Annotated in this window: 46 protein-coding genes and 2 tRNA genes (1 of these 48 running past the window's edge); 17 read left to right on the forward strand and 31 right to left on the reverse strand. The window is 65.1% G+C overall.

Annotation, left to right across the window (positions count from 1 at the left end; translation table 11 throughout):
• Window positions 1-293: IS66 family transposase (locus BW994_RS13905; protein WP_139334116.1), on the forward strand; the 293-nt coding region annotated here is incomplete at its 5' end.
• Window positions 294-354: 61 nt separating this feature from the next.
• Here BW994_RS13905 and BW994_RS13910 read toward each other — a convergent pair.
• Window positions 355-1,920 carry a peptide chain release factor 3 gene (locus tag BW994_RS13910; protein WP_456303724.1) on the reverse strand — a complete coding sequence of 522 codons (1,566 nt, stop codon included), beginning with the start codon at window positions 1,918-1,920 and terminating at the stop codon, window positions 355-357.
• Between the two features lie 54 nt (window positions 1,921-1,974).
• Between BW994_RS13910 and BW994_RS13915 the strand changes: the two genes are divergently transcribed.
• The 5 genes from BW994_RS13915 to BW994_RS13935 all read left to right on the forward strand — a co-directional run bounded on the left by BW994_RS13915 (window position 1,975) and on the right by BW994_RS13935 (window position 4,123).
• Window positions 1,975-3,060 carry an arginase family protein gene (locus tag BW994_RS13915; protein ID WP_076454649.1) on the forward strand — a complete coding sequence of 362 codons (1,086 nt, stop codon included), beginning with the start codon at window positions 1,975-1,977 and terminating at the stop codon, window positions 3,058-3,060.
• Window positions 3,061-3,076: 16 nt separating this feature from the next.
• On the forward strand, window positions 3,077-3,562 hold the full coding sequence (locus BW994_RS13920) for a DUF192 domain-containing protein (protein WP_029314315.1): 486 nt from the start codon (window positions 3,077-3,079) through the stop codon (window positions 3,560-3,562).
• A gap of 44 nt (window positions 3,563-3,606) precedes the next feature.
• A tRNA-Pro gene (locus tag BW994_RS13925) sits at window positions 3,607-3,680 on the forward strand.
• 19 nt (window positions 3,681-3,699) lie between these two features.
• Complete coding sequence (locus BW994_RS13930) at window positions 3,700-4,011, forward strand: ETC complex I subunit (protein ID WP_029314317.1); 312 nt, start codon at window positions 3,700-3,702, stop codon at window positions 4,009-4,011.
• 35 nt (window positions 4,012-4,046) lie between these two features.
• A tRNA-Arg gene (locus BW994_RS13935) sits at window positions 4,047-4,123 on the forward strand.
• Between the two features lie 269 nt (window positions 4,124-4,392).
• On the opposite strand, the gene zwf is transcribed toward BW994_RS13935, so the two are convergent.
• Window positions 4,393-5,853 (reverse strand): glucose-6-phosphate dehydrogenase, encoded by a 1,461-nt coding sequence (gene zwf / locus BW994_RS13940; protein WP_029312446.1) that lies wholly within the window; start codon window positions 5,851-5,853, stop codon window positions 4,393-4,395.
• A gap of 390 nt (window positions 5,854-6,243) precedes the next feature.
• On the opposite strand from zwf, the gene BW994_RS13945 reads away from it, so the two are divergent.
• Window positions 6,244-6,774: a DUF4142 domain-containing protein gene (locus BW994_RS13945; RefSeq protein WP_029312447.1), complete on the forward strand. Its 531-nt coding sequence runs from the start codon at window positions 6,244-6,246 to the stop codon at window positions 6,772-6,774.
• A 71-nt stretch (window positions 6,775-6,845) separates the two neighbouring features.
• Here BW994_RS13945 and gltX read toward each other — a convergent pair whose 3' ends face one another.
• The 5 genes from gltX to BW994_RS13970 form a co-directional block, all read right to left on the reverse strand.
• Window positions 6,846-8,246 carry a glutamate--tRNA ligase gene (gltX, locus tag BW994_RS13950; protein WP_029312448.1) on the reverse strand — a complete coding sequence of 467 codons (1,401 nt, stop codon included), beginning with the start codon at window positions 8,244-8,246 and terminating at the stop codon, window positions 6,846-6,848.
• A gap of 24 nt (window positions 8,247-8,270) precedes the next feature.
• The gene (locus tag BW994_RS13955) at window positions 8,271-9,098 is read right to left on the reverse strand and encodes a TIGR01459 family HAD-type hydrolase (protein ID WP_029312449.1); all 828 of its coding nucleotides are present in this window, start codon (window positions 9,096-9,098) and stop codon (window positions 8,271-8,273) included.
• Window positions 9,095-10,177 (reverse strand): quinone-dependent dihydroorotate dehydrogenase, encoded by a 1,083-nt coding sequence (locus BW994_RS13960; protein WP_408734954.1) that lies wholly within the window; start codon window positions 10,175-10,177, stop codon window positions 9,095-9,097. The genes BW994_RS13955 and BW994_RS13960 overlap by 4 nt, the downstream gene beginning before the upstream one ends.
• A complete protein-coding gene (locus BW994_RS13965) occupies window positions 10,174-10,617 on the reverse strand; it encodes a hypothetical protein (RefSeq protein WP_029312451.1) in 444 nt (147 codons plus the stop codon). Before BW994_RS13965 ends, BW994_RS13960 begins: the two co-directional genes overlap by 4 nt.
• A gap of 64 nt (window positions 10,618-10,681) precedes the next feature.
• The gene (locus tag BW994_RS13970; protein WP_029312452.1) at window positions 10,682-11,527 is read right to left on the reverse strand and encodes a fumarylacetoacetate hydrolase family protein; all 846 of its coding nucleotides are present in this window, start codon (window positions 11,525-11,527) and stop codon (window positions 10,682-10,684) included.
• 192 nt (window positions 11,528-11,719) lie between these two features.
• Between BW994_RS13970 and BW994_RS13975 the strand changes: the two genes are divergently transcribed.
• Window positions 11,720-13,045, forward strand: coding sequence for an aspartate aminotransferase family protein (locus BW994_RS13975; RefSeq protein ID WP_029312453.1), 1,326 nt, complete (start codon window positions 11,720-11,722; stop codon window positions 13,043-13,045).
• A 32-nt stretch (window positions 13,046-13,077) separates the two neighbouring features.
• Window positions 13,078-14,508, forward strand: coding sequence for an NAD-dependent succinate-semialdehyde dehydrogenase (locus BW994_RS13980; protein ID WP_029312454.1), 1,431 nt, complete (start codon window positions 13,078-13,080; stop codon window positions 14,506-14,508).
• 86 nt (window positions 14,509-14,594) lie between these two features.
• Here the strand turns inward: BW994_RS13980 and BW994_RS13985 are convergent, their stop codons facing one another.
• The 5 genes from BW994_RS13985 to BW994_RS14005 all read right to left on the reverse strand — a co-directional run bounded on the left by BW994_RS13985 (window position 14,595) and on the right by BW994_RS14005 (window position 22,111).
• A complete protein-coding gene (locus BW994_RS13985) occupies window positions 14,595-15,662 on the reverse strand; it encodes an SGNH/GDSL hydrolase family protein (protein WP_081849125.1) in 1,068 nt (355 codons plus the stop codon).
• Window positions 15,663-15,871: 209 nt separating this feature from the next.
• Window positions 15,872-18,865, reverse strand: coding sequence for a glycosyltransferase (locus BW994_RS13990; RefSeq protein WP_051657429.1), 2,994 nt, complete (start codon window positions 18,863-18,865; stop codon window positions 15,872-15,874).
• Window positions 18,866-19,002: 137 nt separating this feature from the next.
• Window positions 19,003-20,196 carry a hypothetical protein gene (locus BW994_RS13995; protein ID WP_029312457.1) on the reverse strand — a complete coding sequence of 398 codons (1,194 nt, stop codon included), beginning with the start codon at window positions 20,194-20,196 and terminating at the stop codon, window positions 19,003-19,005.
• A 1-nt stretch (window position 20,197) separates the two neighbouring features.
• The gene (locus BW994_RS14000) at window positions 20,198-20,920 is read right to left on the reverse strand and encodes a dienelactone hydrolase family protein (RefSeq protein ID WP_029312458.1); all 723 of its coding nucleotides are present in this window, start codon (window positions 20,918-20,920) and stop codon (window positions 20,198-20,200) included.
• Between the two features lie 60 nt (window positions 20,921-20,980).
• Window positions 20,981-22,111, reverse strand: coding sequence for a type III PLP-dependent enzyme (locus BW994_RS14005; RefSeq protein WP_029312459.1), 1,131 nt, complete (start codon window positions 22,109-22,111; stop codon window positions 20,981-20,983).
• Window positions 22,112-22,536: 425 nt separating this feature from the next.
• Here BW994_RS14005 and BW994_RS14010 point away from each other — a divergent pair, with 425 nt between their 5' ends.
• Both BW994_RS14010 and BW994_RS14015 read left to right on the forward strand, forming a co-directional pair.
• On the forward strand, window positions 22,537-23,256 hold the full coding sequence (locus tag BW994_RS14010; protein WP_029312460.1) for a response regulator: 720 nt from the start codon (window positions 22,537-22,539) through the stop codon (window positions 23,254-23,256).
• Between the two features lie 42 nt (window positions 23,257-23,298).
• Window positions 23,299-24,651, forward strand: a complete 1,353-nt coding sequence (locus tag BW994_RS14015) for an ATP-binding protein (protein WP_029312461.1) — start codon at window positions 23,299-23,301, stop codon at window positions 24,649-24,651.
• A 140-nt stretch (window positions 24,652-24,791) separates the two neighbouring features.
• Here BW994_RS14015 and BW994_RS14020 read toward each other — a convergent pair whose 3' ends face one another.
• The 7 genes from BW994_RS14020 to BW994_RS19285 all read right to left on the reverse strand — a co-directional run bounded on the left by BW994_RS14020 (window position 24,792) and on the right by BW994_RS19285 (window position 32,800).
• The gene (locus tag BW994_RS14020; RefSeq protein WP_029312462.1) at window positions 24,792-25,085 is read right to left on the reverse strand and encodes an acylphosphatase; all 294 of its coding nucleotides are present in this window, start codon (window positions 25,083-25,085) and stop codon (window positions 24,792-24,794) included.
• A 16-nt stretch (window positions 25,086-25,101) separates the two neighbouring features.
• On the reverse strand, window positions 25,102-25,797 hold the full coding sequence (locus tag BW994_RS14025) for an ATP12 family chaperone protein (RefSeq protein ID WP_029312463.1): 696 nt from the start codon (window positions 25,795-25,797) through the stop codon (window positions 25,102-25,104).
• A 4-nt stretch (window positions 25,798-25,801) separates the two neighbouring features.
• Window positions 25,802-28,420: an AsmA family protein gene (locus BW994_RS14030; RefSeq protein WP_029312464.1), complete on the reverse strand. Its 2,619-nt coding sequence runs from the start codon at window positions 28,418-28,420 to the stop codon at window positions 25,802-25,804.
• 63 nt (window positions 28,421-28,483) lie between these two features.
• Window positions 28,484-30,400, reverse strand: a complete 1,917-nt coding sequence (locus tag BW994_RS14035; protein ID WP_029312465.1) for a hypothetical protein — start codon at window positions 30,398-30,400, stop codon at window positions 28,484-28,486.
• A 4-nt stretch (window positions 30,401-30,404) separates the two neighbouring features.
• Complete coding sequence (locus BW994_RS14040) at window positions 30,405-31,379, reverse strand: mitochondrial fission ELM1 family protein (RefSeq protein ID WP_029312466.1); 975 nt, start codon at window positions 31,377-31,379, stop codon at window positions 30,405-30,407.
• A gap of 49 nt (window positions 31,380-31,428) precedes the next feature.
• Window positions 31,429-32,625 (reverse strand): glycosyltransferase, encoded by a 1,197-nt coding sequence (locus BW994_RS20450; RefSeq protein ID WP_029312467.1) that lies wholly within the window; start codon window positions 32,623-32,625, stop codon window positions 31,429-31,431.
• Window positions 32,618-32,800: a hypothetical protein gene (locus BW994_RS19285; RefSeq protein WP_217696465.1), complete on the reverse strand. Its 183-nt coding sequence runs from the start codon at window positions 32,798-32,800 to the stop codon at window positions 32,618-32,620. The genes BW994_RS20450 and BW994_RS19285 overlap by 8 nt, the downstream gene beginning before the upstream one ends.
• Window positions 32,801-32,872: 72 nt before the next feature.
• Between BW994_RS19285 and BW994_RS14050 the strand changes: the two genes are divergently transcribed.
• Entirely contained in the window at window positions 32,873-33,847 is a 975-nt protein-coding gene (locus BW994_RS14050) for a M14 family metallopeptidase (RefSeq protein WP_051657430.1), read from the forward strand.
• A gap of 259 nt (window positions 33,848-34,106) precedes the next feature.
• On the opposite strand, the gene BW994_RS14055 is transcribed toward BW994_RS14050, so the two are convergent.
• The 5 genes from BW994_RS14055 to BW994_RS14075 form a co-directional block, all read right to left on the reverse strand.
• Window positions 34,107-34,952 carry an alpha/beta fold hydrolase gene (locus BW994_RS14055; protein ID WP_245594152.1) on the reverse strand — a complete coding sequence of 282 codons (846 nt, stop codon included), beginning with the start codon at window positions 34,950-34,952 and terminating at the stop codon, window positions 34,107-34,109.
• 111 nt (window positions 34,953-35,063) lie between these two features.
• Entirely contained in the window at window positions 35,064-36,998 is a 1,935-nt protein-coding gene (acs, locus tag BW994_RS14060) for an acetate--CoA ligase (protein ID WP_029312470.1), read from the reverse strand.
• 137 nt (window positions 36,999-37,135) lie between these two features.
• Window positions 37,136-39,805 (reverse strand): pyruvate, phosphate dikinase, encoded by a 2,670-nt coding sequence (gene ppdK / locus BW994_RS14065; protein ID WP_029312471.1) that lies wholly within the window; start codon window positions 39,803-39,805, stop codon window positions 37,136-37,138.
• Between the two features lie 7 nt (window positions 39,806-39,812).
• A complete protein-coding gene (glyS, locus tag BW994_RS14070; RefSeq protein ID WP_029312472.1) occupies window positions 39,813-41,822 on the reverse strand; it encodes a glycine--tRNA ligase subunit beta in 2,010 nt (669 codons plus the stop codon).
• A complete protein-coding gene (locus BW994_RS14075) occupies window positions 41,819-42,739 on the reverse strand; it encodes a glycine--tRNA ligase subunit alpha (protein ID WP_029312473.1) in 921 nt (306 codons plus the stop codon). Before BW994_RS14075 ends, glyS begins: the two co-directional genes overlap by 4 nt.
• Before the next feature lie 83 nt (window positions 42,740-42,822).
• Here BW994_RS14075 and BW994_RS14080 point away from each other — a divergent pair, with 83 nt between their 5' ends.
• Together BW994_RS14080 and BW994_RS14085 are read left to right on the forward strand one after the other, a co-directional pair.
• Window positions 42,823-43,227, forward strand: a complete 405-nt coding sequence (locus BW994_RS14080) for a hypothetical protein (RefSeq protein ID WP_051657434.1) — start codon at window positions 42,823-42,825, stop codon at window positions 43,225-43,227.
• A complete protein-coding gene (locus BW994_RS14085) occupies window positions 43,214-44,386 on the forward strand; it encodes an isovaleryl-CoA dehydrogenase (protein ID WP_029312475.1) in 1,173 nt (390 codons plus the stop codon). Before BW994_RS14080 ends, BW994_RS14085 begins: the two co-directional genes overlap by 14 nt.
• A gap of 22 nt (window positions 44,387-44,408) precedes the next feature.
• Here BW994_RS14085 and BW994_RS14090 read toward each other — a convergent pair whose 3' ends face one another.
• The 5 genes from BW994_RS14090 to BW994_RS14110 all read right to left on the reverse strand — a co-directional run bounded on the left by BW994_RS14090 (window position 44,409) and on the right by BW994_RS14110 (window position 49,288).
• Window positions 44,409-44,990: a nitrile hydratase subunit alpha gene (locus BW994_RS14090; protein WP_029312476.1), complete on the reverse strand. Its 582-nt coding sequence runs from the start codon at window positions 44,988-44,990 to the stop codon at window positions 44,409-44,411.
• Window positions 44,987-45,268, reverse strand: a complete 282-nt coding sequence (locus BW994_RS20455; protein WP_029312477.1) for an SH3-like domain-containing protein — start codon at window positions 45,266-45,268, stop codon at window positions 44,987-44,989. Before BW994_RS20455 ends, BW994_RS14090 begins: the two co-directional genes overlap by 4 nt.
• Complete coding sequence (locus BW994_RS20460; protein WP_029312478.1) at window positions 45,265-45,573, reverse strand: SH3-like domain-containing protein; 309 nt, start codon at window positions 45,571-45,573, stop codon at window positions 45,265-45,267. The genes BW994_RS20455 and BW994_RS20460 overlap by 4 nt, the downstream gene beginning before the upstream one ends.
• A gap of 182 nt (window positions 45,574-45,755) precedes the next feature.
• Entirely contained in the window at window positions 45,756-46,994 is a 1,239-nt protein-coding gene (gene kynU, locus BW994_RS14105; RefSeq protein ID WP_029312479.1) for a kynureninase, read from the reverse strand.
• Window positions 46,995-46,996: 2 nt separating this feature from the next.
• Window positions 46,997-49,288 carry an FdhF/YdeP family oxidoreductase gene (locus BW994_RS14110; protein ID WP_029312480.1) on the reverse strand — a complete coding sequence of 764 codons (2,292 nt, stop codon included), beginning with the start codon at window positions 49,286-49,288 and terminating at the stop codon, window positions 46,997-46,999.
• 293 nt (window positions 49,289-49,581) lie between these two features.
• Here BW994_RS14110 and BW994_RS14115 point away from each other — a divergent pair, with 293 nt between their 5' ends.
• Both BW994_RS14115 and BW994_RS14120 read left to right on the forward strand, forming a co-directional pair.
• Entirely contained in the window at window positions 49,582-50,541 is a 960-nt protein-coding gene (locus BW994_RS14115; RefSeq protein WP_029312481.1) for a nucleoside hydrolase, read from the forward strand.
• Between the two features lie 97 nt (window positions 50,542-50,638).
• On the forward strand, window positions 50,639-51,418 hold the full coding sequence (locus tag BW994_RS14120) for a tetratricopeptide repeat protein (RefSeq protein WP_029312482.1): 780 nt from the start codon (window positions 50,639-50,641) through the stop codon (window positions 51,416-51,418).
• 276 nt (window positions 51,419-51,694) lie between these two features.
• Here BW994_RS14120 and BW994_RS14125 read toward each other — a convergent pair whose 3' ends face one another.
• On the reverse strand, window positions 51,695-55,153 hold the full coding sequence (locus tag BW994_RS14125; RefSeq protein ID WP_051657431.1) for a DEAD/DEAH box helicase: 3,459 nt from the start codon (window positions 55,151-55,153) through the stop codon (window positions 51,695-51,697).
• 244 nt (window positions 55,154-55,397) lie between these two features.
• Between BW994_RS14125 and BW994_RS14130 the strand changes: the two genes are divergently transcribed.
• Window positions 55,398-56,684, forward strand: a complete 1,287-nt coding sequence (locus BW994_RS14130) for a chloride channel protein (RefSeq protein WP_029312484.1) — start codon at window positions 55,398-55,400, stop codon at window positions 56,682-56,684.
• A 142-nt stretch (window positions 56,685-56,826) separates the two neighbouring features.
• Here BW994_RS14130 and BW994_RS14135 read toward each other — a convergent pair whose 3' ends face one another.
• Window positions 56,827-57,671 carry the 3' portion of an L-threonylcarbamoyladenylate synthase gene (locus BW994_RS14135; RefSeq protein ID WP_029312485.1) on the reverse strand. 115 nt of this gene lie beyond the right edge of the window, so the window shows 845 of its 960 coding nt (coding positions 116-960); the start codon falls outside the window, past its right edge; it ends in the stop codon at window positions 56,827-56,829.

Raw genomic sequence — 57,671 nt, forward strand, 5'->3', positions numbered from 1 at the left:
TACCGCGCAGGGTCGGTCATAACCTCCTGCTGCGTCTGAGCACACGCAAGCCGGACGTGCTGCGCTTCCTGTCCAACCCGGCCGTGCCGTTCACCAACAATCTTGCCGAGCGCGATGGCCGGATGATGAAGCTGCGCCAAAAAATCTCCGGCGGCTTCCGCGCTGTAACCGGCGCCGAGGACTTCGCCGTTATCCGCTCGTTCTTCTCGACCGCCAAAAAACAGCAATGGGACGTGCTGAACGCAATCAATGCGCATCCAAACGTCCTAATCGCCCAACTCAAATTGGCCTGATCCCGGTCAAAAGACCTGGGCAGTTACCTTTTTTGCAAAAAAGAACGCCTTGCTTTGCCTTTTACGCCACCGACGTCTCATGCGTCGCCGAGAAGTGAATCTCCGGCGCGCGCTCCTGCGCATAGCGCAGCGACCAGGTATCACGGGCCAGGAACACCGGGCTATCGTCACGATCGAGGCCCATGGTGGATTGGTTGGCGTCGATGAAGTCTTTCAGGCGTTTGGGGTCGGTTGAGGTGATCCAGCGGGCGGTGGTGTAGGGGGAGGCTTCGAAGCGGATCGGGATTTTGTATTCGGTGTCGATGCGGGCGGCGAGGACGTCGAGCTGGAGGGCGCCGACGACGCCGACGATCCAGTCCGCGCCGAGCATGGGGCGAAAGATTTGGGCGACGCCTTCTTCGGCGAGATCTTCGAGGGCGCGGCGGAGTTGTTTGGCGCGCATCGGGTCGGCGAGGATGATGCGGCGGAGGATTTCGGGGGCGAAGCTGGGGATGCCGGTGAAGCGGAGGGGTTCGCCTTCGGTGAGGGTATCGCCGACGCGCAAGGACCCGTGGTTGGGGATGCCGATGATGTCGCCGGGCCAGGCTTCCTCGGCCAGCGAACGGTCACGCGCGAAGAAGAAGATGGGCGCCTGGATCGCCATGGTTTTGCCGGCGCGGACGTGAAACAGTTTCATGCCGCGCTGAAAGCGGCCGGAGCAGATGCGGGTGAAGGCGATGCGGTCGCGGTGGTTGGGGTCCATGTTCGCCTGGACCTTGAAGACGAAGCCGGTGACGCTGGGGTCGGAGGCGGCGACGGGGTGAGGTTCGGCGCGCTGGGTGGTGGGGGCCGGGGCGAATTGGGAGAGCATGGCGAGGAGTTCGACCACGCCGTAGTCTTTCAGGGCGCTGCCGAACAGGACGGGGGTGAGGTGGCCGGCGCGGAAGGCGGTTTCGTCGAACGCGGGGTAGGCGCCGGTGAGTTCGATTGCGTCCTGGACTTCGGCCATCTGCTCGGGCGGCACGGTGACGGGGGCGAAGACCTCGCCCTCGGGGGAGACGCGGCCGATCGGGCGGTGTTCGGCGATGTTCCAGCAGCCGCGAAACAGGCCGCCCATGCCGATCGGCCAGACCATCGGGCAGACATCGAGTGCCAGGGTGCTGGCGATTTCATCGAGCAAGGTGAAGGGGTCCTGGCCTTCGCGGTCGATTTTATTGATGAAGGTGATGATCGGGATGTCACGCAGGCGGCAGACTTCGAACAGCTTGAGGGTCTGCGCCTCGATGCCGCGGGCGGCGTCGATCACCATGACCGCGGCATCGACCGCGGTGAGGGTGCGGTAGGTGTCTTCACTGAAATCCTGATGCCCTGGCGTGTCGAGCAGGTTGAAGACGACATCGTGCCAGGTGAAGGTCATGACCGAGGAGGTGACGGAGATGCCGCGCTGGCGTTCGATCGCCATCCAGTCCGAGCGGGTGTTGCGGCGCTCGCGGCGGGCCTTGACCATGCCGGCTTCGTGGATGGCGCCGCCGAACAGCAGGAGTTTTTCGGTGAGCGTGGTCTTGCCGGCATCGGGGTGCGAAATGATCGCGAAGGTGCGGCGCGGCAGCGTGCCCTGGGTGGTGGCGTGTTCGGGGATCAGGGTCATGTCGTCCATCGCTGTGTTATAGCAACCGGGGGCGGCAATGTGTAGGGAAAGCCAGTGACCCCTGCCCGCTTCGTCAGTGCCGATATCTATCGTGAGCCGATTGCGGTGCCGCCGCATCCGCTGGCGACCTTGCGCGCGCCGCTGGCGGAGGATTTGGCGCGGGCGATGGGGTGGTTGGGGGATGGGCAGTTCGTCGCTGCACCGCTCGCGGATCGGCGCGCGTTGGAGCGGTTTCACGCACCCGATTATATCGATGCGCTGATGCGGGCGGAGGCGGAGCAAGGGTTGCCGGATGACCTGCGGACGCGGTTTCGGATCGGGGCGGATGCGAACCCGATTCACCCGGCGGTGTACCGGCGGCCGGCGACCTCGGCCGGGGGCGCGATGCTGGCGGCGGCGCTGACGGCGGATGGTGGGGTGGTGCAGGTGCCGGGTGCGGGCAATCATCACGCCTGGCCGGCGCGGGCGAGCGGGTTTTGCTACATCAACGACGCGGTGCTGGGGATTCTGGCCTGGCTCGATCAGGGGCTGCGGCGGGTGGTGTACCTCGATCTGGATGCGCATCACGGCGATGGGGTGGAGGCCGCGTTTGCGGAAGATACGCGGGTGCTGACCATCAGCGTGCATGAAGCCGGGCGATGGCCGCGCACGGGCATCGCGACGGATACGGCGCGCGGGGTGATCAATTTTCCCGTGCCGGAAGGGTTCAACGATGCGGAGCTTGGCTGGGTGATGGCGCGCGCGATCGTGCCGATGATCGAACGGTTCCGCCCTGAGGCGATCATGCTGCTGCCGGGGGCGGATGCGCTGGCTGATGACGCGATGAGCCGGTTGGCGCTGTCGAACCACGGGTTATGGGCGGCGGTGGCGGCGGTGCGGCCTCTGGCGCCGCGCCTGATGGTGCTGGGCGGCGGCGGCTATAATCCCTATGCGCTGGCGCGCGCCTGGGCGGGGATCTGGGCGGTGCTGAACGATGTTCCAATCCCCGCAACCCTGCCGCCGGCGGCCTTGGACGTTCTGGCCGGGATACGCTATTTTCGGGGCGCGGCGCGGCCGCGACCGGCGCATTGGTTGACCGCGCTGGCCGATCCGCCGCAAGACTTGGCGGTGCGGCCGGCGGTTCGGGCGCTGGCCGCCTGAATTTTGGAGTGGATCGATGAAGCGACTAACTGGATTTGTGCTGACTTGCGTGGTGATCGGCGGTATCGGCATCGCCCACGCCGATAATGAAATCACCGGGCCGCAGAAGCCGCTGGCGACCGAAACGCTGACCATCGTCAATCAGCACGGCAAGCGCTTCACCTTCAAGGTGGAACAGGCGATGACGCCGCGCCAGCAGGAAATCGGCCTGATGTTTCGCAAAACCATCGCGGCCGACCAAGGCATGATCTTTCCCTGGAACCCGCCGCAGGTCTCCGAAATGTGGATGAAAAACACCCTCGCCCCGCTTGATATGGTGTTCATCGGGCCACACGGCACCATCCGCCACATCGCCAATCAAACCGTGCCGGAGAGCCTGCGGGTGATTTCGAGCCACGTGCCGGTCGCGGCAACCCTGGAATTGCAGGGCGGCATCACCGCCAAGGACGATATCGACGTGGGGGACAAAGTGATCGGCAAGCAATTCGGCGATGACAAGTAAGTTGCTTGCGCTGAAGCCGCACCCGGCATAGGAAGCGGATCATTCGGGGCGTGGCGCAGCCTGGTAGCGCGCTTGTTTTGGGTACAAGAGGCCCCCGGTTCGAGTCCGGGCGCCCCGATGCTTTACGAGGAACCGATATGAACCGCGCCCGCATCTATTTGCCGCCGAAAACCGCCATGCAGTCCGGCTGGGCAAAAACCCACCGCTGGGTGCTGGAATTCGAACCCGCCATGGCGAAAACCATCGACCCGCTGATGGGCTGGACCGGCTCCGCCGATATGCTCGCAACCGAGGTGCGCCTGTCGTTCGATACACGCGACGAAGCCATACGCTACGCCGAACGCCACGGCATCGCCTACGACCTCGAAATCCCCACCGAACATACCCGCAAACCCAAAGCCTACGCCGATAACTTCAAGTTCGACCGCCGCGCCAACTGGACCCATTGACGCCAATCACACCACCAGCAATTGATCCCAGCAACGGCCCCGTAGCTCAACTGGATAGAGCACCCGCCTTCTAAGCGGGATGTTGCGTGTTCGAGCCACGCCGGGGTCGCCACCCCACCGTCGTGCGAGATTGGGCGGGGTGTGGGCTCGTGAGTCAGCAAGGCGGGGGGCTTTGCCCCCTCGACCCCCACTAAGGGCGGAGCCCTTAGAACCCGCTAGTTTTAGGCAAGGGGAGGGCGCTGCCTCGGTGGTTCCGTCGATCTGGCCTGGGTCGCCCTCCCCTTGCCTAAAACTAATGGATTTTAAAGGCTCCGCCTTTAACGGGGTCCAGGGGCAGAGCCCCTGGCCTTGCTTGCTCCCAGGCCACCACCCCACCCAATCTCACGCGATGGTGGTTTGGCCGCGCCAGGCGCGTTCGAACGGCAGGCGCCAGGCGTGGGGGGCGATGAGTTGGTGGATGGATTTTGGGCCCCATGAGCCGGGTTCGTAGAGGCGGACGGGTGGGGGGGATTCCATCAGGGGTTTGGACACGTCCCACAGGCGTTCGATGCCTTCGGCGGTGGTGAACAGGGTATGATCGCCGCGCATGGCGTCGAGGATGAGGCGTTCGTAGGCTTCGAGCACTTCGCTGACCAGGCCGGTGTCGTGCATGGCGAACTGGAGCGAGAGTTTATCGAGTCGCATGCCGGGGCCGGGGCGTTTGCCGTAGAAGGAGAGCGACATTTTGGAGGCGTCGGCGAGGTCGAAGGTGAGGTGATCGGGGCCTTGCGCGCCGACGCCGGAGCCGGCGGGGAACATGCTTTTGGGTGGTTCGCGGAAGGCGATGGAGATGATGCGCTGGCCTTCGGCGAGGCGCTTGCCGGTACGCAGAAAGAACGGCACGCCGGCCCAGCGCCAGTTATCGATCAGGCATTTCAGGGCGATGAAGGTTTCGGTGTCGGATTCCCGATCGACGCCGTCTTCGGTGCGGTAGGAGGTATATTGGCCGCGTACGACGTTGCGCGGCTCGATCGGCAGCATGCTGCGGAAGACCTTGTTTTTTTCCTCGCTGATCGGTGCCGGTTCGAGGGCGGTGGGCGGTTCCATGGCCATGAAGGCGAGGATCTGGAACAGATGGGTGACGACCATGTCGCGGTAGGCGCCGGTCTGTTCGTAGAAGCCGGCGCGCTTGCCGAGGCCGAGGGTTTCCGGCACGTCGATCTGGACGTGATCGATGAAGTTGCGGTTCCAGATCGGCTCGAACAGGCCGTTGCCGAACCGGAAGGCGAGGATGTTCTGGGCGGGTTCCTTGCCGAGGAAATGGTCGATCCGGAAGATCTGATCTTCGGTGAAGACTTCGTGCAGGCGGGCGTTCAGCAGGACCGCGCTGGCGAGATCGGTGCCGAACGGTTTTTCCATGATGATGCGCGAGCGTTCGACCAGGCCGGCTTCGGCGAGCAGGCGGACGGCCGGCAGCGCGGCGTTGGGCGGCACGCTGAGGTAGTGCACGCGCTGGGCTTCGGCGCCGAGGCTTTGCTCCGCGCGCAGCACGGCGTTGCGCAAGGATTCGGGGCCGGCGGCGAGGGTGACGTAGTCGAGCGTTGCGGCGAACGCGGTCCAGGCGGCATCGGCGACGGGGCGGCTCGAAAATTCGCGGAGCGATTCACGGGCGATGACGCAAAAGCCATCGGCGTCGATATCATCGAGCGAGACGCCGATGATCCGGCAGCCGGGGATGAAGCCGGCGCTGCAGAGCTGAAACAGGCCGGGCAGCAGCTTGCGGCGCGAGAGATCGCCGGTGGCGCCGAACAGCACGACGATCTGCGGCCGGGCGGGACCGACGCCCGGGGGGATCGGCCTCATCGTGTGGCGCCTGTGCGGCGCGCGGAAATACGGTGGGGTGGGGTGGGGTCGAGCATCGTTTCGGTCATCCTTTGCCACGTTGCGCCGCAGCAGAGACTCCCGTTATTTCGCGGCGAGGTCAAGGAAGGGGGTCGGGCGCGGCGGATTGCGGCAGTGTAGCGCGCGTTCGTTTATAAAATACAAATGCGCGCGGTCATGCCCGCGGCCATTTACGGGGATCGCCATATTTGTCACACAAGCGACCCTGTATTCATCCGGTTGCGATATAGACTCTTCACTTATCGCGTTTGATTTGCGACTATATCGATAGAGGCTCGGCCGATGGCGTGACGGCGGGCTGGGGTTGCGCGTCGGAACCCATAAGGATCATGCCGTAAGGGAGACCGTTCAATGAAATTATCCGCACGCTACGGGGTTGTCGCCGCGTTGCTGGCTCTCGCCGGTTGTTCGACGACCGCGCAAGGACCGCAGTCGAGTTCGTTAACGCCGCAGGACCTCAACTTCATCACCACCGCCTATCAACTGGTTCATTTCGATCTGAATGCCTGCACTTTCGTGCAGAAAAACACGCTGGAGCCGCAGGTTGTGCCGGTGGTCAACAAAATCTGCGCCGACGCCATGGAATACGCGCCGAAAATCCGCGCCCAGGCTGCCGAGAACAACGTGAGCCTGCCCAACACGCTGCCGACGGAGTTGAAGGCGCAGCTGGTCACGCTGAATTACCGGCCGCAGCCGAATTTGTCGGTCGCTTTCATCCGCGATCAAATATCGAGCCATGAAAGCGCGCTGGCCGTGTTCCAGGACGAGGCTCAGAACGGCGTGAACCCGACGTTCAAGCAAGTGGCGGCGCAAACCGCACCGCTGGTCGAGCAGAACCTGAAAATGCTGCGCGCGGCGCTGCCCGAAGGCACCGGCGAGTAATCCGAAGCCGGCGACCGGGCCGCCCGGTCGCCGGTTGATTACGTTTGGGCGTGTGGTCCCGGCCGCGCAGCCTATTCCGCGAGCACCGCGAAGACCCGGCGCTCGACCTCGTGCTGGCCGAGCGCCTGCATCACGGCGTCGATCGGCGGGCTGGTGGTGCTGCCGGTCAGGGCGGCGCGCAGCGGTTCGGCGACCTTGCCGAGTTTTTTATCGATCGATGCGGCGTAGGCGACCATGGCGGCGTAGAGGGTCGGGGCGGTGTAGTCGGTTTTGGCAAAATCGAGCAGCAGCGCCGAAAGATCGTCGCGCGCGTCCTCGGTGATCAGGGCGGTCGCCTTGGCGGTGAAGGGCAGCGGCACGTCACGCACCAGGAACATCGCGGATTCGGCGAGTTCCACAATGGTCCGGGCGCGTTCCTGCAAGCGCGGCATCATTTCCGCGATGCGCCCGGCGGCGATGGTGCCGATCGGGCCGCCGGTATCGGCTTCGATGCGGTCGATCACCAGTTTGGTCAGCCGGTCGGGTTCGGCGGCGCGCACCCAGACGGCGTTGACCTGGAGCAGCTTGGCGTAGTCCATTTTCGCCGCCCCGCGCCCGACGCCGCTGAGGTCGAACAAGCGGATCTGATCCGCGCGCGACAGGATTTCGGCATCGCCATGCCCCCAGCCGAGCCGGAGCAAATAGTTGCACAGCGCCTCGGGCAAATAGCCGTCGTCGCGGAACTGCAAGGTCGAGACGGCGCCGTGGCGTTTGGAGAGCTTGCCGCCATCCGGCCCGTGGATCAGCGGCAGATGGCCGAATTCCGGCCGCGTCCAGCCCATCGCGTCGAAAATCTGCACCTGGCGGAACGTGTTGGTCATGTGATCGTCGCCGCGGATGACATGGGTGATCGCCATGTCGTGATCATCGACCACGACGGCGTGCAGATAGGTCGGCGTGCCGTCCGACCGCACCAGGATCATGTCGTCGAGTTCGGTGTTCTGCACCCGGATTTCGCCTTTGACCAGATCGCGCACGATGGTCTCGCCGGTACGCGGCGCCTTGAGGCGGATGACCGGATCGATGCCGGCCGGCGCTTCGGACGGATCACGATCGCGCCAGCGGCCATCGTAGCGGAAGGGTTTTTTCGCGGCATCGGCCTCGGCGCGCATCGCGGCGAGTTCCTCGCGCGAGCAGTAGCAGCGATACGCGGTGCCGGCCGCGATCATCGCCTCCGCGACCTCGATATGGCGCGGATAACGGGTCGATTGGAACACCGGCGGCGCATCCGGCGTGATGTCGAGCCAGGCCAGCACGTCAAAGATCACCTGCGTCGCTTCGGGCGTGCTGCGCGCGGTATCGGTATCCTCGACGCGCAGCAGGAAGTCGCCGCCGTGGTGGCGGGCGAACAGGAAGTTGAACAGCGCGGTGCGGACGCTGCCGATATGCAGCATGCCGGTGGGCGAAGGGGCGAAGCGAACGCGAATTGTCATGCGCTGCGCGGTATCACGGTTTGCCTACCAGATGAACCCCGGCAGAATCGCGACAGGGTCGAGCATCGCCTGCGCGCAGTCGCGGCGCGCCTGTTCCGGGCTGGCGACGTGAATTCCGGTCAACACCAGCACGGAGGCGATGCCGGCGGCTTTCGCGCCCGCGATATCGGTGCGCAGCGAATCGCCGAACGCAATGCTGCGATCGCGCGCGGTGCCGAGCAGGTCCAGCGTGGGCGCATAGACCGCCGGGTCCGGCTTGCCGCGCCAGATCACCCGCCCGCCCCAGGACTCGTAGCGCTGGGCCAGCAGCCCGGCACAGACGATGCGCCGGCCGTCGCGGATCACTTCGAGGTCGGGGTTGGCGCACACCATCGGCAGGCCGGCCTTCAGTGATTCCGCCAGCAGCCCGTCGAACGCGGCGGAATCGTCCTGCGCGGCCAGATCATCCGGGCCGGTGTTCAGCATGAAATCGGCATCGGCCGGTACGCTCACCTCAATCAGGTCGAGCCCCTCGAACAAATTGCGGTCGCGCGCGGGGCCGAGATGCACGAAGCGCGCGCCGAGCGATACGAAATCCGGATCGGCGCGGGTCGCCAGCGCGCGCCGCACCACCTCGCCGCTGGTCACCACGCCGTCATAAGTGCCGGGCGCGATGCCCATTTCACCCAGCGACGCGGCAACGGCGGCCGCCCGGCGCGGCGCGTTCGAGAGAAACACCACCCGCTTGCCCGCCGCCCGCAGCGCCGCCAGTGCTGCGATCACGCCGGGATAGGGCCGCACCCCGTCGTGCACCACGCCCCAGAGATCAACGATGAACCCATCATAGCCAGCGGCCAGATCGGCGATGCTCATGGTGTCAGCTCCGCCAGACGATCGGCATCCCGCCCGGTGATGTCGGACAGGCGCGCGCAGCCGTAGCGATCGAGCAGACCGCCCAGCCCGGCCACGATCCGCCCGATCACCGCCGGGCCCTGTGCGACGAAACTGGTGTAAATCTGCACAAGGTCCGCCCCGGCGCGGCATTTGGTGAACGCCTGTTCTGCATTCGCCACACCGCCCGCGCCGATCAGCGTGAGCCGGCCACCGGCCAGCAGCCGCACGCGTGCCAGCATCCGCGTCGATCGATTGAACAGCGGCGCGCCCGAAAGACCACCCGCCTCGCCGCGCGCCGCACTGGCGAGGTCAGCGGGCCGCGCGAGCGTGGTGTTGCTGACGATCAGCCCGGCCAGGCCGCGCGCCACCGCCAGCGAAACCAGATCGGGCAGCACCGCCTCATCCAGATCGGGCGCGAGCTTCACGAACAGCGGCGGGTGCCCCCCCGTCTCGCGCCCCCCCGTCTCGCGTGCCACCGCGTCCAGAATCGCATCGAGCCGATCGACCGACTGCAAATCGCGCAAGCCCGGCGTGTTCGGCGAGGACACATTGATCACGATGTAATCGGCATGCGGCGCCACCTTGCGCACCAGCGCCGGGTAATCCGCCAGCGGCGCGGCGCCCTCCTTGTTGATGCCGATATTCGCGCCGACCGGAATGCGCGACCGATCCACCCGGCGCAGCGCCGCCACAAACGGCTCGATCCCCGCGTTGTTGAACCCCATGCGGTTGATCAGCGCGCCATCCTGATCGAGCCGGAACAGGCGCGGCTTCGGGTTGCCCGGCTGCGCGCGCAGCGTGACCGTACCCGCCTCGATGAACCCGAAACCGAGCCGCGCCAGCCCATTGCAGGCGACCGCGTTTTTATCGAACCCGGCCGCCAGACCGATCGGATGGGCCAGGGTGCGGCCGAACGCGGTGACCGCGAGCCTGGGATCGGCCGCGATGCTCTGGCTGCCGGCCAACCCGTAGCGCAGCGCGGCGATGGCGGCGTCATGCGCGGTCTCGGGTGCCAACTGCCGCAGCCAGGGCGCCGCGACCGCGGAGAGCGCCATTATTTCGCGAACACCACGATCTCCGGCGCGGTCGGCGCCGTCACATGCGCCAGCGCCGTGCCGGCACCGAGCGACACGTTGGAGGGAGCCACACCATCAGCCGCGATCGCATCGGCCACCTGCGCGGCCTCGGGTGCGAGTTTCGCCATCGCCAGTTCGGTATCGCTCGGAATCGCCGCCGCCGGCCCGGTCACATAGACGCGAAACTGCGCCTTCGGATTGATTTTCAGCGCCGCGTTCACCGCATAGCGCACCGCCGGTGCCCAGTTCTGCGTGCCTTCGGGAATCGTCACCAACGGCAGCTGACCATCGAATTTGGTCAGCGCCGCGACATCGACCAGCGACGGTGCGTCGGGATAGGGCGAGATAAGCTTGCGGCCGGGTAGCATGCAGCCGGCCAGGGCAAGCGGGACGAATACGATGGGGATGAGGATGCGGCGCATGCGCGGCCTTTACTGGACGCTGGCCCTGCCGACAACAGGGCCAAACATTAACGTCTGCTTAAGCTTAGCCGCCGATCGTCCGCTGCATCTGCTCGCCCAGCCCCGCGACGCCGAGTTTCATGGTCTGGCCCGGGCGCAGGAAGATCGGGTTGGGCTTGACCCCCATGCCGACGCCCGGCGGCGTGCCGGTTGCGATGATATCGCCCGGCATCAGCGCGATGAACTGGCTGACGTAGGAGACCAGCGTCTTCACGCCGAAAATCATGGTTTTGGTATTGCCGTTCTGCATCCGCTTGCCGTCGATCTCGCACCAGATATCAAGCGCCTGCGGATCGGGCACCTCATCGCGGGTCACAAGATACGGCCCGGTCGGCCCGAACGTCGCGCAGCCCTTGCCCTTGTCCCAGGTGCCGCCACGGCGGGTTTGGTATTCGCGCTCGCTGACATCGTTGATCACGCAATACCCGGCGACATGATCGAGCGCATCATCCTCGGACACGTAAGACGCGGCGGTGCCGATCACCACGCCGAGTTCCACCTCCCAATCGGTCTCCTTCGAGCCGGGCGGAATCATGACATCGTCGAACGGCCCGTTATAGGCGCTGCCCGCCTTGATGAACACGATCGGCTCCTTGGGAATCGCCGCCCCGGTTTCGGCCGCGTGATCGGCATAGTTCAGCCCGATGCAGATGAAATTGATCGGGCGCGGCACCGGCGCGCCGATCCGCACATCGTCGGCCACCACCGGCAGGCTCGCCAGATCGATCGCGGCCAGCCGCGCGAGCGAGGCCGGCGAGAGTGCCGCGCCATCGAGCACCGGCAGATGCGCCGACAAATCGCGCTTCACGCCCGCCGCATCGAGAATTCCGGGCCGTTCCATGCCGGCCGCGCCATGTCGAAACAATTTCATCGGATCGCTCCTGTCCCTGATTTATTAAGTGCTTCTAAAGCGCCGCGCGGAGCAAGCCAAGGGGCCACCTCACCGCTTCATAGCGGTGATGAGAATAATCGACACGCCTCACCCGCGTCTATGGGCCGAAATTACCCTTGCAGTACGATCGTTAAAAATATTAAGCTATCGTACCCCATCAAGGACACCCCCATGAGCCAGTCCGCCGCCCGTTCGAACGATCCGCTGATCCATCATTGGATGCCGTTCACCGCCAATAAGCAATTCCACGAAGCGCCGCGCATCATCGCCCGCGCCGAGGGCGTGCATTACTGGAATACCTCCGGCGAAAAACTGCTCGATGCCGTCTCCGGCCTTTACACGACACCCGCCGGCCACGGCCGCCGCGAAATCCGCGAAGCGGTGTCCCGCCAGCTCGAAGAACTCGACTACGCGCCACCGTTCCAATACGGCGTGCCCGGCGCCTTCCGCCTCGCGCACGAACTCGCCCAGATGCTGCCCGCCGGACTCAACCGCGTGTTCTTCGCCGGCGGCGGATCGGAAGCGGTCGAATCCGCGCTCAAAGTCGCCATCCAATACCACCGCGTGCGCGGCCAGGGCCAACGCCAACGCTTCGTCGGCCGGGCGCGCGGCTATCATGGCGTGAATTTCGCCGGCTGGTCGGTCGGCGGCATGGTGAAAAACCGCGACGCGTTCGGCCTCGGCCTGCCCGGCGTGTCGCACATGCGCCACACCCATATCGAGGCGAACCGCTTCACCATGGGCCAGGGCGAACACGGCGGCATCGACCTCGCCGATGATCTGCAACGCATGATCGACCTGTACGGCGCCGATACCATCGCCGCCTGCATCGTCGAGCCGATCGCCGGCTCCACCGGCATCCTGGTGCCGCCCCAGGGCTACCTCGAACGCCTGCGCGCCATCTGCGACAAGCACGGCATCCTGCTGATCTTCGATGAAGTCATCTGCGGTTTCGGCCGCACCGGTCACGCCTTTGCCGCCGATGCCTTCGGCGTCACGCCCGACATGATGACCATGGCCAAGGCCATCACCAACGGCAACATCCCGATGGCGGCAATCGCGGTGCGCGAAGACATCCAGCAAACCATCCTCGATGCCGCCGGGCCGGACGCGATCGAGTTCTTCCACGGCTACACCTACTCCGGCCACCCGGTCGCCTGCGCCGCCGCCCTCGCCACACTGAAAATCTACCGCGACGACGATCTGTTCGGCCGCGCCGCCGCCCTCGCCCCCAAATTCCTCGAACGGATCGCCGGAATGCGCGATTTGTCGATGGTGATCGATACCCGCGGCTACGGCCTGCTCGGCGCGGTCGATCTCGCAGCCGACGGCACGCCCGGCAAGCGCGGCTTCGCCATTCTGCGCAAGGCGTTCGAGCACGGCCTCGTGCTGCGCGTCACCGGCGATACCGTGATCTTCTCGCCCATGTTCATCACCACCGAAGATCAGCTCGACGAAATGTTCGACGGCCTGCGCGCCGTGCTCAAGACGGTCTGACGCCTCCAGCCACACGAACAGGAACAAACCAGATGTACCAAGACGTCTTGCTGCATATCGGCGGCGCATGGACCGGCGCCGCTTCGGGCAAAACACTCGATGTGATCAACCCGGCCACCGAAGAGGTGATCGGCACGCTCGCCCACGCCGGCATCGCCGATCTCGATGCCGCGATCGCCGCCGCCGAAACCGGCTTCGCCACCTGGCGCGCCACACCCGCCCACGCCCGCGCCGCCCTGATGCGCAAGGCCGCTGGCCTGATCCGCGACCGCGCGGCAGCCATCGCGCCGATCATGACGATGGAACAAGGCAAGCCGCTCGCCGAAGCCAAGGGCGAGACCATGCTCGCCGCCGACGTGATCGACTGGTTCGCGGCGGAAGCGGTACGCACCTACGGCCGCGTCATCCCCGCCCGCGCCGATGGCATCTATCAACTGGTGGTCAAGGAACCGGTCGGCATCGCCGCCTGCTTCACGCCGTGGAACTTTCCGATCAACCAGGCCGTCCGCAAGGTCTCCGCCGCCCTCGCCGCCGGCTGCGCCGTGATCCTGAAAGGCCCCGAGGAAACGCCCGGCTCCTGCGCCGAACTGGTCCGCGCCTTCGCCGATGCCGGGTTGCCCGCCGGCGTGCTCAACCTGGTCTACGGCATCCCCGCCGAGATTTCGGAATACCTCATTCCGCACCGCGCCATCCGCAAAATCTCGTTCACCGGGTCCACCGCGATCGGCAAACACCTCGCCGCCCTCGCCGGCACCCACATGAAGCGCGCCACCATGGAACTCGGCGGCCACGCCCCCGCCATCGTGTTCGAGGACGCCGATCTCGATGCCGCGGCCAAAATCCTCGCCGCCAACAAGTTCCGCAACGCCGGCCAGGTCTGCGTCGCCCCCACCCGCTTCCTGGTGCAGGACAGCGTGTACGAAGGGTTCATGGAACGCTTTCTCGGCGCCATCGCCAAAATCAAGGTGGGCGATGGTCTGGCACCCGACACCACAATGGGCCCGGTTGCCAACGAACGCCGCATCCCCGCCCTCGAAGCCTTCATCGCGGATGCGCGCAACCACGGTGCCAAACTCGCAACCGGCGGCGAGCGGATCGGCAACAAAGGCTATTTCTTCCAGCCGACCGTGCTGACCGACATCCCCACCACCGCCCGCGTGATGAACGAGGAACCGTTCGGCCCGCTCGCCCTGGTCAACCGCTTCGCCACCTTCGATGACGCGATCACCGAAGCCAACCGGCTCGACTACGGCCTCGCCGCCTACGCCTACTCACGCTCGACCCGCACCGTCACCGCCCTCGGGCACCGGATCGAAAGCGGCATGATCTCGATCAACCACCACGGCCTCGCCCTGCCCGAAACCCCGTTCGGCGGCATGAAAGACAGCGGCTACGGCTGGGAAGGCGGCGCCGAAGCGATCGATGCGTATCTGGCGACCAAGTTTGTGACGCAGGCTTCTTAGCGGGCAAAAGAAGGCTACTTTTTTGTAAAAAAGTAGCAAAAAACTTTTATTCGCTGGGTCTTGGGCGTTGGCGTCGTAATGGGCTATCACCCAGCTAATGAGAGTTTTTTGGTTCTTTTTTGCAAAAAAGAACCCTTCCGCTTGCCTGCCTTCACCCACAGCAAGCCAACCACCGCAATTCCGAGCAACCCCACGCTCCCCGGTTCCGGCACCTGCGTCAAAACCCCATCGGCCACGATCTGATGCCCCGCCGCCGTGGGATGCAGCCCATCCCAGAACAGATATTGATTGGGATTGGCGCAGACCGTGCCCGACGCAGGATCGGTAAATGTGCCCGTCCAACAGGGGCTCGTTACGTTGGTAAGGCCATAGGCGGCTGGAGCGTTCGTGATCGCGTCGATCGCGCCGTAAGTATCCACGAGATTGAGTTTGAAACCCTCGCTGGTCGAAAGCTGGCCGAGCGTCAGCGCCAAACTCTGGTCAAGCGCCGCCGATAACGCCGAAGCGGCAGCGGACACACCATTCGAAGTCGCACGGGGTGTTTTGCCCAGATCGGGCACGTTCAACGCCAGGAGATTCTTCATCCCGTCCTGTGCAAGACCGGTGACAACTTTGGTGATGTTCCCCAGGATCGCCGCGAAATCATTCGCGATATAGGCCGATTGCTGGGTCAAAGGCACCGTGGCCAAGGCAACCACTAATGAATCGATATCGTTCGAACCAATCCACAGCGTATAAAGCGCGTTCGGCTGCGCCGCTAATCCGCGCTGATTATACGCGGCAAGCTGCGCCGTCAGGTCGCTTGCCTGCTGGAACGGATTGGAACTGGTATAAAGGTTGGCGGGCGTCTGGCCGGTTTCGGCACCACCCACCGCGAAATCATTCCCCCCGGCGATGCTCGCCGTCACCGGCCCCAGCCCAAGCGACGCCGCCACATCCTGCACCCACACATTGCCGTTGCTAAACCGCCCGTTCGAATAGGGTGGCGAAACCGGTTCCGCACCACTGGTCGCAAGCGAAACATTGCCAACGTCAGACAGACTGTCGCCAAACACATACAACCCACTATACGCCGCCGCCGAGGCCGATCCGATACTGCATGCGGCAATCAGCGCAACCGACAGGCATCGCCCCAGGAACACTCTTGATTTCATATCCGACCCCACACTATGATTAATTTTAGATTTTTCGTTATTTTAACGCATCTCAGCACAGACTTTAACAATACTATCGGCGCTCAATCGTCAAAGCAATACAGTACCAAACAAATTGAAGCCAACAAACGCAAAATCAACAAGACCGAGATAAATAAAAGTTTTTTGCTTCTTTTTTACAAAAAAGAAGTCTTGTCTCACCCAGCCCTCTATCCCACTGCCCGCAACCGCGCCCGCCGTTTCGCCATCGGCCGCAAGGCGTCATCGAGAATCCCCTGCACCACCGTCTCGAACTGACCGCGCCCGTTCTCGCGCTCCAACCGCCGCAGCGCCGCTTCGCGCATCGCCCGCCAGGCGTCTTCATCGCCGTACAGACGCGCGATTGCCGCCGCGAAGCCCCGCGCATCCGCCACCGCCGCGCCCGCGATCTCCACGCCGGCATCCCAACCGAGCTGGCGCACCAGCAGATCGGTCGCAACGCACGGCAACCCGAACGAGGCGGTTTCGTAAACCTTGTAGGGCGTGCCGGCGGCGTAGCGGGTGGGTGCTATGAACAACCGATGGCTGTCATAGGCCGGTCGGATATCATCGACGCTGCCCCGCACATCGATATACGGATGCCCGGCGAACTCGGTCAGATCGATATCGGGCGCGGTATAGCCAATGAACGTCAGCACCGGCGGCGTGCCCATCAATGCGGTCAGCACCGGCAGTATCTCGTCGCGATACCAGCGCAGACTGTCGTAATTCGGGCTGTCGGTCTGATGGATGCTGGCAATGAACAGCAGCCCTTCGCGCGCCGCGAACCCGCGCGGCGTCGGGTCGAGATCGCGGATCGTCCCGAGCACCGAAACCGGGTCGAGCCCGAAGCCGCGCAGCAGATCGACCTCCGCCTGGTTCACCGCCGTCACGTGCCGGCACAGCCGCGCGTTGCGGAATTCATGCGCCAGGGCGGCATCGAGGTCGAAATCCGCGCGGTCCGGATCGAGCGCCGCCGCCGCCGCATCGCGCGCCGCCTCGATCGCCTCGGTATCGAGCACGAACGGAATCCGCCGCGGATCGATCCCGGCCTCGGTGAAAATCGAGAGCGTGCGATCCAGATTATGCGTGCGCGACACCCAGATGGCGTCAAAAAAATCGCCCCGCTCGGCCAGCAGGTGCGGCAGCGACAAAATCGTGCGGTCGTGCAGCACTTCGACCCGGTCCGGCAGATCGCCGAACAGGCTCATGATATCGTGCCGCGCGCCGTTGATCGGCAGCACCGAAACCCGCCAGCCGGCCGCCGCAATCGCGCGCACCGCATCGTTCGCCCGCACGAAACCCGAGCCGAGCCGGCGCACCGGCACCGTATCCTCGAGGTAGAGAATGCGCCGGCCCGCGCCATCGAGCGCGCGCGCCTTGATGATATTATCCACCGCGCAGTCGAATTTGGTCTTGAGAAACGCCGCGTGTTTGCGCTTGAAAATCCGCCGCCCGCGCCGCATCAGCGCCATCGACGCCTCGGTGTTGGCAGCACTGCCGAACTCCAGATGATGCACCAGCACATCCGGATCATAGACGATGCGAAACCCCGCCTCGATCATCCGCACGCACAGATCGACCTCTTCGTAATAGGCCGGCTGGAACGCCTCATCGAACCCGCCGAGCCGCTTGACCAGATCGGTGCGGCACAGCAGGAACACGCCCGAACAATAATCGACATCGCGCACGAAATTCGCCTCGGGCGCCAGCGGCGAGGCATCGCGCAGATACCCCACCGTGCTGCCATCCGCCCAGATGATCGAGCCCGCCTCCTGCAACCGCCCGTGGGTCCGCACGATCTTGCCGCCGACCGCACCGATCGACGCCGCGCTGCCGAGCCGCGCCATCGCCGCCGCCACCGCACCGAACCCAAGCTCGACATCATTGTTCAAATACAGCAGCGCCGGCGCGCTCACCTGTGCGAGTGCCAGGTTGCACCCGCGCAGAAACCCCAGATTCTCGGCGCTGTGAATAATCGTCGCCCCGCGCACGTAGGTCTCCAGCCGCCGCGTGTCGTCGGCCGAGGCGTTATCGACAATAATGAGCTGCATCGGCCCGGCGAAATTCTGCCGCAGCGATGCCAGGGCCAGCATCGTCAGCTCGAATTTATTGAACAGCACCATTACCACGGCGAGCACCGGGTCGCCATGCGGCGTGAAATCCAGCCGGTGGCGGGCGAACAGCGCAATCTGGTTGCGCGCCTTGACCTCGAACAACTGCTTCGCCGCCGGCTCGGACAGATCAGGCACCCGCTCGGGCGGGCAGAACGGCAGTTTTTCGGCATGCCCGATCATCCGCAGATGCGCGAAGGCATCGCGCACCCGCCCGCTGTTCAGATCATCGCGCACCCGCGGGTTCATGTCGCGATAATAAAGCAGGTCGATATCCCCACGCGGCCGGCGCAATTCGAACGCGCCGTATTGCACGAAATGCCGATAGCCGCTGATGAAATGCCCCGCCTCGATCGCCGCACCGATATCGGGGTAGGCATCGCGATAATAGGATTCCGAATAATCCGGCACCGGATCGAACCCTTCGCGCTCGCCGATCATCTGATAATGGTGCAACGCATTGCGCACGCGCCCGGCCTCGATCGCGCTGCGCGCCGATTCATGCGCCGCCAGATACCAATCCGGTGCGAAATACGGCGAGCACGCCAGTTCCGGCGCCGCCCCATAAAGGCTGTACGCATAATGCACGAACGGCCCGAACCGATCGAGCTCATCGAGCGAAACCCCCGCCTCGATCACCCGCGCCCGATAATAATTCGGGTCGAACATGAAATGACCGATCCGCGTCTCACGCTGCCCCGATTTCAACCAGTGGTCGTAGCGGCCGCGGCAGCCATGATCATCCAGATTCTCCAGCGTCATGTCGATATACAGGCGGCCGTACAGCGCATCGTCGAACAACCAGTGCGGTGACAAGCCGCGATGCCCGTGCAGGCAGAAATGGTCGAACCCCGAACGATACTGCCCCGCCCGCACCAGCGCCGCCACATCCGGATTCTGGTCAAGATAGAACCGCTCGTCGAACAGCGGACTCGGGCTATGCGCGAGGCGGCAGCCAGTCCGCAGATAATAGTCGAGCGCGATAGTGGCATCGTTCCCGCAGGCGATCCGCGCCTCGGCATGGGCCGCCAGATACCAGCCGGGGTCAAACACCGCCCAGGCCGGTCGCATTGCAGTACCGGAATGTAATAATTCTGCTGCTGATTGAGACAAATGAAAGCGCCCGATCTAATAATATAGGCAACAAAACAACAAATCCCGCCAGCGCGCAAGCACAATGTCGCACCGCGCAAGCCGCCGCATCGCCCTCAGCGCCCTAGCGGATTGACCCCCAGCATCGCCAGCGCCGCCCACGCCGCGGGCGCCAGCGCGGGCACCCGATAATAGTTGAAAATCTCCGCATCCGGCCCCGGCCCCACCCGCAGCCCGGTCGCCAATTGCTTGGCGGGCGTGGTGAACAGCGCCCCATCCGGCGCCGCCTCGCCGCGCACGGTTGCAAAAAACCGCCCCGCGCGCGCAGCGTCCCCCGCCAGGTGCAGCGCGAGTGCCGCAAACGCGGTCCCCTCGGTCCAGACACCCTCACTCGCCGCACTGAACCCGATCCCCGCCGGCCGATCCCGCGGCCAACCCAGGGTTGCAAGAATCGGCGCGATCACCGCCTCATCACCCAGCCCCGCCAGATACGGCCACAGATTGGCATCCGCCGCGATCAGCCCATTGCGCGCCCCCGCCGGCGTCAGCCCCGCCCCGAACAACCCGCGCGCCGGATCGTGCATGCCGCGCACGAACGCCGCCGCATGCGCCGCCGCCGCCCGCCGGCCCAACCGCCCGAACGCCACCGCGCAATCGGTGTTCTGCTCGGTGCTGACCCAGGTCAACCGATCCTGCTGCGGCGGAAAGCCGAACACCCCGCCGGTGAACCCGTGCGCGCCACGGCAATTCACCACGATCCAATCCGCCGCCTTGCCCGCCGCGTCATCGTAGCGATCGCTGTTGACCCCGGCATCGCGCAGCGCCGTCCACAGCAAAATCGCCCAGGCGATCGGCCCGGTCTCGCTGCCGACCTGATACGGGTCCTCCGCCCATCGGTTCGCCGCCCCATCCCACCAGCCCGGCAAGGCCACCGGAATCGCAACCGGCCCGGCCCGATACGCATTCCGCAACCGCCCATCGGTGTAATTCGGATCATGCGCCTGCGCGAGCTCCAGCGCATCGGCAATCCGCGCCGCATGCAGCGCATGGCCACCCGCCAGCAGCGCCAGCCCGGCCAAGGCGTTGTCATAAGTATAGGCCGCCTGATCGTTCGCCGGCGCAAACCGCGCGAACGCCGCATTCGCCACCCGGTCCGGATAGCTCGCCAGCAGCGCCGGCCCCGGCGGCAGCGCATCGAGCTGGCGGCGCATCCCGCCCACCAGCCCATCCACAAACGAAACCCCACCCGCCGCGCGCCCCACCGCCGGGGCCATCACCACCCCGGCGAGCAGCGCGCGGCGGCCGATCATCTCAGCCCAGTGCGGCGACCAGCGCCTCGGCCGTCCGCCCGTTGGCGATGGTGGCGGCGCGCCGATCGTAATGCACGCCGTTCACCCGCGCGAAGGCGTGCTGCACCGCCGGATACACATGCGTCTCGATCGCGGGCTTGCCCTCGGCCCCCGCCAGCACCGCCGCGCGCACTTCGGCATTGGCAAACTCGTCCTGCTCGGCGATATGCACCAGCAACTTATGCTTGATGTTGCCGAATTCCGGCACCAATTTATCAAGCATCACGCCGTAATACGAAATATTGACATCCGCGTCCGACCGCGTCGCCATCATCACCGCCAGCCGCCCGCCGAGGCAGAACCCCACGGTCCCAACCTTGCCGTTGCACCCCGGCAGATGCCGCGCGACATCGAGCGTCGTCTTCAGATCCTCGATGCCCTTGTCCTGATCGAAGCCGTTCATCAGCGCGAACGCCTGCTTCCACTCCGCCTCGGATTTATCCGTGATATCCACGCCCGGCTCCTGGCGCCAGAAGAGATCGGGTGCGACGGCGATATAGCCCATCTCGGCAATCTCGTGGCAGGTCGCGCGCAGCGCGTCGTTCACCCCGAAAATCTCCTGGATCACCACGACCGCGCCGGTCGGCTTGGTCGAGGGTGTCACGGTATACGCCTTGAAACTGCCGGCGCCATCGGCCGCCTTGATCTCGATACTGCCGGTGGTCGTCGTAATCTTGTCGGTCATGCAAGCTCCCAGAGCACAAGTTGAAACAGCGCGCCGCCCAACCAGGGCAGCGCATCCCAGCTACAGATAGTGCTCCTGCGGCGGAAGGAAACCATTGAACCCCTGGCTCGCATAACTTGTAACATAGGCGCCGGTATCATGGATCAGCACGCGATCACCCGATTTCAACGCGGCCGGCAGCCGATACGGCGTCTCGCGATACATCACATCCACGCCATCGCACGAAGGCCCGGCCAGCACCGCCGGCGTCTCGTCACCGCCGACGCCCGGCGCGCTGATCGCGTAGCGGATCGCCTCGCCCTCGGTCTCCGCCAAGCCCCCGAACCGGCCGATATCCAAATACACCCAGCGCCGATCATCATCCTCGCGCCGGTTGCACGCCAGCACCACCTCAGAAACGGCCACTCCCGCATCGCCCACCATCGCCCGCCCCGGCTCGATCAGCAAATCCGGCAGATCATTGCCGAACGCCGCCCGCACCGAAGCCATGATAGCGTCGCCGAACGCCGCGATCGGCGGAATATCCTCACGATACCGGGTCGGAAACCCGCCGCCCAGATTGAGCAGCCGCAGATCGATCCCGCGCGCCCGCAAATCCGAAAACACCATCGCCGCTTGGCCGATCGCGGTCTGATACGCCCCCACCCCGGTCTGCTGGCTGCCGACATGAAACGACACGCCATGCGCAACCAACCCCAAATCCCGCGCCGCCAGCAACAAATCCCGCGCATGCGCGCCGGTCGTGCCGAATTTGCGCGACAGCGGCCAATCCGCCCCGTCCTGGCTCACCGCCAACCGGCAATACACTTTCGCCCCAGGCGCCGCCGCGGCGATCTTCGCCAATTCCTCATCGGAATCGAACGCGAACAAATCCACCCCGCGCGCGAACGCCTCGGCAATCGCGCTCCGCTTCTTGACGGTATTGCCGAAACTCAGCGCCGCCGGCGCCGCCCCCGCCGCCAGACACGCGCGAATTTCCTCGATACTCGCCGCATCGAACCGCGAGCCGAGCCCGACCAGCCGATCCAGCACCGGCGCCGCCGGATTGGCCTTCACCGCATAATAGATCGCGGCATCCGGCAACGCCGCGCGCAGCGCCGCGAAATTCGCAGCCACACGATCGAGATCAACAAGTATCGCCGGCGTGGCAACCACACCGGAATCGATAAAACGGGCGAGTTTCGGGGTCATGAACCCACTCCCTTCCCAGGTCAGAGGCTTTGCGATCAGGCGCAAAGCGGGTTGCGAAACGGTCGAACGAACCAGCGACCAGACGGATGCCAGAACGCTTGACGTCGTTGCGTAACCCCCGAACCGGAGGCAGAGGCACGTGCGTTGCTGCGTGGAATTGCGTTAGACCCAAACCGATCAGGAATGCAAGTGACAATTCAGGCAGGGCAAGGCAGCACTTCTTTTTTTGCAAAAAAAGAAGCAAAAAAACTCTTCTTCGCCTGAGCCCGTGCCAGCGAAACCGCCCACGCCCCAGATCAAAAAAAGTTTTTTGCTTGTTTTTTACAAAAAAGAAGTACTTCCTGACCTTCCCCTACCACCCCCGAAACAAAACGACACGATATCCGCCCTGCCCCAACCCGCAACACCGCGCTATTGTAACAGCCATGGAAACCATGCCGCACATCCTGGTCGTCGACGATGACCGGGAAATCCGCGATCTCCTGGCCCGCTTCCTCGAGCGTCAGCGCTTCCGTGTCACCGCCGCGCGCGATGGCCGTGAAGCCCGCCGCGCCTTCCTCAACGGCCATTACCAACTCGTCGTGCTCGATCTCATGCTGCCCGGCGAATCCGGGCTCGATCTCGCCCGCTGGCTGCGCGCCGAAACCCAGGTGCCGATCATCATGCTCACCGCCATGGGCGAGGAGCCGGACCGCATCATCGGCCTCGAACTCGGCGCCGATGATTACGTCACCAAACCCTTCAACCCGCGCGAACTGGTCGCCCGCATCCGCGCCGTGCTCCGCCGCGTCGGTGAAGGCGAAGACCGCGGCCGCGAAGCCCCCGCCCGCCTCTACCAATTCGCCGGCTGGTCGCTGGAAACCGCGCGCCGCCGTCTGGTCGATCCCCAGGGCACCGATGTCGCCCTCACCGGCGGCGAATACGACCTGCTGCTCGCCCTGCTCGACCGCCCCAACCGCGTGCTCACCCGCGACATGCTGCTCGATCTGCTGCGCGGCCGCCAGGCCGGCCCGTTCGACCGCGCGATCGATGTCGCGATCTCCCGCCTGCGCCGCAAACTGGAAGACGACGGCCGCAACGCCCAGCTCATCAAAACCGTGCGCGGCGGCGGCTACGTCCTCGCCGCCACCGTCGACCGCGTCTGACCAACACCTTTCTAATGTATAAAAACCGTCTGCGCCCCTCGCATGTATAAAAACCGCCTTCGGCTTTGGCCCGCCAGCCTCGCCTGGCGCACCGCCCTCACCCTGCTCGCCGGCTTCGCCGTGGTCCAGGCCATCGGCCTCGGCATCCACACGATCAACCAGATTGGGCTGAACAACATCATTGCCGAACGTGAAATCGCGACGCGCGACGCCATTTTCTACCGCCGCATCGCCATGGCCCCGCCCGACCGCCGCCCTGCCATCGTCGCCGCCGAAACCGGGCTCAAGGGCGACAAGATCACCCTCGACCCCATCCCCCCCTTCTCCGGCACCTTCCCCTTGCCGCTGCCCTCGCGCCAGATCATCCGCGGCTCCATCCTCGCCTTCCCCATCCCGCCCGAATACCGCCCCCGCAACGTCGTCATGCGCGGCTCGGTCGCGCCACCCCGCTCCGTCCTCAGCTTCCGCCTGCCCGATGGCGGCTGGCTGACCATCGAAAGCCCGTTCCACCCCACCCCGCCCTGGGAAACCCCCGGCTTCGCCACCGCCTTCCTCGTCATGTTCGGCCTCGGCGCCATCCTCATCTTCTGGGCCGTGTTCCGCCTCACCGCCCCGGTCCGCACCCTCGCCGACGCCGCCGAACAACTCGGCCGCGACATCCAGCACGCCCCCGCTCTCCCCGAAAGCGGCCCCACCGAAATCGCCACCGCCGCCATCGCCTTCAACACCATGGCCTCGCGCGTCCGCCGCTTCGTCGAAGACCGCACCTTCCTCCTCAGCGCCATCGGCCACGACCTCCGCACCCCGATCACCCGCCTCAAACTCCGCACCGAATTCCTCGAGGACGACGCCCAACGCGAAAAATTCCTCGGCGACCTCGATGAACTCGAAGCCATGCTCGCCTCCACCCTCGCCTTCTGGCGCGACGTCGCCCAAACCGAAGCCAGCGTCCCGGTCGACCTCGCCATCCTCCTGCGCACCGTCATCGACGAAACCGCCGATATCGCCCCCGAATGCAGCGAAGCCCTGCGCTACGCCGGCCCACCCCACAGCATCCTGCGCGCCCGCCCCCTCGCCCTGAAACGCGCCTTCGCCAACCTCATCGGCAACGCCGTCAAATACGGCGAAAGTGCCCGCATCACCCTGCGCGACGCCGATCGCCACACCCTGCGCATCGACATCGAAGACGACGGCCCCGGCATCCCCCCCGGCGAACTCGAACGCGTGTTCGAACCCTTCCGCCGCGTCGAAAACAGCCGCAACCGCGAAACCGGCGGCACCGGCCTCGGCCTCGCCATCGCCCGCAACGCCATCCGCGCCCACGGCGGCGACATCACCCTCGCCAACCGCTCCGGCGGCAAAGGCCTCATCGCCAGCGTGTATTTGCCGACGTAAGGGAAAGGCAAAGAGCCTTCTTTTTTGTGAACAAAAAAGAAGCAAAAAAAACTTTGGTAATTTGGGCTCGTGCCCGTGAAAACGCCCGTGCCACAGAGTTCGAAAGTTTTTTGCTTCTTTTTTACAAAAAAGAAGCCTTCCTACCCCTGACCCGCCACCGCCGCAGTCGGCCGTTTGACAAACCCCGGCTCCACCGGCGGCTCCGCGAAATCCTCCGTCACCGTCACCACCTCCGCCCCCGGCGGCCCGCGCCGGCACGCCCGCAGCAATTCCTCCACCGCCGGCGCATCGCCCGCCACCAGCGCTTCCAGGCTGCCATCGCGGCGGTTTCGCACCCAGCCCGCCAGACCAAGCCGGCGCGCCCGCACCATCATCCAGTCGCGAAACCCGACACCCTGCACCCGGCCCGTCAGTATCAGCGATTTCGCGATCATGCGTCGAACGCCACCCTCATGCACGCGTCAGAGTAACGAACTCCACGGCCGATGCAACGTCGCGCGCCACCGCCTCGCGCCGAACCGCCGCCTCTGCATCGATCCCCCAGGATTGCTCCTGCCACGCCTCGTCGAGCCTCGCCAATCCATGCGCCGCCGCCGGATCGATCGCACCGCCCACCGAAGCCAGCCCGAGCACCAGACTGCCCAGCGCCGGCACCGCGACCCCAAGCCCCGCCAAGGCCCACTCATCCTGCATCGCCAACGCGCCCGCCAACGCCTGCATCGCCGCCGCCGGCTGCGTCACCGCCATAATACCATGCGTCACCATGAGCCGCGCGCCATACCGCTCCGCCGCCCAATCGAGCCAGGGCTGCCAGTCTTCGTGCTGGCGTGAAGCCAACCCCGCCGGCGCATCGGCGCGATAACACAGCAGATCGGTCTCGCCATAGGCCAGCAGATTGCGCCGCAGCGCATCAGGGTCCGGCGCCACCCGCTCGATCGCCGCCCCCGCCAACCGTGTCAGCGGCAGATCATCGGGAATCACCGTCGCATTGGCCGCCCGCCATTCCCCGGCAATCGCCGCCGCCAGCGGCCGATGCGCCACCGCAAGCACCGCCCCGCCCGGCAGCCGCACCGGCTTGCCATCCAGCCGCACACCGAACCCGGCCGCCTCTTCCGCCACGCTCACCTCGGTCCAGAACCGGCGCATCGGTTCAGTGAAACAACGAGTTCAGCAAATTCTGCGGCCCACGCGCCGGCGCCCCACCCGGCGCCGGCAACGTCCCCCCCGCCGGCCCGCTCGGCATCGGACCGGCATGACCCAGCCGCGCCAGGGCCAGCGCACCGGTGCAGCTCTGCGGATCGGCCGGCTTCGGCGCAAGCCCGAGATTCTGCGCGAGCCGCCCCAGCACCGTGCCGCCATTATGCCCAAGCTGCCGCGCCAGCGCCGCCGCCGTCGCGCCATAATCCCCGGCCGGCGCAATCCCCTCACGCGGATGCGCAAACGTGCCGCTCACCGAAACCGGGATCGGCGCCGACCCCGTCCCCACCCGCACGGTCGGGCGCAGAATCAGATTAAGCCGCTCCGCACCCAGATCGAGCGAACCGGTCCCGGTCAGATACATCCGGCTGGAATCCAGCGTCAGCGCCCGCACATTGGCGAGGCCGTTACGCGCATCCAGCCGCCCGGCAAAGCAGCGCACCATGACCGGCCCCTGCGCCCCGACCATCGAGGCCGGCAACCCCGCCGCGCTGAGCGAGGAACCGAACAACCGATCAAGCAGCGCACCATCGATTTCGCCGTTCACCGTCGAAACCCCCAACGTGCCGTTCAACGTCGCCGCAATCCCCCGCGGCGTATTCCCCTGCCCCGCAAGATCGGCATACAGTTGCACGGTCGCCGCCGCACTGTTCGGCAGACCCAGCACCGTCAGCAGCGGTGCCAGCCGGAACGCCGGCGCCGCCTCGGTCACATGCACCCGCGGCGGATTGGCCGTCGCATCGATCGCCACGGTCCCGCTGATCGACCCACCCGGCAGCTCCGCGGTGATCGGCCGCACATTCAGCACACCGTCATGCAGCAACCCGTGCGCGGTGATCGCATCATAGGTCGCGCCGTCGTACATCAACTGCCCGATCGTCAGTTCGACATTGCCATCCCCCTGCCGCAGCAGGCCGAACGGCAGCGGCGTCGCCGGAATCAAATCCCCGGCATCCGCGGCGCTGGGCGGCACGGCAGCTTGCGGCGCGGTCGTGCCGCCCGCCGCCGGCTTCGGCATCGCTTGCAGCAGCGCCGTCAGATCGATCCGCGGCGCGTTGATCACCGCCTGCAAATCCGGCGTCGCCCCCCGCGTCAGGCTGAACGCACCGCCGAACTGTCCCTGATCGGCGGTGACCGCCAGACTATCGAGCCCGATCACGCGCGACAGCCCCTGCCCGCCCGGATCGGTCAGCAGGCCGGACAGGCCGATATTGGTCCAGGCCGGCAACGGGCGACCCGCCAGATCCGAAAGATGTGCCAGATTGGGCACCCGCGCCGTGATTTTCAGCGCGACCCCGGCAAGTTTCGCCGGGCTCGCAATACCGCCGGCCACGCCGAACTGCGCATTGCCCACCTTCGCCGCGAGATTAACCGCGAACCGCTCACCCGTGTTGGCCGGCGCGGACTTGGGCACCGGCGTGCCGAGGGCGGCCACCAAAATCGGCCCGAGCGGCCCGGCCGTCCCTTCGAGCCCGACCGGCTTGCCCTGATACTGCCCCGCCAGCGCGATGTTCAACGGCTGATCGAGCGAGGCCATGGTCGCGTTCAACGACGAAATCGACAGCCCCTTGCGCCAGGTATCCAGGTTCGATTGCCCGGCGGTCAGGCTCGCGTTGCTGATCGTCGGCAGCCCCGGCGTCGCCTGATCGGCCTGGGTGATCTGGGCGGCAAACGCCACCGTCTGCAACGGCGGCAGGTTGAACCCGGCCGCATAAGGATCGAGCGCCGCCAGATCGGGGATCGCCGCATGCAGATCGAGCGCGTAGCCGTCAAGATGCCGTGGATGCGCGATGCTCCCCTTCAGCCGCAGGGTCGCATTCTGCGCACCGAGCGTAACATCGACCGGCCACACGCCATCCCCGCCGCTCAGGCGCGAGACCGGCCCGGTGGTCCCGGTCAGCGAGAACGGCTGGGAATCGTATTGCGCCTGCATCGATACATGCAGCGGTGCTGCGAGCGATGCGGCACTGCCGGTAAAATGCACGATGGTCAACACGGTCGGCGCCGCTGCCGCAGCGACCTGCCCTGGCTGCAACGGCACCAGCGCCGCCGGCGGCTTGTAGGTGATCGTGCCGTTCTCGATCGAGACCGATTGCAGCGCGATGCCATGCCCGGCCGAAGCCCGCGCAGGGGCCGCACCGGTCGAGGCCGGGGCGCTCGATCCATGGTCGAACAGCCAGTTGGGCGTGCCGGTCGGCCCGTATTCCAGCGTGATCACCGGGTCGATCAGCGCGAGCTTGATGATATCGATCCGGTGGCTCAGCAGCGGCAGCAGCGCCACCTGCGCCTCGATCCGCTGCAGGCTCGCCATATCGGCATCGGCATAGCCGGGCGGATTGGCCAGCGTAATCCCGCTCGCCGAAATCGTCGGCACCAGCGAGAGCGTCATGTGCAGCGGCCCGGTAATGGTCAGCTGCCGCCCGGTCGCCTGCTCCACCGCCGCGATGATGCGCGGTTTGTACGAATCCGGATTGAACGTCGCGACAAAAATCGCCACCGCCGCCACCGGCACGACGATCACGAGCGCAACGACGATCAGCGCAATGCGGCGAACTGTACTAGATTTCTGCATGATATTCCGCATACGGGCTTTTGCTGACCTTCGCGAGCAGACGACGGCCGCATTGCGATTAATTCAGAAGCCGAACATATGATCGAAAGAAAACGCGCCCGCAGGTTGCGTTTGTTGGCGTTGCGTTTGCTGGCGCTTGCCGTGGTAGCCGAACAACCGGCACGTCAGATCACGAATGATCACATACCCCCCCGCCGCACGCGCCAGATCAGCCGCCCCGAACACCCGCCATGGCTCGACCAGTGCCGAGCCCGAACAGGCGATCGCCAGCGGCATCTCGGCCACCGCCGCCCCGGTTGCGTCGTGCAGGTGCAGCATCGTCGATGAATACGGATGCCACGCCGCCGAGGCGGGATACACCAGCACACAAAAACTCGGCGTCGCCGCCGTGCCCAGATCCAGAAACAGCCGCGTCGTCAGCCCCGGCGGCGGCCCGGCGTAGGATTGCGGCTCGCCCTTCCAGGTCATCACCGTATTGAACATATGCGCGCCGAAACTGGTCTCGGCGGCGTGGCTGCCATCGCGCAACTCGTAGCGGAACAGCCCGTGCAGCCAGCCATCCGCCTCACCGCCGGACGCGAAATCATACACCAGCTCGCCGTGCCCGCCGTCCGGCAGCGCATCCGGGGCCAGGATATCATCGAGATCGATCGCCACATCATGATCACGCGGTAGCGCGCCATAGGCCCGCTCGGCGATTTTCGATCCATCCGGCGCGAACACATCGAGCCGGATCGGCAGATCGGCCTGGTCATGTGCCATCGGCGTCGGCAGCGCGACCGAGGTGTAATGCGCGCGCGGCAGGATCGGAAACGGCAATAAAAACCCCCGCCCCAACAGCGGCGACAGGGTTTTCAACGATTGATCGGGCCGCAGATCGGCCCGCTCGACATTGATATGCGCCATCCGTGTCCGTCCGTTGCGCACCACCTCGTAGCGCGGCCGCACCACATGCCGCCCGGCCCGCACCTCGATCTGCGCCGGCCAGCGCAGGTCGGGCAGCACCGTGCCGACATCGATCGCGCGGGTCGCAAACGCCGGAATCGCCTTCTCCAACAGCACCGGCGCCTCCGCACCCATCCGGTCGAACCCGATCGCACCGGCCGGAATCGCCACCGCGTGGCTGTTCTGCACCCACAGCACCACCCGCTCGTCATCCCGCGGCGCCGGCAGCCCGGCGAACCGCTCGGAGGGCCAGGCATTGGCATCATGCGTGCAGGACAAACTCGCCCCGCCATCGGTCGCATAGGTATCGAGCGCGTATTTCACCACGTCATGCCCCGCGACGCCGATTGCGTGCACGAACAATTGCCCGGTGAAGGGCCCGATATTATGCGCCCGCCGCACCTCGGCGCTGCTCAGGCTGATCGTACCGGCATGATCGGGGATCGCCCGTTCGAATTCCGCCAGCACCGCACCCGCCGCATCGAACAACCGGCACCACAGCCGCACCGCGTGCCCGCCGTAGCCGGACCAGTAATTCGCCGTCACCAGCCGCGTCGCCATCCGGTCGTCATCGCGGAAGAACACGAAATTGGTCGCGAAATTCAGCGGGTCCAGATAGCGCCGCCGGTTGGTCAGCATCGCATCCGGCAGCCGCACTTCATCCAGCGTCAGGATTTTCGTCCCCACCGGGGCCAGGATTTTCACCCGCTCGGCCAGCCGCGCCGCATCGAACGCCGCGATCAGCACCGTCGCCGCCCCGCTCTCCGCCAGCGCGGTCAACGGCAGCGTCGCGAACCCCGCCCGCATCTCACCCAAAGCCAGCGTGTCATGCACATAGACCCCGGCAACCGGAAACGCCGGCGCCAACGCCCGCAGCGGGGCGAAAATCCGCTCCGGATCATACACCGCAACCGTCCCGCGCGCGGCCAACGTTTCAGCCAGAACCACCAGCCGCTCCGCCGCCAGCGGATGCGACAGCGCCTTGTAGACCGCGTTGCCGCCCTTCACATTGTCGAACGTATCGATCTCGAGCATCGCCTCACATCCCCAGGCGGCGGCGCAATTCGCCGGCCGCCATCGGCGTATCGTCCAGCGGCGTCACCGGCCACATCTCGAGCCGGCCGGCAAAATCGCGCGCCCGGCCGCACGCCACCATGTCATCCATGAACGCACCGATCCGCGTCGATTTGCCCGGCAACCGCGCCAGCATCACCGGCGCCGCAGTCGCCACCGCCTCGGACACCATCGAAACCGAATCCGCCGTCACCACGATCGCGTCGGCCAGCGCCAGCATCCCGAAATACGGATTGTCGCCGGCCATGTCCCACACCCACGCGCCGCGCGGTGCCAGCGTTTCCTGAAACATCGCCCGCGCCGCCGCATCGGTCCGGCGCGAGGGGGTCAGCATCACGCTCGCCCTGTCAGCATCCATCATGCCGGCCAACCCGTCCGCAATCTGCCGTGCCGCCGCGGTGTCCAGCCGATACCGCCCGTTCGACCCGCCGATCAGCACGGCGACCAGCGGCCGCGGCAGATGCGCGAACATCGGCGCCCAAACCGCCCGCGCCTCGGCCAACCGCGCCGGTGTCACCCGATGCATCGCGGTCCGCGCGACGATCACGTTCGGCCCGGTGATCGCATCATGCGGTGCCGCGATGATCGCATCGAACCGGTCCGCATCCATCCGCGGATGCTGAATGATCACCGCCGGCAGATCGGGTCGCCGCAGCGCCGCCACCAACCGCGCCGCCGCGCCGCCCGCACCGATCATCAAATCGCCATCCGGCCCGGCCAGCGCGCCCGCCTCCACCGCACAGGTCGCGCGCGGCCACAGCATCGGCGACAAATAATTCCACGGCGCCTTCGGCACGATCACCCGGTTATCGGTCGCAAACCCCGCCGCCTCGGCAAGGCCCAGCGCCTGGTTGCGCAGCCCCGCCAGGTCGGTACATAAAATCCGCGCGGTCACCGGATTGTCAGCATCGAGCGTCACGATCGCGCGCTCGTCGGTCATAAGGGGCAAAACGGCCATGGCGGCGTTTTGGGTCCACCTCCCGATTTCGTCAACTGATGCCGTTTGCAGCCAGCGCCGCCGCCAGCGCCTCACCGCCCAGCGCCGCCCGCGCAAACGCCTGCCCCCGCGCCGCCAGCGCCGCCCGCCGCCCGGCATCCTCGGCCAATTCACGCAGCAGCGCCGCCGCATGGCCCACATCCGGCGCCGCCCACAAGCTCGCCGCCCCTTCGTAATCACCGCGCGGATCATCGACCGGCACCAGCCGATACGACACCAGCGCCGCACTCGTCTCATCCATGAACTGCAGCGTGCCGGACCATCCGGTCGCCACCACCGCAATCCCCCGCAGCATCGCCTCCGCCGGCACCAGCCCGAACCCCTCGGCGCGATGCAGGCTCATCACGATATCGGCACTCGCCAGCAACGCCCGCAGCGTCTCGCCCGACCACACCGCATCGACCAGCCGAATATTTCCCACCCCGCCGATCGCGCCCCGCAGCACCGCCATATCCGCCGGAAACGCCGCCCCGCCCGCCAGCTTCAACACCAAAATCCGGTCCGCCCGATTCCCGAACGCCGACCGATGCGCCGCAATCGCCGCCAACGGATTCTTCCGCGCGAAACTCGCGCCCAGATTCGCGATCACGACCGTCACCACCGCCTCCGCCGGCAAATCGAACAGCCCCCGCCGCGCCCGCGCCTCGATCAAATCCACGGCACCCAGCGGATACGGCACCAGCCGCACCATCCCCGGATACACTTGCTCGATCGCCGCCTTGGTGAACGCCGATGGCGCCCAGATTTCATGCACGAACCGCGCCCCGCCGCGCCACGATCGCGGCAGCGCCTCCAACTCCCAGTTCCACACCCCGACCACCCGATGCCCGCGCAAATAATCCTGCGGCGCCCGCGCCAGCATCAATGGGATCGACGGCGCATTCACATGCAGCAACACCGCCGCCCCCGCCGGCAAATCCGCCGGCACCGGCCGCCGCAACACGCCCAATTCCACCGCCCCCACCAATGGCACCAGCGCCCGCACCCCGGCCTGCAACACCCTTGCCGCCTCACCCAGGCCGGAAATCCGCGCCATCTCGCCGGCAACCACGACGCCGGTGCTCGCTGCCGGTGCCACCGCATCCGCCCGCGGCGCCAGCGCCGTCGCCACCGCGCGCAATCCTGCGCGCCGCGCACCGGGCGGCAGGATGCGCCAGGCTCGGTGCGCCAGGCTCAGGCGGTTAGACATGGAAGGCAGCAAGTTCTTCTTTTTTTGTAAAAAAAGAAGCAAAAAAACTTTTATTCGTTAGGGCGGTGCGCGCGAAAACGCCGGTGGCCAAAACCAATAAAAGTTTTTTGCTGTTTTTTTTCAAAAAAGCAGAGCTTCCCTTCCCTACCCCCACCTGCTCGCACGGTTGCAGCATTTTCATCTCCGGTTAGACTGACGCCATGGCGTGGAAAAACCTTCTGCCTGATCGATCGGAATATGCACGGTGATGGAAGCTATTACCGCGCCCGCGCAATCTCAGGAAGCGAATGACCTGCCGCGCTTCACCGTCGCCCTGCGCCCACCCGACATCACACCCTGGCTCCCCGGCAACACCGGCCTGCCCGGCTTCACCAGCTTCGCCGCCACCCGCTCCGGCCCGCACGTCCTGATCATCGGCCTGATGCACGGCAACGAAATCGCCGGCGCCATCGCCATCGACGCCCTGCTCCGCGCCGGCATCCGCCCCGAACGCGGCCGCCTCACCCTCGGTTTCGGCAACATCGAAGCCTTCGCCCGGTTCGACGCCGGCAACCCCATCGCCTCACGCTTCATCGATGAAGACATGAACCGCGTGTGGGACATCGCAACCCTCGAAGGCCCGCGCACCTCCCTCGAACTCCAACGCGCCCGCGCCATGCGCAGTATCGTCGATAGCGCCGATTGGGTGCTCGACCTGCACTCGATGCTCTGGCCCTCCGACCCCCTGCTCCTCTGCGGCCAAGGCGCACGCGGCAAAACCCTCGCACTCAACATCGGCACCCCCAACCTCGTCGTCGCCGATTGCGGCCACGCCGGCGGTAAACGCCTGATCGACTACCCCCGCTTCACCGCCGAACACGGCGACGCCGCCTCCGTCCTCGTCGAAGCCGGCCAACACTGGCAAACCCCCACCGTTACCCAAATGAGCGCCAGCATCACCGCCCTGCTCCACCACGCCGGCATGCTCCCCAACCCGCCACAACCCACCCAAACCACCCCACCCCGCTTCGCCGAAGTCACCCGCGTCGTCACCGCCACCACCGGACGCTTCGCCTTCGTGCGCCCCTTCCGCGGCGGCGAAATCATCCCCACAAGCGGTACAATCCTCGCCTACGACGGCATCGCCGAAGTCCGCACCCCCCACGATCAATGCCTCCTCGTCATGCCCAGCCACCGCACCGGCCGCGGCCACACCGCCGTCCGCCTGGCGAAGTTCCAGTAATGCTGATGGGGCTTGGGTGCTGGGTTAAGCAAGCAAGGCCAGGGGCTCTGCCCCTGGACCCCGTTAAAGGCGGAGCCTTTAAAATCCATTAGTTTTAGGTAAGGGGAGGGCGCTGCCTCGGTGGTTCAACTGATCTGGCCTGGGTAGCCCTCCCCTTACCTAAAACTAGCGGGTTCTAAGGGCTAAGCCCTTAGTGGGGGTCGAGGGGGCAAAGCCCCTCGCCTTACTGACTCAACCCAGCACCCAAGCCCCGCCAGAATCACAGGGACTCGACCAAGGCGGCCAGTTCGTTGTTGAAGCGGTCGGGGTGTTCTTGTTGGGGGGCGTGTCCGCAGGCGGCGTAGCGGGAGAGTTTTGCGTGGGGGACGTGTGATGCGATGTGTTCGGCCATTGAGGGCAGGACGACGCAATCTTCATTGCCTTGGCTGATCAGGCAGGGCCGGTCGAGTGTTTCGAGTGTTGTCGTGAAATCCAGTGTGCGCATCAGCAGGAAGGCCCGCACGGCGGGCGGCGTCAGTCCGAGTGCGACGAGGGCGCGTTCGGTATCGGCGACCGGCAGGGGCCCGTAGGTTGTGGCGTGGACGACGTGGCGCACGCCTTCGATCATCACGGCGGGGTCTTCGCTGGCTGCCATCAAGGCGCCGTCGATGAATCGTTCACCGATATGGCTTGGCGGGTTCGACGAGATGACTGCCGCGCCGACGAAATTGACCGCGCCGACGTTTTTGCTGCCGTGCCGCGCCAGGTAATCCGAGATCACGAACCCGCCGTAGCTCCAGCCGACCAGCACGGGTCGTTTCAGCGCGAGCGCGATCATCACGGCGGCGATATCATCCGCCCAATGCGCGCCGGTCTGATACATTTCGGGGTCGAGCGGCTTGTCGGAAAATCCGTGCCCGCGCAGATCCATGCACACGATCCGATATTTTTCGCGCAGGGCGGAATCGAACTGATTGTGCCAGGCGAGGTAGCAGGCTGACCAGCCGTGAATGAACAGGATCGGTTGCGCGTGCTCCGGCCCCCATTCGCGCACATGCAAGCCGACGCCACCCGACCCCAAAACCCGATGCACCTTGCCGGCTTCGTGTTCGATCATGTGTTCCATTTTGGCTCCTGTTGGCAGGCGGGATCGCCCGGTGTGCAGTCCGATCGTTCAAGGGCGCGGCAGGGCAGAGGGCTACGCAACACACCCTCTGCCCGACGCGAAACCCGATGCTCAAGCCGCACGGTTCGCCACGAGATCATCGACCACGCCGGGATCGGCGAGGGTCGAGGTATCACCGAGACTATCGGTCTCGTTTGCCGCGATCTTGCGCAGAATCCGCCGCATGATCTTGCCCGAGCGGGTCTTCGGCAGGCCGGGCGCCCACTGGATTTCATCGGGTGCCGCGATCGGCCCGATTTCCTTGCGCACCCACACGATCAATTCCTTCCGCAAGGCCTCGGTCGGCTCCTCGCCGCTGATCAGCGTCACATAGGCGTAGATGCCCTGACCTTTGATGTCATGCGGAAAGCCGACCACCGCCGCCTCGGCGACTTTCGGATGCGCGACGAGTGCGGATTCCACCTCCGCCGTGCCCATCCGATGACCCGAGACGTTGATCACGTCATCGACCCGCCCGGTGATCCAGTAATACCCATCCTCATCGCGCCGCGCGCCATCGCCCGAGAAGTAATACCCAGGGAAGGTCGAGAAATAGGTCTGGATGAAGCGTTCGTGATCACCGTAGACCGTGCGCATCTGCCCCGGCCAGCTATCTGCGAGGCACAGATTGCCCTCGGTCGCGCCGGCGAGTTCGTGGCCCTCGGCATCCACCAGCACCGGCTTGACGCCGGGCAGCGGCAGCGTGGCCGACCCCGGCTTCTGATCGACCGCGCCGGCCAATCCGGTGATCAGGATCCCGCCGGTCTCGGTCTGCCACCAGGTATCGACCACCGGGCAGCGATCATCGCCGATCACGTGGCTGTACCAATACCAGGCTTCGGGATTGATCGGCTCCCCGACCGAACCCAGGATGCGCAACGATGCGCGCGAGGTGCGTTTGACCGGCGCCTCGCCATCGCGCATCAGCGCGCGGATCGCGGTGGGGGCGGTGTAGAAAATATTGACCTTGTGCTTGTCCACCACCTGCCAGAAGCGCGAGGTATCGGGGTAATTCGGAATCCCCTCGAACATCAGCGTGGTCGCCCCGTTCGCCAGCGGCCCGTACACGATGTAGGTGTGCCCGGTTACCCAGCCGACATCGGCGGTGCACCAGTAAACCTCGCCCTCGTGATAATCGAACACGTATTGATGCGTGAAGCTCGCCCACACCATGTAGCCGCCGGTGGTGTGCAGCACGCCCTTCGGTTTGCCGGTCGAACCCGACGTATAGAGAATGAACAGCGGATCTTCTGCGTTCATCGGCTCCGGCGGGCATTCGGCCGGCACCGCGCCCGCGGCTTCATGATACCAGACATCGCGGCCCGCCATCATCGCAACATCGCCGCCGGTCGCCTTCACCACCACGACGGATTTCAGCATCGGGCAGGATTTCAACGCCGCGTCGACATTCGCCTTCAACGGCACTTTCCGCCCGCCGCGCCGGCCTTCGTCGGCGGTGATCAGAATATTGGAATCACAATCCTGAATCCGGTTCGCCAGGCTATCGGGTGAAAACCCGCCGAACACCACCGAGTGGATCGCGCCGATCCGCGCACACGCCAGCAGCGCCACCGCGGCCTCGACGATCATCGGCAGGTAAATCGTGATCCGGTCGCCCTTTTTCGCGCCGAGTGCGACCAGAACATTCGCCATCCGGCAGACATCGGCGTGCAACTCCCGATAGGTGACATGCCGGCTCTGGCTCGGGTCATCGCCCTCCCAGATGATCGCCACCTGATCCCCCCGCGTCGCCAGGTGCCGATCGAGGCAGTTCACCGAGGCGTTCAACACGCCATCCTCGAACCATTTGATCGAAACATCGCCGGTGAAGGAGGTGTTCTTGATTTTGGTCGGCACCGTGATCCAGTCGATCCGGTCCTTCTCCGCCGCCCAGAAGGTGTCAGGGTCCGTGGCCGCTTGCGCGGCCATTTCATCATACCGAGCCCGATCGACCAGCGCGTGCGCCGCAATCTCCGGCATGACTTTGACGAGTGTAGGATGCGACATTGTTGTTTCCTCCGATACGTTTCCAACACGTATGCCAAAAATCGCACGCGACCGGAAGGGCATAAGTCACTGAATTCGACCGGCGGCAAGTTTGGAGCGAGCAAGGCCAGAGGCCGTGCCCGCTCGCCACGCAAGTGTCAGGCCGTCCGGTCCGCCGCGATGCCGATCGCCGCCTGTGCGGCGGCAAGGCGCGCGACCGGCACGCGGTAGGGGCTGCACGAGACATAATCCAGCCCGATCTCTTCACAGAAACTGATCGAGGCCGGATCGCCGCCGTGTTCGCCGCAGATGCCGAGTTTGAGGTCCGGTTTGGTGGCACGGCCTTTTTCGGCGGCGATGCGGATCATCGCACCGACACCTTCGACATCGATCGACACGAACGGGTCTTTCGGCAGAATGCCGGATTCGACGTATTTCGGCAGGAATTTGCCGGCGTCGTCGCGCGACAGGCCGAACACCGTCTGGGTCAGGTCGTTGGTGCCGAACGAGAAAAAATCGGCCGATTGCGCGATGGTATCGGCGGTCAGCGCGGCGCGCGGCAGTTCGATCATGGTGCCGACGCTGTATTCGATCGTGCTGCCCGCTGCCGCGAACACGGATTTGGCAATCGCGTCGATCTGCGCGCGGGTGATGTCGAGTTCGCGCTTCATGCCGACCAGCGGGATCATGATTTCCGGCACCGGTGCGCTGCCGGTTTCCTTGGCGACGTCGAGTGCCGCTTCGAAAATGGCGCGCGCCTGCATCTCGTAGATTTCCGGATAGGAAATGCCGAGGCGGCAACCGCGATGGCCGAGCATCGGGTTGGCTTCGGAGAGTTCGCCGGCGCGCTGGCGGATTGCGTCCATGCTCATGCCGAGGCTGTGGGCGACGTCTTCGAGTTCGGCATCGCCATGCGGCAGGAATTCATGCAGCGGCGGGTCGAGCAGGCGGATCGTGACCGGCAGGCCAGCCATGATGCGGAACAATTCGACGAAATCCTGGCGTTGATAGGGCAGCAGTTTTTCGAGGGCGACGCGCCGCCCGGTCTCGTCGTTCGCCATGATCATCTGGCGGACCGCGCCGATCCGCTCGGGGTCGAAGAACATGTGCTCGGTGCGCGACAGGCCGATGCCTTCGGCGCCGAATTTGCGGGCGGTCTCGGCATCGAGCGGGGTTTCGGCGTTGGCGCGCACTTTGAGCCGGCGGATTTCATCAGCCCAGCCCATCAAAATCGCGAAATCACCGGACAGAGCGGGTTCGATCATCGGCACGAAGCCCGCAAAAATCTCACCGGTCGCGCCATCGAGCGTGATGGTGTCGCCGGCCCGCACGCTGACGCCGCCAGCGGTGAGCGTTTTCGTGCCGTAATCGACATGAATACCGCCGGCCCCCGCGACGCAGGGCCGCCCCATGCCGCGCGCCACCACGGCGGCGTGGCTGGTCATGCCGCCACGCGTGGTCAGAATGCCGCGCGCCGCGTGCATGCCGTGAATATCCTCAGGGCTGGTCTCGATCCGCACCAGAATGACCGCCTCGCCCTTTTGCGCGCGCATTTCGGCTTCATCGGCCGAGAACACCACGAGGCCGGAGGCCGCACCCGGCGACGCCGGCAGGCCCTTGGCGAGCAGTTTGCGCACAGCCTTGGGATCGAGCGTGGGGTGCAGCAATTGATCGAGCGATTGCGGATTGACCCGCATGACCGCCTCGCGCTGATCGATCAGTCCAGCCTGCGCCATTTCCACCGCAATCCGTACGCTGGCGTTGGCGGTGCGTTTTCCATTGCGGGTTTGCAACATATATAATTTGTTGCGCTGGATGGTGAACTCGATGTCCTGCATATCGTGGTAATGCCGCTCGAGCGTCTCGCGCACCCGGTTGAGCTCGGCATAGGCTTCGGGCAGGGTTGCCTCCATGCTCAACTCGCCAGGCTTGGCATAGGAGTTCGACAACGGGCGCGGCGTGCGGATACCTGCGACCACGTCTTCGCCCTGCGCGTTCGGCAGGTATTCGCCATAGAATTCATTGAGCCCGGTCGAGGGATCACGCGTGAAGCACACGCCGGTGGCGCAATCATCGCCCATGTTGCCGAACACCATGGCCTGCACCGTGACCGCGGTGCCCCAGTTGGCCGGGATTTCGTGCAGGCGGCGATAGGTGATGGCGCGCTGGTTCATCCACGAGCCGAACACGGCACCGATCGCGCCCCACAGCTGATCATGCGGGTCCTGCGGAAACGGCTTGCCGGTTTCGGCGAGCACGACCGCCTGATAGTCCTCGACCACGCGCTGCCAGTCCTGTGCTGTGAGTTGCGTGTCTTCGATGGTGCCTTCATCGATCTTGACGGTTTCGATGATCTCCTCGAACCGGTGATGCGCGACACCGAGCACGACCGAACCATACATCTGGATGAAACGCCGATAGGAATCCCAGGCAAACCGCGCATCGCCGGATGCTGCGGCGAGGCCGGCCACCGTCTCGTCATTCAGGCCGAGGTTGAGCACGGTATCCATCATCCCCGGCATCGAGACCCGCGCGCCGGAGCGGACCGAGACGAGCAGCGGCTTGGTCTTGTCACCAAAGCCAAGGCCGACGCCCTGCTCCACCTTGGCCAGCGCCGCATCGACCTCGGCGCGCAAGGCGGCGGGATACTGCTTGTCGTTGTCGTAGAATTCGGTGCAGACCTCGGTGGTGATGGTGAAGCCGGGCGGCACCGGCAACCCGATGCTCGCCATTTCGGCGAGGTTGGCACCCTTGCCACCCAGCAAATTCTTGAGCGCCGCACTACCATCGCTGGCACCGGGGCCGAAACTATAGACATATTTGCTCATGGCGGGGTTACCCTTCCAGTTTCGAGAAATCGGCAACGCGATGCATGACATCGCGCAGTTTGGCGAGGAGACGGAGGCGATTGCGGCGCAGCGCGGGGTCTTCGGCGTTGACGGTTACGTCCTTGAAAAAAGCATCGACCGGGCTTCTCAGCGACGCCAATCCTTGCAGTGCTGTATCAAAATTTCGCTGATCCAGAACGCCGGGTCCGTTCAAATGAGGCGCGTGACTGAGTCTCGTCTCAAGCGTATGGATCGCGATCGACAGCTTGATCTCCGCGTCCTCGACGAGAGCTGACTCATCAACTTCGCCGACATGCGGGCCATCCTTCTCGTTTTCGATCCGCAGGATGTTAACCCCGCGCCGGTAGGCGACAAGCAGGTTCGCGCCATCATCGGTCTTGGTGAATGATTCGAGCGCATCACCACGTTGTTGAATGCGCAAAAGATCGTCGTCGGCCATATTCGCGAGAATGGCGTTGACGACGTCAAATCGCTTGCCTTCGCCGCGCAGTTTGACCCGGAACCGCTCGATGAGGAAGTCAAACACAGCATCATCGAGCAACGACCGCAAATGCAGTTGCAAGTCGTTTTCGAGAATGATGCGAACGACGCCGAGTGCTGCTCGCCGCAGCGCATAGGGATCGCCCGAACCCGTCGGCGTCTCACCGATCCTAAAAAATTCCCGTAGCGTATCGAGTTTGTCCGCCAGTGCGACGGCGCAGGGCACAATCCCCTGCGGCACCTCATCGGATGGTCCTTTCGGCTGATAATGCCTGCGGATTGCGGCACCGACCGCCTCGCCCGCATAATACCCGCCCATGATGCCCTGCAATTCGGGAAACTCGCCGACCATGCCGGTTACGAGGTCAGCCTTGCACAGCCGCCCGGCCCGTTCCGCCGCATCAATCTCCTGGCTATCCGCGCCAAGTTTTTCCGCGATCTCCCGCGCCAGCTTCGCAATCCGCTCGGCGCGCTCGAACTGCGTTCCCAACTTCGCATGAAACACCACCGATTTCAGCTTCGGCAGATAATCCTCCAGCGGATGCTGCCGATCCTGCGCCCAGAAATGCTCAGCATCCGCCAGCCGCGCCCGCAACACGCGCTCGTTACCGGCAATGATCGCGGCACCGCCATCGCTCGCCTCGATATTCGCAACGAACGCGAAATACGGCGCGGGTTCCCCCACTGCATCGCGCGTCGAGAAATACCGCTGGTTCACCTTCATCGACAATTCGCGGACTTCCGGCGGCAACGCCATGAAGCGCTGCTCGATCCGCCCGATCAGCGGCACCGGATATTCCACCAGCCCGGTCACTTCATCGAGCAATCCATCATCCTTGACGATGCTCAGCCCCAGCGCCTGCGCTTCGCGCTGCAACCCATCCGCGATCATCGCGCGGCGGGCCGGCGCATCGGCGATCACCCGCCGCCGCAGCAACTCCGCCTGCCATTGCGCCGCATTGACGACCTTGAAGGTGCCCGGTGCTAGAAACCGATGTCCTTCAGACAAATTCGAAGCCGTAATTGGGCCTACAACAAGAGGAACTACTCGATGGTCTAACAGGCAGACGATTCGCCGAAGAGGACGCACCCACAAGAGGGTACCGCTCTGCCCCCAGCGCATGGATTTAGGCCATGGAAATTTCAACAGCACATCGCTAAGCTCTTTTACTATGAAATCATTGGCCGAGCGCATGGGCTCCTGACGTCGAAGTAGATAGTGTCCGTTTTCTTCAATAAGATCGTTACGAACGGCAGCATTTTTTCGAAGAAAACCTTCGATTGCATGATCAAGAGCAGTAGTTTTTGGCCCCCGCAATTCCTTAACAACGGGGAACACGCCGCCATCCACTGTCCCCAAAACAGCGATCCGCCTTGGGCCAGAAAATTGCAACCTGGGGCGGAATGCGATTGGACTTAGGTGTTTTTCGCACAAGCTCCGCAGGGTATATGCCGCCAAGACTTGCATCCCCGCTGGAATCTCCTCCGAAAAGAGTTCAACGAACAACTCAGTCATTGGGGCGATCCACTTGCTGACATCGAACCTCGTTCCCCCGCAACCCACACCTCGGCGCACGCCTTCGCCAGCGCCCGCACCCGGCCGATGTAACTCGCCCGCTCGGCCACCGAAATCACGCCCCGCGCATCGAGCAGATTGAACAGATGGCTCGCCTTGATGCAGTAATCATAGGCCGGCTGCGCCAGACCGCGCTCAACCAACGCCGCGCACTCCACCTCCGCATCGGCGAAATGGCGGATCAACATGTCGGTGTTCGCAGCCTCGAAATTATGCGTCGAATAATCGCGCTCGGCGCGCAAAAACACATCGCCATAGGTCAGCGACCGCGCATTGCCCGCGTCGTTGAACCGCAGATCATAGACGTTCTCGACCCCCTGGACATACATCGCCAGCCGCTCCAGCCCATAGGTCATCTCGAAACTCGGCAGATCGACCGCAATGCCGCCGACTTGCTGGAAATAGGTGAACTGCCCCACCTCCATCCCGTCGCACCATATCTCCCAGCCGAGCCCCCAGGCGCCCAAGGTCGGGCTTTCCCAATCGTCCTCGACGAAGCGGAAATCATGCAGCAGCGGGTCGAGCCCGATCGCCCGGTAACTATCGAGCAGCAGATCCTGCGCATCCGCCGGCGATGGCTTGATGATCACCTGATACTGATAATAATGCTGCAACCGGTTCGGGTTCTCGCCGTACCGCCCGTCGGACGGCCGGCGCGAGGGCTGCACATAGGCCGCTGCCCAGGGCTTCGGCCCCAGCGCGCGCAATGTGGTTGCCGGATGAAACGTGCCCGCCCCCATCTCGACATCGTAGGGCTGCAAAATCACGCAGCCTTGCGCCGCCCAGAAGCGGTGCAACGTCAAAATCATATCCTGAAAGCTCAGCGAGGCGGGCAGCGGTGGTTTCTGGTCGGTCATGATTTCATGGTATGCGGTATGGCATTCTTTATGGGCGTTTCTTTGCGGGCGTTTTCGCAATGCACCATTACGGGGCGGATGGCATGAGAGCAAGATTGAGCCGGGCGGATCAGACCGGAATCGCCGTGGTCGTGGCGGTTTCGGCCCTCGCCATTGCGTTTCGGCAACTCACCATCGTGCCGCGCGCCTTCGTGGCGGTATGCGCCGGCCACCACGCCCCGCTGTTCTGCGTGCCGCGCCAGGCGGTGCTCTGGGCGCAGTACGAGGGCTGGTTCGGCATCGCTGCCCTCATCCTCGGCCTGCTCGCCTTCGCCTTGGCGCGCCGATCCCTCGGGGTTGCGGCGCTGGCGGTGGGCATTGCCGCCGTGGTGAATTACAATGGCACCGAAGGCATCATCGGGGCCGCGTTCGGCCTGTGGGGCTGGCTGGAAGCCGCCGCACCGGCGAATGGCGGCACCGCAACAGGGAGCGACCATGCACGGCAATAATCAGGCGACACTCGATTTCGACCTCGGCCCGGATATCGATGCGCTCCGCGACTCCGTCCGCCGCTTCGCCGAAGCCGAAATCGCACCCCGCGCCGCCGCGATCGACCGCGACAACGACTTCCCCGCCGATCTGTGGGAAAAATTCGGCGCGATGGGCCTGCTCGGCGTCACGGTGCCCGAGGAATATGGCGGCGCCGGCATGGGCTACCTCGCGCACACGGTCGCGATGGAGGAAATCTCGCGCGCCTCCGCCTCGGTCGGCCTGTCCTACGGCGCGCATTCCAATCTCTGCGTCAACCAGATCAATTTGAACGGCACCGAAGCGCAACGCCGCCGCTATCTGCCCGGCCTGCTCGACGGCACCGCTGTCGGCGCCCTCGCTATGAGCGAGCCCAACGCCGGGTCGGACGTGGTCTCGATGCGGCTGCGCGCCGACAAGAAAGCCGATCACTACATCCTCAACGGCACCAAAATGTGGATCACCAACGGGCCGGACGCCGATACGCTGGTGGTGTATGCCAAAACCGACATGACGGCCGGTGCTCGCGGCATCACCGCCTTCATCGTCGAAAAAACCATGCCCGGCTTTTCGTGTGCCCAGAAACTCGACAAGCTGGGCATGCGCGGCTCCAACACCGGCGAGTTGGTGTTCGAGGATTGCGTGGTGCCGGAAGCCAATGTCCTCGGCGGCATCGGGCGCGGCGTGAACGTGCTGATGAGCGGGCTCGACTACGAACGCGCCGTGCTTGCCGCCGGCCCGCTCGGCATCATGCAGGCCGCGCTCGACATCGTGGTCCCCTACGTTCACGAACGCGAACAATTCGGCCAGAAAATCGGCGAGTTCCAGCTGATCCAGGGCAAACTCGCGGACATGTACGTCACCCTGTCCGCCGCGCGATCCTATGTGTACACCGTCGCGAAAGCCTGCGATCGCGGCCAGACCAGCCGCAAGGACGCCGCCGGCGCCATTCTCTACGCCGCCGAACGCGCGACCTGGATGGCGCTCGAAGCCATCCAATGCCTCGGCGGCAACGGCTACATCAACGATTACGCGACCGGCCGCCTGCTGCGCGACGCCAAACTCTACGAAATCGGCGCCGGCACCTCGGAAATCCGCCGCATGTTGATCGGGCGGGAATTGTTCAAGGAAACCGCCTGACCCGCAGTGGTCAGGCGCCGCCTCAAGCGACGGTGGGGATAGTCACACCGATCATGTCGCCCGCGTGCACCAGGCTGGCAAGCTCGGCCTCGCTCCAGTTTTCGGTGCCGTGCGGGCGCAGCGGCAGCACCATCCAGCGGTAATCCGCCGTGCTGTCGACCACGCGCAGCGCGGTGGACGCTGGCAGGGTGGTGCCGAATTCGGTCAACAACCCCAGTGGATCGCGCACCGCGCGTGCCCGATAGGCGGCGGATTTGAACCAGAACGGCGGATATCCCAACACCGCGCGCGGGTAGCAGCTGCACAGGGTGCAGACGACCAGATGATGCAGATCGGCGGTGTTTTCCAGCACGCCGAGCGGCGGGGCGCCACGCATCGGAATGTCGAGCAGCGCGGCGGCGCTGGCCCCATCCGCCAGCATGAGCGTGCGGAATGCCGGGTCGCACCAGGCCTTGGCCACCATGCGCGCCCCCTGGGCCGGTGTGCCGGCATCGGTGATGCGGATGCGCTCGGCGATTTCATCCGGCCGGGCAATGTCCTTGTCCGCCAGCACGCGTTGCAACGCCTTCAGCAGCGTGTCGTGGTCGAGCGTCGCGATCGTCATAGCGGCTCCAGCCAATGGGCGAATAATTCGATCACGATGTCATCGCCCGGCGCGCCCTCACCCCACAGCGATGGTTGATCGAACCGGACATGATAGAGCGGCGTCGCGGCGGCGGGGCGGGCGAACGCGAGGTCTTCGGGGTTCGGAAAATCACCGAGATGGCGCAGGATCGTGCCGGTCTCGCCGCGCACGTAATGCGGCGTGCGGATATGGCAGCGGCCGCGCAGCTCCGGCCAATCGGCCTTGACGCGCACGCTGGTGCCGGGTGCCAGGCTCATGGCGCGGTTGCCGCCGCCATCAATTCAGCCTCGGTGATGACCGATTTTTCGAGCAGGATCGCGGTGATCGAGCGCAGCCAGCGCTCATAATACGACAAGCCGAAATAGGTCGCCTCGGGCAGTGATTCGATGCCGCGGCGCAGTTCATCGACCGACATGACCTGCTTCTGACCCAGGATCTGACGAATCGCATCGACCGTACGATCGAACTCGGTCAGGCTGTGCGGCGACGGATCGACCGGCTCGCACAAAAAGCGCGGCACACCGCCGATATCGTGCATCGCTCTGGGCTCGTCCTGGTCCATACCGGGAACCCATCATAAATGGCCCGAGGGGGCAAGGGTAAAGGGGAAGGAAGTATTTCTTTTTTGTAAAAAAGAAACAAAAAACTTTCTTGACTTGGGTTCGTGCCAGTGAAACGCCCAATAACCAAATAAATAAAAGTTTTTTGCTTCTTTTTTACAAAAAAGAAGTACTTTCTTTCACGTCACGTCACAACCCGCACCATCGAAAACCGCGCCTCCCGCCAGATCTCCCGCGTCATGACATCGGCAAGTACATCTACCGCGTCCCAGAGATCGACATAGCGCAGATAAAGCGGCGTGATGCCGAAGCGCAGCACATCGGGCGCCCGAAAATCACCGATCACACCGCGCGCAATCAGCGCCTGCGCAATCGGGTAGGCGTGCGCATGACGAAACGAAACCTGGCTCGCCCGCTCGGCATCGGCCAAAGGCGTCACCAGCGTGAACCCCGCATCGCCGCACCGCGCCGCCACCAGATCGATCAACAGGCGCGACAGCGCCAGCGATTTGGCGCGCACCGCCGCCATCGGCGCGCGCAGCGCCAGATCGACCCCAACCTCCAGCGCCGCCATCGCGATGATCGATGGCGTACCGACCGTCGCGCGCGCAATCCCCGCCGCCGGTCGAAATCTGTCCTCGAAGGCGAACGGCGCGGCATGACCAAGCCAGCCGGTCAGCGGATAGCGCACCTGCCCCTGCAAGCCCGGCGCGACATACAGAAACGCCGGCGCCCCAGGCCCCCCGTTGAGAAATTTATAGCCGCAGCCGACAGCGAAATCGACCCGATCCGCCGCAACGTCGAGCGGCACGGCGCCCGCCGAATGCGCCAGATCCCACACAATCAGCGCCCCGGCAGCATGCGCCGCCGCGGTCAGTGCCGCCATGTCGTGCATCGCGCCGGTGCGGTAATTGACATGGGTGAGCATGACCACCGCAACCTCCGGCGTCATCGCCTCGCGCAACCCGCCGGCCGGTACCGCGCGCACCTCATGCCCCTCGCCCAGCGAGGCCGCGAGACCGTCGGCGATATAGACATCGGTCGGAAAATTGCCGGCTTCGGTCAGGATAACCCGCCGCCCCGGCCGCAACCCCAGCGCGGCCGCCAGCAGCTTGTACAGATTGACCGATGTCGAATCAGCCGCCAGCACGCTGCCCGGCGCCGCGCCGATCAACCGGCCGATCTTGTCACCCACCGCCTCGGGCAACCCGATCCACCCGGCATCGTTCCACGAGCGGATCAAGCCCCGCCCCCACTCGGCAGCCACCACCGCGGCAACCCGCCCGGCGGTCGCCACCGGCAGCGCGCCGAGCGAATTGCCATCCAGATAGATCACGCCCTCCGGCAGGCTGAACGCATCGCGGAACCCGGCCAGCGGATCGGCCGCGTCCAGCCCCACCAGCGCCTCACGCCGATCGACCACGCTCAGCCCATCGGTTCGGCGATCACGGGGATCGATTTGGCCGCCGGCGTCTCGGCCAGCGCGTCATGATGATACAGCGGCAGCAGCGGATTGGTCTCGGGATAATACGCCCCGACCGACCCGCTCGGAATATTATAGGCAATCGCGGTCAGATTCTCGACCATCCTGATCGTCGCATCGGTTGAAACCGTCCGCAGCCGCACCTTCCCGCCCGGCTTGATCCCGCGCGAGGCCATATCCGCCTCGTTCATGAACACCACCATGCGGTCGCCCTTGATGCCGCGATACCGATCATCGTTGCTGTAGACCGTGGTATTGTACTGGTCATGGCTACGCAGCGTCGCCAGGCGCAACAAACCAGGCTCCGCCGCCCGCGCGGTATCCTCGGCGACGCCTTTGAACACCAGGAAATTGGCCCGACCCGTCTTGGTCTTCCAGATCCGCTCGCTCGCCGGGTTCGGCAGCCGGAACCCGCCGGGTTCGCGCACCCGGCGATTGAAATCGCGGAACAGCTCGGGATAGACCGCCTCGATATCGTTGCGAATCTTATCGTAATTCGCGGCATACCCATCCCAGTCGATATGCGTATAGCGATCCGGGAAAATCGCCTTGGCCATGCCGCAGACGATCGCCACTTCCGACATCAGATGCGGGCTGGCCGGCTCCAGCAACCCGCCCGACGCATGCACGAAACTCATGCTGTCCTCGACCGTGACCGATTGCAGTACGCCGCCCTGCTCATCGAACTCGCTGCGCGCCCGGCACGGTAGCATCAACGCATCCTGCCCATGCACCAGATGGCCTCGATTGAGCTTGGTGGTGACGCCCACGGTCAGATGCAGCCGGCGCATCGCCGCCTCGGCCACCGGCGTATCGGGCACGGCGGCCACGAAATTACCGCCCATCGCCAGAAACACCCGCACCTCGCCCCGCATCATCGCCTCGATGCTGGTCACCACGCCATGGCCGTGCGCGCGCGGCGGCTCGAATTTGAACACCGCACCCAGCCGATCCAGATACGCCGCGGTCGGTTTTTCATCGATCCCGACGGTCCGATCGCCCTGCACGTTGGAATGCCCGCGCACCGGCGAAATCCCGGTGCCCGGACGCCCGATATTGCCCCGCAGCAGCAAAAGATTGACGCATTGCTGGATATTTTCCGAACCATGCTGATGCTGGGTAATGCCCATGCCGTACATCAGAATAACCGATTTGGACTCGCAATAAATCGTCGCGACCTGCTGCAAAACCTCGCGGCTCAACCCGGATGTCGCAACGATGTCCTCCCACGGCGTTGCATCCAGATCGGCAACGAAATCCTCGAACCCATGCGTATGCGCCGCGATAAAATCCTCATCGAGCACGCCGCCGGTCCCGGCCGCCTTGCCGGCACGATCCGCCTCGATCACCAGCTTCATGATGCCCTTGAGCGCCGCCGCATCACCGCCGACTTTCACCTGACAGTACAGATGCGCGATCTTCGCCCCGTTCGACAGCATGTCCTGCGTGCTCTTGGGGTCGGCAAACCGCTCCAGCGCCCGCTCGCGCAGCGGGTTGAGCACCACGATCCGCGCGCCACGCTTGGCCGCCTCACGCAGCGTGCCCATCGCGCGCGGCGAATTGGTGCCGGGATTCTGGCCGATGTTCAAAATCATGTCGGCATGCTCGAAATCCTCGAGCACCGACGTCCCCTTGCCGATCCCGATCGACAGCGGCAGCCCGCGGCTGGTCGGCTCATGGCACATGTTCGAGCAATCGGGGAAATTATTGGTGCCCACCAACCGTCCCAGCAGCGCGAACAGAAACGCCGCCTCGTTCGAGGTGCGGCCCGAAACATAGAACTCCGCCTGATCGGGATGCTCCATCGCATTGATGTGCCGCGCGATCAGCGCGAACGCATCATCCCACGCGATCGGCACATATTTGTCGCTCGCCGCATCATAGCGCATCGGCTCGGTCAGCCGGCCCTGCTCCTCGAGCCAGAGATCGCTCTTCGCCAGCAATTCCGTCACTGTGTAACGCTCGAAAAACGCGCGCGTCACGCGCTTGTCGGTCACTTCCCAAGCAATCGCCTTGGCACCGTTCTCGCAGAACTCGAACGACGACGTATGCTTCGGATCAGGCCACGCACAACCCGGGCAGTCGAACCCCTCGGGCTGGTTCGCCGCCAGCAGCGCCTTGCCGCCCCGCGCCACCACGCTCTGCCGCCGCAGCGCCTTCGCGGTCGCGGCCAGCGCACCCCAGCCACCGGCCGGTGCATCGTAAGGTGCGAAAATCTCGTCCTGCTCGGCCATGCGATACATCCTTCAGTGGTGCGTTGGGGGCACATTGGGGATTTCGGTTCATAACGCAACCGCTTTCTGTCGCAATGCAGCATCGGCTCGGCCGGGGGCGGTGCGATGATCGATGTTAGGTAAGGGGAGGAAGGGTCTTCTTTTTTGTGAACAAAAAAGAAGCAAAAAAAACTTTGCTAATTTGCGCCCGTGCTCGTTTCGACGCCCGTGCCCCAGGGTCGGAAAGTTTTTTGCTTCTTTTTTTCAAAAAAGAAGCCCTTCCCTTCCCCTTCGCAGCACCCGATAACCCGCCCATGCGCACCCTGATCATCGATACCGACACCGCCTCCGACGACGCCATCGCCCTGATCATGGCCCTCCGCACGCCGGACGTGCGGATCGAGGCCATCACCATCGTCAGCGGCAATGTCGATGTCGGGCAAGGCGCCATCAACGCCGGCATCGTGCTCGACCTCTGCGGTGCCCGCGTGCCGGTCTATCGCGGCGCCGACCGCCCGCTGCTGAAACCCCGCGCCGATGCCGGCTATTTCCACGGCGCCGATGGCCTGAGCGACGTCGGGTTCCCACCCCCCACCCACCAGGCCGAACCCGAACCGGCGGTTTTCGAACTGATCCGACGCTGCCGCACCACCCCCGGCACAATCGACCTCGTCACCCTCGGCCCGCTGACCAACATCGCCCTCGCCCTGCGAATCGAGCCGCAACTCGCCACCTGGGTCCGAAGCTGCACCATCATGGGCGGCAACCCCGGCAGCATCGGCAACGTCACCCCGGCCGCCGAATACAATATCTGGTGCGACCCCGAAGCAGCCGCCATCGTGCTCGCCTCCGGCATGCCCATCACCCTGGTCGGCTGGGACCTCTCGCGCGGTGCCGCCTGCCTCGATGCCAATGACATGGCCCGCCTCACCACCTCCCACCACGCCACCGCCCGCTTCGCCATGGCCTGCTCCCGCGCCGCCCTGCGCGCCGCAACCGCAACCCAGGCCGAACCCGGCCTGCCCCTGCCCGACCCCGTCGCCATGGCCGTCGCCCTCGACCCATCGATCGTCACGCACACCACTCGCTGCGGCGTCGCCATCCCGCTCGATGGCCTCGCCCGCGGCGCCACCTTGATCGATGAACTCGGCACCACCGGCCAACACGCCAACGACCCCGCCTGGGCACACACACCCCCGCCCATCGATGTCTGCCGCAGCATCGACATCGCACGGTTCAAATCGATGCTGTTCAGAACGCTGGAACAGGACTGACCTGCGCCGAACACAATCTGGCAGCACCGATCACGAAGCTGTATAGTGCGGACATCATTCCTATATACGGAATGTCGCACCCTACCAGGAGGTCCCCATGACGGGCCGTTCGTTGATCCGCAGCCTCGCCGTCGCTGTCTTGCTCACGCTCGGCCACGGCATCGCATCCGCCCAAACCGCCGCAACACCCCAGCAAATCCAGATCATGATCGCGGATGGCCACGCGCGCACCGCCCTGGCCGACCTGCGGCCGATCCTGCGCGCCCATCCGCAAAGCGGCGTCGCATGGTATCTCACCGCCGAAGCCCAGGACGCGCTCGGCAACCTGCCCGCCGCCCGCACAGCACTCGCCAAAGCAGAATCCGCAGCCCCCGGCCTGCCCTTCGCCAAACCCGATAAAGTCGCCGCCCTGCAAGCCCACCTCGCCAGCCCGGCACCCGCACCGCTCGCCCCCGGCGGCTTTCACATGAACAAATTCGGCCTGATCATCATCGCCCTGCTGGCCGTCTTCTTCATCGTGCGGATCATCCGCCGGGCCCGCCAAACCACCATGCGCCCACCCCCGCCCTACGGCTTTGGCAACCAAAACATGGGCATGGGCAACCAACCCCCCTACGGACCCACCGGCCCCACCGCCACCGGGTCAGGCCTCGGCGGTGCCCTGCTCTCCGGCCTCGCCACCGGCGCCGCCTTCGTTGTCGGCGAGCGCATCGTCGGCGATATGCTCGGCAACTCAAACACCAACCGCAACGATGGCATCGCACCACCCGACCCCCAAGCCCCCGATCGCGACGACGGCCTGACCGGCTCACCCGATTGGAACGATAACAGCCAAGCCCCCGACAACACCGACTTCGACCCCGACAACAACTGGTAAACGTATGGCGACCGGCGGCGGGGGTGCCGGGAGCAAGCAAGGCGGGGGGCTTCGCCCCCTCGACCCCCACTAAGGGCTTAGCCCTTAGAACCCGCTAGTTTTAGGTAAGGGGAGGGCGACACAGGCCAGATCAACGGAACCACCGAGGCAGCGCCCTCCCCTTACCTAAAACTAATGGATTTTAAAGGCTCCGCCTTTAACGGGGTCCAGGGGCAGAGCCCCTGGCCTTCCTTCCCCCCAGCACCACCCACCGCCAGTCGCCAACCGCTGCCCATGTTACGAGAACAAATCGTCGATGTCGGCTTCGCTGAAGGCGAGTGTGTCGCTGGCGGCGTTATCGAACAGGCCTTCCGCGAGTTGGCGTTTGCGCAATTTGAGTGATTCCATTTTTTCTTCGACGCTATCGGCCACCACCAGCCGGTGCACGAACACGGGGTTGGGTTGTCCGATCCGGTGGGCGCGGTCGGTCGCCTGATCTTCGACGGCGGGGTTCCACCACGGGTCGTAGTGGATCACGGTATCGGCCGCGGTGAGGTTCAGGCCGACGCCGCCGGCTTTCAGGCTGATCAGGAAAATCGGCACGTCGCCGCCCTGGAACTGGCTGATCGGGGTTTGCCGGTCGCGCGTGTCACCGGTGAGTTTGACCCAACGCAACCCGGCTTCGGCGAGCATGGTTTCGATCAAGGCGAGCATGCTGGTGAACTGCGAAAAAATCAGGATGCGCCGGCCATCGGCGACCAATTCCGGCACCATTTCCGCAAGCCGGTCGAGCTTGGCGGAAGCGACGCCTTCGGCCCGGTTGCCCGGCAGTTTGAGCAGGCGCGGATCGCAGCAGGTCTGGCGCAGGCGCAGCAGCGCTTCGAGGATCACGATATGGCTGCGCGCCAGGCCTTTCGCGGCAATCGCCTCGCGCACCTTGTTGTGCATGGTCAGGCGGATGCCTTCGTACAGATTGCGCTGTTCGGCCTCCATGGTGACGGATTCGACGATTTCGGTCTTGGGCGGCAGTTCGGCGGCGACCAGCGCCTTGGTCCGGCGCAGCAGAAACGGGCGCACGTAGCGGGCGAGCAGTTGCTGGCGTTCGGGATCGCCCTGTTTTTCGATCGGATTCCGCCAGCGCTTCTGGAAATTCTTCCGATCCCCGAGCAGTTCGGGGGACAGAAACGCGAACAGCGACCACAATTCGCCCAGGTTGTTTTCGAGCGGCGTGCCGGTCAGGCACAGCCGGTGCCTGGTCTGCAGCCCGCGCATCAGGCGCGAGGTCAGGGCGTTGGGATTCTTGATGATCTGCGCTTCATCGAGCACCACCATATGCCATTGCTGCGCGTGCAGCACTTCATGATCGCGGGCGAGCAGCGGGTAGGTGGTGATCACCAGATCATGCGCAGCGATCTCGCCAAACCGTGTGGCCCGATCCGGCCCGTGCAGCACCAGCACGCGCAGCGCCGGCGCGAAGCGTTCGGCCTCGCGCTGCCAGTTCACCACCAGGCTGGTCGGCGCGATGATCAGCGCCGGGTGTTCGAGCCGGCCTTCGACCTGTTCGATCAGAATATGCGCGAGCGCCTGCACGGTCTTACCCAGGCCCATCTCATCGGCCAGAATCCCTGCCAGCCCGCCCTGGCGCAGAAACTGCAACCAATCGACGCCCTGCGCCTGATACGGCCGCAGATCGGCGGTGAAACCGGGCGGGATCACGGCGGGCGGAATACTGCCGGTCTCGCCAAGCATCCGCCCCAGCCGGCGCAGCGGCTCGCCGCCGGACCATGTCGTGTCCGCCGCAGCGCTCGCCTGTTCGAGCGCCGCGAGCAGTGCCGCATCATAGGTGGAAACCCGAAACTTGCCCGCCCCGTCGCGCGGCGTCGCGGCGAGCAGATCATGGATCGCGCGGACAATCGGCAGCAGCCGCGCGCGCGGCAGCGCGAACACGCGGCCATCCGGCAGCGGCAGATAGAAGGGCTCGTCCGAATCATCCGGACCATCGTCATCCAGATCGGCATCATCGCCATCTCCCGCGCCCCAATCCTCCAGCGACCACCCCTCGCTGCCGATCAGATCGATCACGGCGGGCAATAAATCGATCCGCTCGCCATCGACCACCACGCCGAGATCGAGATCGAACCAGTCGACCCCGCTGCCCGTGGCCTCGGTGCGTTCGCTGAGCGATGCGGTGAGCGGCGCGTCATCGCCCTTGACCAGCCGGACCGGCAGATCATCGGCGCTGATCACCACCCAGCCCGCCGCCCGCAGCTGCGGAGCGTCGTGATAGAAAAACTCCAGCCACTCAAGTTCGGACTCGACGTCGCCGCCAGCCAGGATCAGATCGCCCGCCGACCCACTGGCTGCACCCGTCGCCGCCCTGAACCCCAATCTGGTCAGCCACCGCATGGCATCGGCTTCGGCCGCCTCGTCACGGACAACCGCAAAGATCGCCGCACCTTTGGTAAAGCGCGGCAGCGTGCGGTCATCGTGCGCCGCCACCTCGAAATCGCCGTAGCGAAACCCAAGCCGGGCGATACTGATGGTCATGACCGCGCCGTGCAGATCGCGATAACCGCCCATCCAGGACGGCATGCTGATTCGGCGCGGCTCGATCCGCAGCACCGGCACCGGCGGCACCGCAATCTCCTCCGGCGCCGCCAGCACGGGCGGCGCGTGCGGTGCCACCGCCGGCACATCGCGGGCCAGCCGCTCACGCAGCGCCTCGGCCTGCTCGGGCGGCACCGGCGGTGCCGCGAGCAGCGTGTCGGCCAACCGATCCGCCAGCCCGGTCCGCACCGGTTGCGCGAGCCCCGTATCGGGCGTGATGCACCACGGCGGCGTCAGGCGCACCGCAATCCCGGTGTCCGGCAGCTCGAACGTCGGGCTCTGGCTGCCATCCTCGTTCAGCGCCCAGACAATGCCGGCCTCCAGCGGCGGCCCCGCCTGCATCACCACGCCGTTCACCGCCTCCCACCGGCCGCGCCCCGTCGCCAGAATCGCGTGCAGCAGCGCGTTCCCCTCGACCCCGCTCAGCCGCACAACAAACCCGCTCGTCGCCCCCCGCTGCGCCATGCGCGACAGGCGCGGCAGGATTTCCCGGTCCGACGGGCGCAGAAACTTCGTCCCGCCGACGCCGCGATCATCGAGCGTGCCCGGATCATAGGACGACGTCACGGTCGAAAGACTGCCATCCTTGAGCAGGCGCACCGAAACCGCCTCGATCCCGATGTCCGACACCTGCGGATTAGGGCCGGACAGCGGCTCGAACACATACATCAACCGCTGGTGGATATCCGCGGGATATTCCTCATCCGCCCCCGCCTGCGCCAACCGCAGATCGTTCATCCAGATCTGCAACCGCGGCGACAGGCTGCCGGTGACCGGCGCGGCACCTGTCTGCGCCGCCGCCAGGCGCCTGCGCACATCGGGCTGGGCCGCGTGCAGCAACGTCGCCACGACATGCTTGCAATTGTCCGCAACCGGGCAGCTACAATCGCCCGCAAACAAAAACCCCCTGACCCCACGACGCGCCGAAACCCGCACCCGATAAGGCAGCGGTTCGGTGCCGATCACCTCGGCGGTCAGCACCGTGCCGGATTTTTCCAGCGCGACCGACCCCACCTGCCCCCGCTTGGCATACGCCCGTCCCCGCACGACGGTTTCGTGACCGAAGATCGACGGCAATTTTTCGGGGATCAAGCCCGCGAGCACATCCAGCATCGGCAGCGCCCCGGGCGATTCGGCAGACCGGCTCACGAGATCACACGACGTTGCAGCAATTCAGGAACGAACAAATCCATACACCTCTTCTCTCGGCCACCACTTCGCCCGACCGGACCCCTCGTTATAGAGGACCTTGCCCTGAACCCAAGGGGGCCGGGTTCAATCAAGCCAGGATATCCGGATTTTTCGCCGAACCGAACCCCTCGCGACCCTTGCCGCCCCAATCCCGCAACGGCATACCAAGCGCGCCGGCATGATCCCGAAGGAGGCAGTACGAATGGCGACCACCAAGCGGAACCTCATCTTCGCTCTCGCCGCCATCATCACCGGCCTGATCTCCATCGCCTTCGGCCTCGGCGTCGATCAGGCCAGCACAATCTTCGCCCGCGCCACCGCGCATCATCGCTGGATCGTGTTCATCCTCTGCCCCGCCGGTTTCGCCTTGATCGTCACCCTCACCCGCCGCGTCTTCCCCGGCGCGCAAGGCTCCGGCATTCCCCAGGCGATGGCCGCACTCCAGATGCAGGATGCCACCGGCGTCGATGCCGTGCTCTCCCTGCGGATCGCCACCGGCAAATTCCTGCTCACCCTGCTCGGCTTCATGGTCGGCGCCTCGATCGGCAAGGAAGGCCCGACCGTACAGATCGGCTGCGCGGTGATGAATATCTGCGGCCGCATGGGGCTGGAACGCAGCCACGCCCTGCAACGCCTGCTCATCCTGGCCGGCGGCGCCGCTGGCATCACCTGCGCCTTCAACGCGCCGATCGCCGGCATCATCTTCGCGATCGAGGAAATGGCCCGCAGTTTCGATGACCGGCAGGTCCGATCGATCATCCTGGCCGCCTTTGTCAGCGGCGTCACCCTGTTCCTCGCGCTCGGCTACCACCCGTATTTCGGCCTGTCCCCGGCCTCCCTGCCGATCGGCGCGGCTTGGCTCGCGGTTCCCGTCTGCGCTGGCATCGGCGGCATCGCCGGCGGCGCCTTCGCGCGCATCCTGGTCAAACCTGCGCAATTCATGCCCGGCCCGATCAACCGCCTCGCGACCAACCGGCCGGTCGCCTTCGCCGCCCTGTGCGGGCTGATTCTCGCCGCCATCGGCTTCGCCTCACACGGCCAGGTGTTCGACGCCAGCTACGGCCAGGCCCGCGCCGCACTCACCCAGGGCATCATGCCGCCGCTCGATTTCGCGCCGCTGAAATTCCTCTCCACCCTCGTCTCCTACCTGTCCGGCATTCCCGGCGGCATCTTCGCCCCCTCGCTCGCGGTCGGCGTCGGCATCGGCACCGGCTTTGCCCACCTCCTGCCCGGTCTGCCGGTCGCAGGCTTCGCCATGATCGGCATGGCCGGCTATTTCTCCGGCGTCGTGCAATCACCGCTCACCGCAACCGCCATCGTCATCGAAATGACCGCCAACCCCGCCATGACCGTCCCGGTCGGCATCGCCGCCATCCTCGGCACCATGGCGTCGCGACTGGTCTGTAAAACACCCGTCTATCACGCAATGGCGCAGCAGTTTCTTCGGGTGGTTGAGCATCCTGTGCCCGTCTCCGCGGACGGACATTAGAAGGGAAGCACTTCTTTTTTGTAAAAAAGAAGCAAAAAACTTTCGTTAATCTGAGGCACGGGCGTTGGAACCGGCACGGGCCCAAATTAAAGAAGTTTTTTTTGCTTCTTTTTTGTTCACAAAAAAGAAGAATCCTTCTCCCTCACCTCGGCGCAGCCGCCCGCCGCAACCGATCATTGATCGCCGCCCCCAGCCCCTCATGCGGCACCGGCGCCGCCGCAATCCCCGCCAATCCCGCCGCCACCGATGCCGCGTCCAGCCGATGCAGCGCCTCGAACAAATGCGCCGCCGCCTCCCGCAGATCACCCGCCGCCGATAAATTCACCATCACCGGCGCCGCAACCACCGCTGGCCCGAACCCAAGCCAGGATTCCGACTCACTAGGTGCCACGGCATCGAGCCGGATCGGCAGCGACGGCGCATAATGCGACCGCATCATCCCCGGCGCGATAATAATCCCCGCATCGGCGGCATAGCCAACCGGCCCGATCACCGCCTCCAGCGCCTCACGCGCAACACCGCCGGGCCGCAGAATCGTCGCTGTCGCCGTGGTCAGATCGACAATGGTCGATTCCACCCCCACGCTGGTCGGCCCGGAATCGAGCACCGCCGCAATCCGCCCGGCCAGATCCCCATGCACATGCGCCGCACACGTCGGGCTCAGCCGGCCGGACCGATTGGCCGAAGGTGCCGCAATCGGCACACCCGCCGCCTCAATCACCGCGCGCGCCGTCGCATGGCCCGGCACCCGCACCGCCAGGCTCGCCAGCCCCGCCGCCGCCAGGCTGGAAACCCCGCTCCCGGCACGGCGCGGCAACACCAGCGTCAACGGCCCCGGCCAGAACGCTTCAGCCAGACGCCGCGCCCGCTCATCCGCGATCACATGAACAAAAGCCTGCGCCGCATCGGGAAAATGGCAGATCAGCGGATTGAACTGCGGCCGCCCCTTCGCCGCATAAATCCCCGCAACCGCATCACCATCGGTCG

The organism is Acidiphilium rubrum (assembly GCF_900156265.1).
In the GTDB taxonomy this organism is placed as follows: domain Bacteria; phylum Pseudomonadota; class Alphaproteobacteria; order Acetobacterales; family Acetobacteraceae; genus Acidiphilium; species Acidiphilium rubrum.

Bases quoted from the DNA above. Each gene is read 5' to 3' on its own strand.
- BW994_RS13990 (WP_051657429.1), bottom strand. From the start codon at position 18,865: ATGCGACCGGCCTGGGCGGTGTTTGACCCCGGCTGGTATCTGGCGGCC.
- BW994_RS14090 (WP_029312476.1), bottom strand. From the start codon at position 44,990: ATGACGATCGCGACGCTCGACCACGACACGCTGCTGAAGGCGTTGCAA.
- BW994_RS13980 (WP_029312454.1), top strand. From the start codon at position 13,078: ATGTACCAAGACGTCTTGCTGCATATCGGCGGCGCATGGACCGGCGCC.
- BW994_RS14005 (WP_029312459.1), bottom strand. From the start codon at position 22,111: ATGACCCCGAAACTCGCCCGTTTTATCGATTCCGGTGTGGTTGCCACG.
- BW994_RS13965 (WP_029312451.1), bottom strand. From the start codon at position 10,617: ATGCGCCGCATCCTCATCCCCATCGTATTCGTCCCGCTTGCCCTGGCC.
- BW994_RS20455 (WP_029312477.1), bottom strand. From the start codon at position 45,268: ATGAGCCTGGCACCCGGCACCAGCGTGCGCGTCAAGGCCGATTGGCCG.
- BW994_RS14015 (WP_029312461.1), top strand. From the start codon at position 23,299: ATGTATAAAAACCGCCTTCGGCTTTGGCCCGCCAGCCTCGCCTGGCGC.
- BW994_RS13945 (WP_029312447.1), top strand. From the start codon at position 6,244: ATGAAATTATCCGCACGCTACGGGGTTGTCGCCGCGTTGCTGGCTCTC.
- BW994_RS20450 (WP_029312467.1), bottom strand. From the start codon at position 32,625: ATGTCTAACCGCCTGAGCCTGGCGCACCGAGCCTGGCGCATCCTGCCG.
- BW994_RS14020 (WP_029312462.1), bottom strand. From the start codon at position 25,085: ATGATCGCGAAATCGCTGATACTGACGGGCCGGGTGCAGGGTGTCGGG.
- BW994_RS13930 (WP_029314317.1), top strand. From the start codon at position 3,700: ATGAACCGCGCCCGCATCTATTTGCCGCCGAAAACCGCCATGCAGTCC.
- gltX (WP_029312448.1), bottom strand. From the start codon at position 8,246: ATGACAATTCGCGTTCGCTTCGCCCCTTCGCCCACCGGCATGCTGCAT.
- BW994_RS14025 (WP_029312463.1), bottom strand. From the start codon at position 25,797: ATGCGCCGGTTCTGGACCGAGGTGAGCGTGGCGGAAGAGGCGGCCGGG.
- BW994_RS14030 (WP_029312464.1), bottom strand. From the start codon at position 28,420: ATGCAGAAATCTAGTACAGTTCGCCGCATTGCGCTGATCGTCGTTGCG.
- BW994_RS14055 (WP_245594152.1), bottom strand. From the start codon at position 34,952: ATGGAACACATGATCGAACACGAAGCCGGCAAGGTGCATCGGGTTTTG.
- BW994_RS14130 (WP_029312484.1), top strand. From the start codon at position 55,398: ATGGCGACCACCAAGCGGAACCTCATCTTCGCTCTCGCCGCCATCATC.
- BW994_RS14110 (WP_029312480.1), bottom strand. From the start codon at position 49,288: ATGGCCGAGCAGGACGAGATTTTCGCACCTTACGATGCACCGGCCGGT.
- BW994_RS13995 (WP_029312457.1), bottom strand. From the start codon at position 20,196: ATGATCGGCCGCCGCGCGCTGCTCGCCGGGGTGGTGATGGCCCCGGCG.
- BW994_RS14000 (WP_029312458.1), bottom strand. From the start codon at position 20,920: ATGACCGACAAGATTACGACGACCACCGGCAGTATCGAGATCAAGGCG.
- BW994_RS14050 (WP_051657430.1), top strand. From the start codon at position 32,873: ATGGAAGCTATTACCGCGCCCGCGCAATCTCAGGAAGCGAATGACCTG.
- BW994_RS14075 (WP_029312473.1), bottom strand. From the start codon at position 42,739: ATGACCGACCAGAAACCACCGCTGCCCGCCTCGCTGAGCTTTCAGGAT.
- BW994_RS14120 (WP_029312482.1), top strand. From the start codon at position 50,639: ATGACGGGCCGTTCGTTGATCCGCAGCCTCGCCGTCGCTGTCTTGCTC.
- BW994_RS13970 (WP_029312452.1), bottom strand. From the start codon at position 11,527: ATGAAATTGTTTCGACATGGCGCGGCCGGCATGGAACGGCCCGGAATT.
- BW994_RS14035 (WP_029312465.1), bottom strand. From the start codon at position 30,400: ATGCTCGAGATCGATACGTTCGACAATGTGAAGGGCGGCAACGCGGTC.
- BW994_RS20460 (WP_029312478.1), bottom strand. From the start codon at position 45,573: ATGGACCAGGACGAGCCCAGAGCGATGCACGATATCGGCGGTGTGCCG.
- BW994_RS13910 (WP_456303724.1), bottom strand. From the start codon at position 1,920: ATGACCCTGATCCCCGAACACGCCACCACCCAGGGCACGCTGCCGCGC.
- BW994_RS14085 (WP_029312475.1), top strand. From the start codon at position 43,214: ATGCACGGCAATAATCAGGCGACACTCGATTTCGACCTCGGCCCGGAT.
- BW994_RS14080 (WP_051657434.1), top strand. From the start codon at position 42,823: ATGAGAGCAAGATTGAGCCGGGCGGATCAGACCGGAATCGCCGTGGTC.
- ppdK (WP_029312471.1), bottom strand. From the start codon at position 39,805: ATGAGCAAATATGTCTATAGTTTCGGCCCCGGTGCCAGCGATGGTAGT.
- BW994_RS13975 (WP_029312453.1), top strand. From the start codon at position 11,720: ATGAGCCAGTCCGCCGCCCGTTCGAACGATCCGCTGATCCATCATTGG.
- BW994_RS14115 (WP_029312481.1), top strand. From the start codon at position 49,582: ATGCGCACCCTGATCATCGATACCGACACCGCCTCCGACGACGCCATC.
- BW994_RS13955 (WP_029312449.1), bottom strand. From the start codon at position 9,098: ATGAGCATCGCCGATCTGGCCGCTGGCTATGATGGGTTCATCGTTGAT.
- BW994_RS13985 (WP_081849125.1), bottom strand. From the start codon at position 15,662: ATGAAATCAAGAGTGTTCCTGGGGCGATGCCTGTCGGTTGCGCTGATT.
- BW994_RS14040 (WP_029312466.1), bottom strand. From the start codon at position 31,379: ATGACCGACGAGCGCGCGATCGTGACGCTCGATGCTGACAATCCGGTG.
- zwf (WP_029312446.1), bottom strand. From the start codon at position 5,853: ATGAGGCCGATCCCCCCGGGCGTCGGTCCCGCCCGGCCGCAGATCGTC.
- BW994_RS19285 (WP_217696465.1), bottom strand. From the start codon at position 32,800: ATGCTGCAACCGTGCGAGCAGGTGGGGGTAGGGAAGGGAAGCTCTGCT.
- BW994_RS13920 (WP_029314315.1), top strand. From the start codon at position 3,077: ATGAAGCGACTAACTGGATTTGTGCTGACTTGCGTGGTGATCGGCGGT.
- acs (WP_029312470.1), bottom strand. From the start codon at position 36,998: ATGTCGCATCCTACACTCGTCAAAGTCATGCCGGAGATTGCGGCGCAC.
- BW994_RS14010 (WP_029312460.1), top strand. From the start codon at position 22,537: ATGGAAACCATGCCGCACATCCTGGTCGTCGACGATGACCGGGAAATC.
- glyS (WP_029312472.1), bottom strand. From the start codon at position 41,822: ATGACTGAGTTGTTCGTTGAACTCTTTTCGGAGGAGATTCCAGCGGGG.